Here is a 57671-nt window from a genome sequence, read left to right as displayed (position 1 = left end):
CGCCTTGCTGTTCATCGGCACCCCACTTTTTTCCAGTTCCGTGCCGGTGGCGCCATCAAGGAGTACCAGCTGCTTTTGTTGCAGTTTGTCTTCGATAAATGTCATACCATATGCCTCGATAAGGTGACAGCCGAATTGAACCGTTCCCGGTTGATGTTTATCGCCTCCTGGCCGACTTGTTGTTCAGCTTGCAGACGGAGGAAAATATCAGCATTGGGTATACCTCTGCCAAGCGGGACGACAAGAGCTGACAGGACGAAATTCTTCATTTGACCACCGAAAGTTGCGGACAGCCATCCCTGCCGAGGAGAAACAATGGGTGAAATGGCCGATGAAAGTGTCTATGTTATAATTTTACGATATGACCCGTTACCGTCGTGTCGTGAATAAATCGCTGAATATCACACATTATAAATACTTTAGAATAGCAAGTCTTTCAACAACGGAGCATTACATGAAAAAATTTACCATTGCCGGTATTGGTGAGCTGCTCTGGGATGTTTTGCCGGATGCCGAGGTCATTGGCGGGGCGCCGGTAAACTTTGCCTATCACGTTACGGCGCTCGGGGCAAGAGGCATCCCTATCTCGATCGTCGGCAATGATCCTCGCGGTGAAAAGGCCCTTGCCGAATTACAGGAGCGGGGCGTCGATATCTCGGCAATCTCGATTACGGAAGATTTTCCCACCGGCTATGTTCTTGCCACCCTGGATGAAGAGGGCAAAGCCGCCTATAGTTTTCCCGAGGAGGTCGCCTGGGACCATCTGCAGATAAATGAGTTTGCCGAAAATCTGCGAAGCAGCCTCGATGCGATATGTTTCGGCTCCCTGGCCCAGCGGTCCGAGCACTCGCGCCGAACCATCCATGGCTATCTTGACTCTCTTGGCCCCAAGACGATAAAGGTCTTTGATATCAACCTTCGGCAGGATTTTTTTACCAGACAGGTCATTGAAGCCTCATTACAGCGCACGGATATTCTGAAGTTAAACGAGGAGGAATTGCCGGTTCTCGCCAGGCTGCTGGAGCTGAAGGGGCCGGACGACGCATGGCTTTTCGCGATCATGCAACGATATCGTCTGCAGATGGCCATACTTTCCAGAGGCGGCAGCGGCAGCCTGCTCTTGACCCCGACGGAATCCTCGGATCATCCGGGGATTATCACCCATATTGAGGATACCATCGGTGCCGGAGATTCCTTCACCGCGGCGGCAACCATAGGCTATCTGCAGGGGCTGCCCCTGGATGAAATCAATGAACAGGCAAACAGAATTGCCGCCTATGTCTGTACGCAGCAGGGTGGTATGCCGCATGTACCGGATTTGTGGCAGGGCTGAGGTGCTGTCCTGCTGAGAGGATAACCTCAAAAGAAAAAACAGAAAAATAAGGAGTGACAAAAGAAATCATTATGAGCGAAAAATCTTTTCAGGACTACTATCCGGAATCTTTCAGCCATTGTTACGGCTGCGGCACGAAGAATGTTCATGGCCTGCATATCAGCAGTTTCTGGGACGGCGATGAAGCAGTCGCCACCTTTCATCCGAGACAGTTCCATCTGGCTTTTCCCGGCTATGTCTATGGCGGGCTGATCGCGTCCCTGATCGACTGCCACTGTGTCGGCACCGCGGCAGCTGCGGCATATAAAGAAGAGGGGCGGGAACTTGGTTCTCTTCCGCCATTCAGGTATGTTACCGGCTCGCTGCAGGTGGATTATCTCAAGCCAACCCCGCTTGGACCGCCCATTGAACTGCGGGCCAGGGTCGCCGAGATCAAAGGGAGAAAAACAATCCTTCTCGCCACGGTGTCGGTCGACAATATCGTTACCGCCAAGGGGCGGGTGGTCGCAGTACGCATGCCGGAGTCCATGCATCAGGAGCTTGTCCGAAAATAGGCATTTTGTTCAAAATCGAGGCGTTTAGGGAAAATAAGCACAGGCATATAGCTAATATTCCGAGCATTATTTTCCCTAAACAACGAAGAGTTTGGGCAAAATGGCATTTTCGGACAGGCTCAATATGCCTCTAAATCCACTTCCATGAAATTAAACCACATCCCGTTGTGTTGCGCATGATCCAGTTCGATCTGCACAACATCGACGTGGCGTTCTTCAATTTCAAGGAATTTTTCAAAGATGGCGTGAATCTCTCCCTCTGTTTTTTTGCAGGCATCGCGGTAGAAGGCCGACGTTTCTTTTTCAAGCTTCAACGCGCCGGCCAGCACCGATTTGATATCTCCCAGCATTCGCTGCGGGATTTTCGCCTTCAGTTTCTCGATCTTCGATTCAAGCTGCTTGACGGTCGGGATGGAGGTCACCAGCCGGTTAATATCGATAGCCCCCTTTGTTTTCAGCTGCTCGAGGCTGTAGAGTAAAAAATCGACATGGGACTGTTCATCGTCGGCCAGAGCCCGGAAGATTGCCCTGCCGCGTTCATCATCGATTATTTTGTCGGCCTCGCGATAAAGATCCCTGATTTTTTCTTCGTATTGTAATGCCGCGGCGAATATTTCTTGTGAATTCATATAATTTTCCTTTGCTGTTGTCTGTAGATAAATGAAATCAAGTGGTGCGCAACTCTCCGTGCGTCAAGACCTCTTGCCCAGCACAAAAAGTAGCCATGAAAGAACGGTTTGTCGATCAGCGTTTTGGTCGCGCAATCAGCCGTAGACCTGCTGGATACTTGCCGCCAGATCATCATAAAACTCGGTAACGGTGTCATACATGACGGTGGTACCGGTGCTGAAATGGAGGAGAATATCGTTGAAGCATCGAGGTACGTGGGGAAAGAGTTTTCTCAGGTTAAAGACCCTGTCCTGGGAGAGCAGTGAGAGATCGTTCCTGTCCAGGGTGGCAAAGATCTTTTCGCCCATTTCCGGATGCTGCAGGACATCGATCGGCCGCCAGTTTTTTCGACCGAGAATATACAGCAGGATGTTGCCGAGACCGATCAGGTCAAGGGCGAAGGGACGTTCGGGCAGATAGAAGTCATAATCGAAATCAATCCAGCGATAGTGGCCGTCCTCCCGGTCGATGAGGATATGGTCTCTTCTGATGTCCCCGTGCTTGAAACCGTGCCGGTGGAGGAGGATAATCGCTTCCACCGCTTTGAGAAAACGGCGCAGGATACCTTCGACATGTTTTGTCAGATAGTCCACCTGGCTGCAGTCAATGCGGCCGATGGCGTTATCCAGCCGTGTGCCGGAGATGATATCGAGAATTCGCACGAGATTGCCGGCTTCATCAAGAGCCGAGTAGCCCTGCATAAACATTGAATTGCCGTGGACCAGATCGAGTACTCGTCCTTCCTTTTCCGGTCGGCGATAACATGTTACCGTCAGCGGTCCCAGGGCCAGGGTAAACGTTTCATGGAAGACCAGTTTGAGAATTTTCCTCTCCCCTGATTCCAGATCATAGACCTTCGGCACCCACTGTTTCGGCTGTTCTTCAATGCCGAATCGGCCTTCTTTGGTGTACCCGACCACCAGGAAATACCTGTTGTCGACATGGATGATATCGCCATAATCTATGCGCGTGAAATCACTGGTATCGGTAAAGATCGTCGGCTGCCTGCGGGTATTTTTCACGGCGTTGTGGCTTTGCAGCAGGGGGAGGATGTGCGGCGGGAAGAGGCTCCAGTCGACCATGGTTCACCCCACTATCCAGGTGGTGAAATCGTTGCAGTGTCTGGCCAGGGCGTTGGAGATAGAACCAAAGAGGAATTCTTCGGCCTTGGAGACGCCCCGTTTGCCGGTAACCACCGTACCAAAATTGCCGTTTCGCCGCACCTCAAGGACGGTTTCGCTGATGGTTTTCCCCTCTGCCATATGGGTGGTGCAGTAGATGGCATCGCGGATAATGTCGGCACGTACGAGAATTTCCAGGCATCTGCCGAAGATATGCTCGGCCTTGACGATGCGCTGGGCCTGGTATTCTTCCAGCACGCCGCCTTTCTGGGCAAAATCAGGCGGCGGCTCAGGATAAACATGTAAGAGACAAATTGACACTGCTGCTGCCTTGCCGGCGACCTGTCCAACATACTTGACCGCCCGGAGTGAGGATTCCATCTCGTCGACAGCAATAAGAATATTGTTCCAATCGGCCATAGCATCCCCCCTGTCTGAAGTTACATGGTGGCCCTTTCTTTTACATCATTGTTGTTCAACTCCTGGTTTCCAGCATTCCAGCAGCTTAATCAGTTCCAGCATGGTCTGGTGGGTGGGTACCTTCACCCCGTGTTCCTCGGCGTAACGGCAGATTGCCCCGTTTTGTGCGTCGATTTCGGTCGGCTGTTCATTGAGGATATCCTGCAGCATGGAAGAGAGGTTGTTGGCGCTTTTTTCACAGGCGTCAAAGAGCAGTTCATAGAGATCGGGATAGACCAGTACGATGGAGCAGCTGTCCGCCACCGCCCGGCCTTCATCGAGGAGCCGTTTCATCAGGGTGATGGACTCCATCTTCGAGGTGAGCGAGCCGTTCGGCACCTGGAGAATCGCCGACACCGGGTTGATGGCCGAATAGGTGATCACCTTGCACCAGAGCCTGCCGATGATGCTTTTCACCATCTGGGTCTCGATGCCGCATCGGTTGAACACATGATTGATGTTCTCCAGGCGTTTGGAAAATGTGCCGTTCAATTCGCCGATATAGGTTTTCGCCAGGCCGCCCTGTCTGACCCGGGCATCGCTGAGCGCGGTTCCCGACATAAAGGTGATGCCGAGGAGGATATTTTCCCGCGGGACGATCTTGGAGGCAACTTCCATATTGCCGAGCCCGGTCTGCAGACAAAGAAGCGGGCAGGCATCGCTGATCAGATGAGCGACGTCTTTTACCGCTGCCAGGGTGGCCTGGGACTTCACCAGGAGAAGGACCAGGTCCGCTTCCGTGAGAGAGTCGGCCGAGAACATGGCACGGACCGGAAAAGACTGTGCTTCCTCGGGGTGCTGGTTGCCATCCTCAATGAGACCGATCCCTTTTTCCTGCAGGGCCCCCAGGGTTTTTCGGTCAATATCGATCAGGGTGATTTCATTGCCGCCCTTGACCAGGAAATAACCAAAAAGCCTCCCGATTGCACCACCTCCGACAATGACAATCTTCATACTCCGCCTCCGTAGGTCAAGATGTTGGAAAAGCTGTCTGCGCGCCGCTCTTCCATGATACTCTGTGAACTTTCAGGGAAAAAATACACCTTCTTCATTTGTAATATACCATAACAACAATGCCCAGCCGCGGACTATTTTTTGTCGGCCATCCATCACCCGGATTTTTTCCGGGAGGGCAGGAGATGCGTCGGGCTGCCCAGAAAAATTTCCGCCGCCTCCGCCATGGTTTCCGACAGGGTCGGGTGCGGATGGATGGTCAGGGCCAGATCTTCGGCCAGGGCACCCATTTCGATAGCCAGGGCCGCTTCACTGATTACCTCTTCGGCATGGCGGCCGGTGATACCGACGCCATGGATTCTGCCGGTTTTCGGCTCGGTCAGCAGTTTGGTCAGACCGTCGGTCATGGCCATGGTCTGCGCCCGGCCGGAATATTTCCACGGGAATTTCTGTACCCCATAGGGGATATTGTCGGCAATGGCCTGCTGCTCGGTAAGGCCGCACCAGCTGATCTGCGGATCGGTATAGACCACCGCTGGAATTGTCCGGGCATCGAAAGCACTATTTTTGCCGCTGATCACCTCCGCCGCCACCCGTCCTTCACGGCTGGCCTTGTGCGCCAGCATGACGCCGCCGGCGACGTCACCAACCGCAAAAAGATGCGCATCGGCGGTCTCCTGTCGCTCATTGATCGAGATGAACCCCCGGCTATCGAGGGTGACGGCCGTGTGTTCCAGGCCGAGCCCGCCGCTGTTGGGCACCCGACCGATGGCTACCAGGGCCCGGTCGAAACGGCGCTGCTCCTTTTTACCGTTGTGTTCGAAGCTGACCTGCACCGCGCCATTTTCTTCGATGAGACCATCAATCTTTATATTGAGGAGAATGTCGGCAAACAAGGTGGCGAGTCGTCGGTGGAGCGGTTGAACCAGATCAGGATCAACCTGGGCCAGCAACCGGTTTTCCCGTTCCATCACGGTTACCTGGCTGCCCAGTGCCGCATAGATCGAACCAAGTTCCAGGCCGACATAGCCGCCGCCGATCACCAGCAAGGTCTGTGGAATATCGGCCAGGCGTAACGCGGCGGCGGCGTCCATGATCCGCCCGCCCGGAACAAATGCAACCCCCGGCAGCTCAAGCGGCCGGGAACCGGTGGCGATTATGGCCTTTTTAAAACGTATCCGGCTGATTTCGGCGCCTTCGAGCCGCACGGTCGTGGCACTGGCAAAGCGCGCCAAGCCCTGCACGAGCAGGATGCCCCGATGTCCGGCCAGGCCCACCAGACCCTCGGCCATGGTGTCGATCACCTGTTCCTGCCAGGCGCGCATGACCGCAAGGTCAAGTTGCGGCTTGCCAAAACTGATCCCTCTGCTCTTTGCCTGTCCGGCATCTAGGAGCAGTTCGGCGAGCTGCAGCAAGGTTTTCGAGGGAATGCAGCCGGTATGCAGGCAGACTCCGCCGGGGCGCGGGTTGGTATCGACCATTATCACATCCAGGCCCAGATCGGCCGCCCGAAAGGCGCTGGCGTAGCCTCCGGGGCCGCCGCCGATGACCAGCAGGTCGGTGTTCATTTCCATATCGCCCATTACCATAGTGTGCTCCTAAATCATGGTAATCAGCAGCTCGTCCGGGTCCTCCAGGGCATCGATGATCAGCCGCAGAAAGCGAATGGCGTTGGCGCCATCGATCACCCGGTGGTCGAAACAGAGGACAATCGGCATGAGCAGCCGGGGGACGATCTCATGTCTGCCGCGTTCGTCGGTGACGACGGCGGGCTGCATCCGTCCCTGGCCCAGGCCGAGGATGGCTACCTCCGGGTAATTGATGATGGCGGAAAAGTGGCTGCCGCCAAGGGGGCCGGTGTTGGTGATGGTAAAGGTGCCGCCCTGCATATCTTCCGGACTGTGCGTTCCGCTGCGGACTCTGCTCGCGGCGCTGGTTAATTCCACGGCCAGCTCCTTGATGCTCTTGCGGTCAACGTCGCGGATCACCGGGACCATCAGGCCCTTTTCGGTATCGACGGCGATGCCGAGGTTGAAATAACGCTTGATGATGATCTGCTGCGCCTGTACATCGAGGCTGGCATTGAAGCCAGGATAATTTTTCAGGGCGGTGGCCACCGCCTTCATGGCAAAAATTGTCATGGTCAGCCTGCCGCCTGCCGCCTCGATGTCGCTCTTATGCCGTTGCCGGAAGGCTTCAAGCCTGGTGATATCGACATTGTCCTGGCACTGCACATGCGGGATCTCGGCCCATGATCTGCTCATCTGCCGGGCCGTCGCCCGCCTGATGGAACGAAACGGCAGCCGTTCTATCTCACCCCATTTACTGAAATCCGGCAGTTCCCCGGTCGCGGCTGCCGGCTGCCGGGGCCTTGGTGCGGTGGCAGAGGTTTGCCGGGTTTGAGTGGCTTGCGAGGTCTGAGGCTGCACCGTTGCCGGCTCGGCTGCGTGGAGCTTTTCGGCATACTGTGCAACATCCTCCTTGGTGACGATGCCGCCCGAGCCGGTCGGTTTCACGTCATGCAGGTCGACGCCCAGCTCCCGGGCCAGCCGCCTGGTCGACGGCGAGGCGGGCACCGGTCTGCGTTTTTGTTCCGGCGGGTGCGGCTGTTGCGGTCCTTGCGGCGCAACCGTTGTCTCGGCCTTCGGCGGCTCAGGTGGCCGGTCATCGACCGCCGTCGCCGCGGAGGTAAAGGTCATCAACACGTCGCCGACTCGGGCCATATCGCCGACCTGCACAAGAATCTCCTGTACTGTTCCGGTAAAGGGGGAGGGGATCTCCACGGCGGCCTTGTCGGTCTCAATTTCCATGATAATATCGCCTTCCCGGACAGCCTGGCCAATGACGACCGGCAGGGCGAGTATTTCTGCTTCATGAACACCTTCGCCGAGATCCGGCAACCGAAAGGATGTGGTCATAATTGCTCCGTGTTGAGCTTCATATTGTGGTTCTTGTTGATTTGGTCTTGCCTTTTCTGTTTATTTCTGCAGCGTCTTGCGCGCGGCGGCGGCTATCCGCGGGCCACTGGGCAGATAGCTTTTTTCCCGACTGAAGTAGGGGATGATGACATCAAAACCGGTGACCCTTTCGATCGGGGCCTCGAGAAAGTAGAAAGCGCCCTCCATCAGCCTTGTGGCGATCTCCGCCCCGGGGCCGAAACTGCCGGGTGCCTCGTGGACGATCACCGCCCGGCCGGTCTTCTGCACCGAGGCGATCATCAGGCGCTCATCTAAAGGGGAAAGCGTCAGCAGATCGATAACCTCCGCCTCAATCCGGTCTTTTTGCTGCAATTCTTCCGCGGCTTCCAGGGCCGGGCGCAGCATGGCGCCGTAGGCGATGATGGTCAGGTCGTCGCCGGTGCGGACAATATTCGCCTGGCCGATGGGCATGGTTTCCTCTGCCTCCGGCACTTCCTCGCGAAAGGCGCGGTATAAGGCCTTGCCTTCATAGAAAATCACCGGATCGGGGTCGCGGATGGCACTGACCAGCAGGGCTCGCGCGTTGCGCGGCCCGGACGGGATGACCATTTTCAGTCCCGGGGTGTGTGCCCAATACGTTTCCCGACTTTCGGCATGATGTTCCAGGGCCCGGACCCCGCCGCCGTAGGGGGCGCGCATGACCATCGGCACGGTGAGTCGTCCCCGGGTGCGCCAGCGCATGCGGGCCGCGTGGTTTTCCAGCTGATGAAAATTATGGTAGGAAAAGCCGGAAAACTGAATTTCGCAGACCGGTTTCAGGCCGTAGATGGCCATGCCCACCGACATGCCGACAATGGCCGATTCGGCCAGCGGCGTATCGATGACCCGCTCATCACCGAACTGGTCTATCAGCCGATCGGTCACCCGGAATACCCCGCCGTCACGACCGATATCCTGGCCGAGCAGAACTACCGAATCGTCTTGTGCCATCTCCTGGCGCAGCGCCAGATTGAGCGCCTCGACCATCGTCATCTTAGCCATGGTGGTCCTCCCGGTCACGGTCGTCAAGCTCATGGGCCAGGGCTGCTTTCTGCGCCTGCAGGCGGGGCGGCAGTTCGGCGTAAAGATGGTCAAACATATCAAGCGGATTGTTAAGTTCTTGCATCCGTTGTTCGGCCGTATCGATAGCGGTCTGGATCTCCTCTTTCACCTTTTCCTCAAGAGCGGTACGGTCACTTTCGGTAAGAATGTTTTTTTTCAGCAGATACTTTTCGTAGCGAAGCAGAGGATCTTTTTGTCGCCAGAGTTCGACTTCTTCCTCCGAGCGGTATTTTTTTGGGTCGTCGGCGGTGGTGTGCATCATGATCCGGTAGGTGATGCATTCGATCAAGGTCGGACCGTCGCCGTTTCGCGCACGATCGACTGCTTCGGCGGTCGCTGTATAGACCGCCAGGATATCGTTGCCGTCGACCTGGATGCCCGGCATGCCGTAGGCCAGGGCTTTTTGTGCCAGGGTTGCCGTGTGGGTCTGTTTGGCGAGCGGCACGGAAATTGCCCACTGGTTGTTCTGGCAGACGAAGACCACGGGGCATTGATAGACCGCAGCGCAGTTCATTGCCTCGTGGAAGTCGCCCTCCGAGGTGGCGCCGTCGCCGAAGAAGGTCATGATCACCTCATCAGTCTTGCGGTATTTTGCCGCCAGGCCAAGACCGACGGCGTGCAGGGTCTGCGAGGCCACCGGCACTGCCATCGGTAAATCCCGCTGGCCGGCTGGAATTATGGTCCCTTCGTTGTACCCGTTATAGTAGAGCAGGACACTTTCCATCGATCGGCCGCGCATGATCTCCGCTGCGGTTTCTCGAAAGGCGGGGACCAGCCAGTCGCTGTCGCGGAGCAGGACAACCGAGCCGATCTGCGATGCTTCCTGTCCTTTGATCGGAGGAAAGGTGCCGATGCGACCCTGGCGCTGCAGGTCGAGCAACCGTTCATCGAACCGTCGCCCGAGCAGTGCCGCCCGAAACATTTTGCGGTGGACTTGCTCGGAGATATCCGGTTCCAGTGCGGTATCGAGGTTGTGGTTTTCGTCGAGTATGGAGAGGTACTCTATATTGTTTGGCAGAGTGAGATGTTTTCGACCCATAGATAATTCCTTTAATGATTCCTTTGCCCACTACATTGCCGACTACATTGCCGACTATAGTAAGCAATCGATACAATTCGTCAAAGGGTAAGAACGTATTTTAAATAATATGCATGGGATCGCTATTTTCAATTATTTCCTGTAGATCTATCTCTATTAATTCCTGGTTATCCTCGCTGGATGGAGTGATTATTCAAACTGTGATCGGAAAATGGCCATCTCCTCGCGCAGACTTTGCATTTCCCGGCGCAGTTCGTCTATCTGTTGCTGCAGTTCGCCTGTGCGATCGACCTCGGGGCCAGCTTTTTTAACGCGAAGAATCGTTTCCGCACCCTTCTCCTCCGGCTCGCCGCTCAAAAGATGCGCGTAGCGAGACTCTTTGCGCCCCGGTTGCCGGGGCAGCCTGGTGACCAGTTGCATGTCTTCAAGGTTGGCTATACTTGTCTGGACCTCGTCAAGGCTGGAAAAAGCATACAGACGTTCGGTGCGGGTACGGATTTCGCCAACGGTTTGCGGCCCGCGCAGCAAGAGAATACAGATAATTGCCCGTTCCCTCGTCACCAGCTTTAAATTTTCGGCGAAAATCTGTTCATATTTTGCCGCCCGGCTGATGTTGCTCTGTCTGATCAGGTTGCGTTCTCGCAGGCCATTTAACGCATAAACAACTGTTTCTTCGTCAAAAGAGACCACCGGGTCGCGGTTGGATTTCTGGTTGCAGGCATTGATTAGGGCATTCAGCGTGAGAGGGTAGTAGTCAGGTGTGGCCATTTCCTTTTCCAGCAAACAGCCAAGCACCCGGACTTCGTCGTCAGTGAGTAAAATATCCATGAAATCTAACTGGAGAGAGTTTTGCGTAGATTGAGAAATTACCCAAGGTTACTTGTTTATCGTCGTCAAGAATAAAAATATCGACCAAGGCGATCTATAATTTTAGAGGGCATCTCAAAGACATTGATCGCTTTTTCGCGCAGGCCGCTTTTTCCAGCCGTACCCAGCTTGAAGTCGGAATAAAACTTCTTGCCGCATGAGGGACAGGCCATAAGCATGCCGCCGATATTCGTTGGAAATCGTAACCGCTGGCCGCATTCCGGACACTTTTTTTCAATATAATCAGTCATGGTTTCGATAGGATAGAACTTTAGGAGCCGTTAAGAAATAACCCGGCCATTTATATCCATTTCGTTACGGATCCTTATACCCCTCAAGGGGGTACTGAAAAGAGTGGCGTTCCGAGCATTCTTTCGGCCATGTTATTTTTTGACAACGCCTTACCGGTGATGAACACCTGTACGAGTACCGCAAGACACCTGGCAAGATAGGTTTATTACATCATTTCTTTTAGTATACTACAGGTTGGGGCTGCTTGAGAATTTTTTTAGAAAATTATCGTATTTTCCAGCGGCCTCAGTGCAATATCTCTCTTACCTTAACGGAGAGCTGGGAGACGTTAAACGGTTTTTGAATAAAACCTTTACAGCCCCGGTTGAGAATTTCTCGTGCCTGCCCATCAATACTGTAGCCGCTGCACAGCAGCACCCGGACGGCTGGATCTCGTTGTTTCAATCGGTCATAGAGTTCCCCGCCCCCCATCTCGGGCATGATCATATCAATGATAACCAGATCAATCCGGTTCCGGTTCGCGCTGTACACCTCAAGAGCTTCCCGGCCCGATGCTGCTGTCAGCACTTTGTAGCCAAGCAGGCTAAGAATCTCTTGACCGATCTCGATAATCATCGGCTCGTCATCAACCAGAAGAACAGTCTCCGAGCCTTTTTGCACAGTGGCGGTCGTGCGGATTTCAGGCATGACTTTTTTATCGGTTGCCGGGAGGAAAATGGTGAAGATGGTCCCTTTGTTCAAGGCGCTTTTGACGGAAATGCCACCCGCATGATTGCGGATAATTCCGTAGACCATGGCCAGGCCGAGACCGGTGCCATGGCCGATGGCTTTGGTGGTGAAGAAGGGATCGAAGATCTTCTGCATCGTCTCGTCATCCATGCCTTCGCCGGTGTCGGACAGCGTCAACTGCACATACTTGCCCGGAACGATACCATAAAATCCAACGTCACGTTCGGCCAGCACTATCCGGCTGGTGGCAATGCTGATAAATCCTCCTCCGGGCATGGCTTGACCGGCATTGACCAGCAGGTTGAGGAGAACCTGTTCGATCTGGTTGGCATCCGCCTCGATCGACCAGAGGTCGCTTTGGAGAGCGGTGGCAATGGAAATTTCTTTTTTGGTCCGGCCAAACATCTCGAGGCTTTTTTCGACCAGCAGATTCAGGTCGACCGGCCGAACTTCGTATTTTCCACCCCGGGCAAAGCCGAGCAGTCTGGTGGTTAAATTCGCCGCGCTGGCCACGTATGCTTCAATAGTTTTCAGTTGAGCGTAGTGCGGATGGCTGACGGCCAGTTCATTGAGCATAAGCGCGGTTCTGCCCCCTATGCCCATGAGCAGGTTATTGAAATCGTGGGCTATACCACCGGCAAGGGTGCCAAGGGATTCGAGGCGCTGCGATTGCTGCAGGTGTTCCTCAAGGGCCTGGCGGGATTTTTCGGCGGCCTTGCGGTCGGTTATGTCCCGGGCAATGCCTCGGTAACCGGTGAGCTCACCATCCTCGCTGCGAATGACCGAGATAATCGTCTCGGCGTATCGCACCCTGCCATCATGGCGCTGAAATTTCAGCTCCAGCGTCTTGCCGAGTTTTTCCGTGGTAAGGATATCCGGCAATCCTGCATGGATGGTACGGGCGGTCTGGGGATCCAGGCTGTCGGCAATATTTTTGCCGAGCAGATCCGACTCGCTATAGCCAAGCATATGGCACATCGCCTGATTGACCAGCGTCAGACTACCGCGCACATCTATTTCATAATAGCCGTCTTCTATGCTCTGGATAATATTGCGGTATCTTCTCTCACTGGCAATTATAGCCTGTTCGTATCTCTTTCGTTCGATGGCCAGGGCGACCTGGGCGGAAACGGAGTGCAGGACATTCAGATCGATCCGATCAAAATGCTGTGCATCATGGTAGCTCTGGGTGGCCATAACGCCAATGACTTCTTCCTTTATTTTTAATGGAACACCGAGCCAGATAATTGGTACTGTGCCGATAATGCGGCGCTGTGCAGCTCTTTGCTGCAGGTCGGCCTGGTTCAAAAAAAGCGGCGTTTCGGCGAGAAGAACCTCTCCGGTCAGGGAGTTTTCTTCACTGAACCGGTCGGAATAGGTATTCTCACAATCAAATTGGTCAACAAAGTAGGGAAATGAAATCCGCCGTGTCTGTTTGTGGTAGATGGCAATGTAAAAATTACTCAGATCGATGATTTCCCCGAGTATACGATGAATAGAGGCATAAAGCTCCCCGAGATCTTTCGCGGTGTTGACGGCATTAGCGATGCGAAAGAGGGTATGGGTTATCTGCTCTGCGCGTTTTCGCCCGGCAATTTCCTGATCGAGCTGCTGCCTGGCTTGTTCGAGCTGGCTGTTGCGCCGGCAAAGCTGTCTTTGAAGATGTTCAAGAGTTTCCAGAGAGATTGCTCCTTTGGTGCTGGTTTGGTCGATATCGTACAGAGTAGTAGACACAAAAAAATCCTGTCAGGTGTCAGCATACTTATATGCATTACCGTTTGCAAGTCGGATGCGCTCCTGATTATAAGTGATTAAACCGTCATCTGAAAGTATGATGCATCGATAATAAAGCAGCTTGCCGGACGGTGAGGGCAGCGGCAGTTGTAAATTCGGCCAAGCAAAGGGTATGCAGGGGGAAAGATGATACAGATAGGCAAGATGAACAGGCTATCGGTAAAAGGCACGCAGGCATACGGTATTCATCTTGATGGTGGTGCGGCGGGGGATATTCTTCTGCGGGATAAGTTTGCTGCTGAAAAATACCAGGCCGGGGATGAAATCGATGCCTTTGTTTATGTCGACAGAGAACAGCGCCTGGTGGCAACGACACAGAAACCCATGGCCATGGTCGGCGAATTTGCCCTGTTGCGGGTGGTGACCAACAGCGCGGCAGGCGCCTTTATGGACTGGGGGCTTGAAAATGATCTGTTTGTGCCGAAAAGTGAGCAACAGGACAACATGAGGAAGGGTAAGTCATATGTTGTCTTTATCTTCCTCAGTGAAAAACACAACCGTATTACCGCCTCTTCCAAGCTGGATAAGTTCCTTGATCTGCAGCCGCCACCCTATGCAGAGGGAGAAGAGGTTGATCTTCTGGTCTTTGCCCGGACTGACCTGGGGTACAGTGCAGTGGTCAACAGTTGCCATAGCGGCATGATTTATGAGAACGAAGTTTTTCAAAAGCTGGTCATAGGGCAGCGGCTGCAGGGCTACGTAAAAAAAATACGTGAGGACCGTAAAATAGATCTGAGACTGCAGCAGACAGGCTACCGGCAAATCGATACTATTTCTCAGACCATTCTGGATACGCTCAAGGATCGCGGCGGTCTGGTTGCCGTCACCGACAAAAGCCCGCCGGAAGAGATCTACGCCTTGTTCGGGGTGAGTAAAAAGGTTTTCAAAAAAGCCATTGGCGGCCTGTATAAAAAAAGACGTATCATCATCGCCCCCGACGGCATCAAGCTTGTCGATTGATGAGTTGAGATCATTGGCGCTTTCTCGTCCGCTCAGCTTGCCTTCGTTGCCGCGACGACGACAAAGACACATTGGCCGTATCCCGGCCTCAGGCATTCGATCTGCCGTGTCTCGCGCAGCGGATGCGCCAGTGTCTGGCCCCAGGCGTGAATCGAAAAACCTGCTTGCCGAATAAGCCGGCTGACCTCGGTTGCGGAATAAAAAGTGGCGGCGCGGTAAAAGACACTTTCCGCCTGATGCGCCAGGTAGTCTTGACCCAAGTCGCTTGCTCGATCAATGAAGCCGATGACGAGACGGCCGTCCGGCTTGAGCACTCTGCAGGTTTCGGCAAGCATGTGTGCAGGGGAATCAACAAAACAGATGGTCGTCACCACCAGCGCGTGGTCGAAACTCCCGTCCTTGAAAGGCAGATTTTCGGCCGCCGCCTCTATGGTCTTGACGCCCCGTGCAGCCGCGTAGGCAAGCATTGCCGGAGACGGATCAATGCCCACCTCTATGCCGAGCGGTGCGGCGAAACGACCGCTCCCCACGCCGATTTCGATGCCCCGCCCTTCCCAGGGCACAAAGGGGCGCAGGGCCAGCAGCTCAGAAATATAGGCCGCCGCATTCTTGTCGAACCACGCCTCATAGCGGGGATGGTGCTTCTCGAAAGGGCTCACTCCGGACATGACAATACCTCCCGCAACATGGCGACAAAGCGGCGGTTGTCCTCGGGCAATGCCGTGGTGATGCGCATGAAACCTGAGCCGAGCTCCGGGTCATTGAGTGGTTTGATGTGGATGTCGCGATGGCGCAGCTGTTCGGCAATATAGGTCGCATTGTGCGGTGAAAAATCGGCGAGGAAGAAATAGGTCCGGGTTGGATAAGTGCGTACGCCGAGCTTGCGTAGCTCTGCCGCCAGCGCCTCGGTCCAGGTGTGCAGTCGCACTGCGCGGGCATAAATCTGCTCTTCATGCTGCAGCGTGGCGATGGCGGCCGCCTGACTGGGACGGGCGAGCGGGTAGGTGTCATTGCGGCTGTTCAGGTCATCAGCGATGGCTTCGGGAAAAATGCCGTAGCCCACACGAAAGCCGGCCAGACTATGGGCCTTGGACAGGGTGCGGGTGACGAGCAGGTTGGGGTGCTCGGGCACGAGATGGGTCACCGATTGCCCGGCCATGCCGATGAACGCCTCGTCGACCAGGAAGTATGTTTGCCGGTAACGCTGCAGGAGACCCGGCAGGGGTGACATGTCGAAGATACCACCGTTGGGGTTATTCGGGTTGACAATGACCATGAGTGTCGAATTTTCAGGAATAACCAGCTCGGACAGGTCGAAGGCGAAGTCTTTATCCGGCGGAAGCCTTGTCTCCGTATACTGTCCGGCTATCTCCGGAAACAGCACATAAGTTGGCGTCAGCAAATGCACCTGCCGGCCGAAGCGGTCGAACAGTTGCCGCAGAATGAGCTCGGAGCCGGCGTTGATATGGATGAGCCGTTCGGCCACGTCGAGCTGCCGGGCGATGAGCTCGCGCAACGGCGCTGAATACGGCTCGGTGTAATAGTTGCTGTGCGGGGCCTCGGCCTGGGCGGCGGCAATCGCCTTGTCTATCGGCGGCAGCGGGTTTTCGCACAGCAGCAGTTTGATACCCTGAAAGGTACCGCCGCCTTTCTCCGTTATTGCACTCATGTTCGCCTCCTCCCCCGACTCATTCCCGTGGGTTCCTGCACTGTATTCACCCGAAGGCGGCAACAGTGTTCCCAACACTGCTACGTCTTGGATAAAACAATTATCACGGCGACGAGGATCCCGCCGCCGAGGGCAACAAAACTGTATTTCTTCGAATAGACAAATCCGGTTCATCTGCCCTGCTGGCCGCGAAATCGACCTCCTCTGCCGAGACCTCTGCCGCGGCCTTGACCCGGGCCGGGGCGGGAATTTCCCCTCGCCGGTGTTCCTGAAGTTTCCTTGAATTCACCTCGCAAGAATTTGTCCAGCGCCTGCTGCACGGTATCTGTATTGGAAGCTCCCTCATACACTCTGATATTGCTATTGCGCAGGGCGTTTAAGGCATTTACTCCGACCACCCCGGTCAAGACGGCATGTGTTCCCTTATCGGCGATTTGCCGGGCTGCGGTAATACCAGCCCCCTCGCCGCCGGTGGCCGCCGAATTGTGGATCACTTCCCTTGCCATACTTTCCGTATCAATGATCTGAAAATAGAGCGCCCTGCCGAAGGCGTTGTCCACCTTGGCATCCAGGGTATTATTGCTGGCGGTTATGCACAGTTTCATAGCGTGTCTCCTCTTTTCTGTTGGCAGCCACAATGCTGTCTCTGTCCTCCTGAAAGCAGAAAACCTCCAACGGAAACGAGTGTTCCATCGGAGGCTGCAAAAAATACATTCGGCAAAACCTGTCTTCCTCTTTCATTGGAATATTCCTTTGCGTAGAGGTCGTTTAATTGGCAGTATTAAGAGTGCATATACAATTTACATATTCCTTTGTTTGTTAGAAATCAAGTGCTACAAAGTTCTCGCTTCTTCGTCATACCGGGTGATTCTCCAGCACTTGACGAATTTTAACGGCCAGATCATTTTTGGCAAAGGGCTTCTGGATAAAATACACATCCTTGTCTAATACCCCGTGGTTGGTGATGATATCGGCGGTGTAGCCAGACATGAACAGGCATCTCATCTGTGGGTACTCTTCCAGCAGCACGTCGGCAAGGTCTCGGCCGTTTAGGCCGGGCATGACCACATCGGTGATGAGCATGTCAATTTCCCCGGCGAAATCAGCAGCACGGCGCATTGCCTCCTCTGGCGAACCGGCAGGCAGGACAACATAGCCAAGACTTTCCAGCATGGTCATGGTCATGCTCAGAATAGTCGTCTCGTCCTCAACAAGCAGGATGGTTGCATTGCCACGCATGACCGGTGGCGCCAATTCTTTTTTTCCCTGCCTGGTATCGCCGTGATGACGGGGCAGGTAAATGGTAAAACTGGTTCCCAACCCTACTTCGCTGGAGACATTAATAAAACCATTGTTCTGTTTCACGGTACCGAACACGGTGGCCAGTCCAAGGCCGGTTCCCTTGCCGATATCTTTCGTGGTGAAGAAAGGCTCAAAAATTTGTGACAAAGCCGGTTTATCGATGCCGCAGCCGCTGTCGGTCACGGTCATGCGCACATACTCTCCGGGAACCCATTCGGCGTGTGCGGCACAGTAGCCCTCATCCAGGATGCTGTTGTCCGTTTGCACGGTCATCTGGCCGATGCCGGCGATGGCATCCCGGCCATTGATACAGAGGTTCACCAGTATGAGATCGATCTGCGACGGGTCAATCTTCACCGGCCATAAACCAGCGCCGGGGAGCCAGGTGAGATTGATGTCCTCGCCGATGAGCCGCCGAAGCATTTTGAGCATTCCTTCCACGGTTTCGTTCAGATCGAGCACCCTGGGTTCGATTGTCTGTTTGCGGGCAAAGGCAAGAAGTTGTCTGGTAATATCAGCAGAGCGAAGCGCGGCTTTTTGGATTTCTTTAAGTTTATTAGAGAGTGGATGAGACTGGTCTACCTCCTCCAGGGCCAGTTCTGCGTAACCAAGGATCACTCCGAGCATATTGTTGAAGTCGTGCGCCACACCACCCGCCAACTGGCCGATAGCTTCCATTTTTTGCGTCTGACGATATTGTTCCTCCAGCTGAATTTTTTCTGCCAGGGTTGCGGCCATATCATGAAACGCCTCGGTCAGTATGGCAATCTCTCCGGTTTGCGGGTTGCATTCAACGCGGGCTTCGAGGTTCCCCTGGGCAAATTTTCGTGTCAATGTCACAAGACGCTGTATCGGAGAAATCACTGTTTTCCGGCCAATCACCCAGGAGATAAGCAGAGACACCACCGTGGTCAGAAGCAGGAGCAAGACATTTCTGGTCAAGGCTGCGTTGGCGGGTTGGAGGATATGGTCTTCGGGAATACCAGCCCAGACATGCAGATAAGGAGTGTTTTCATCCCTGAGTTGAATTTTTTCATAGGCAAGTATTCGACGCAGGCCGTCTGACCCGGTAGCGAAGAAGAGTCCTTCCTTTGCACCGTTAATGGCAATGGTCCATGGCTTGGCCTGAATGGGCCGGCCGATGGGATTGGTATTTTTCCGTGCGGGATAATAAAACATCCGGATGCCATTATGGTCGGTTACGGCTAAAAACGATTTCTCAGGCAGTGTTGTCACGTCATAGAAACGGGCAAAAACATCGAGCTTGATGGCAGCGGTCAAAAGAGCCCTGGGGGTATTTTCCTTGTCGAGTACCGGATAGGCAAATGCGAATGCTGGACTTGCTGTCCCTACCCTGGTGATAATATATTCGCCAACCGCAAAATCTTTTTTCTTCAGGGCCTCTTTGACGTGCTTGCGATCCGCAAGATTGGTTTCGGTAAAAGGTTTGCCCGAAGCGATGACTTGCCCGCTGAGGTCAATGAGCGTGATATTACTAAAGTTAGGATTCTGCTCCAGCATAGCACTGAGGAGAGGATTGCATTCGCTGGGGTCTCCGGTCTGAATTGCCGGGAGCAGTGACAGGGTAGAAAGTATCTGTTTTGTCGACTGGGTGATTCCTTTTTGCGCTTCGGCCATGGTCCGGGTTAAGAGCGAAACATCCGATCTGGCCTTTTCAATACGTTCTCGTCGCTGCTCTATGCCGGAATATAAAAGAATGGCGAGGCAGGGCGTAACGGCAAACAGTATCAGCAGCACCAATTTATTTTTTATTGAACGTACATGCAAAAAATTCATTTCTATTCGATCAGGGTGTCAGGGATTGTTCATAGCGTCATTAAAAAGGTTGGATTTCAATAGCTGTTGTGTTTGTCACGATAAACCTACATTACCGGCAGAAGCAGAGCAAGGAGATCATGAAATGATATCACGGCAATGTCTTGCTTAAACGTTGGTAAAATGAAAAGAATGATGGACTGGTAAAAAAAGATTGCCGCTTGCAAAAATATCTTTGGTGTGGTCAATTTTTGACCTTGGCGCACCTGCACGGCTCGTCTTGACCGTCTTGACCGAAAACACCGGCCTTCTTTAAAGTACTCAATGTAATTATAGAAATAACAAAGGATTGCTCATGGTTACGCTGCAGATCGATACCATCCGGCAACTTGCTGATTCCCCGATAATTTTCAAACGCGGGGAGTTCCTGCAGAAAAACGGCGCCTTTCGCCGTATCGCCGAACAAAGCGGAGAAGGCCGGTATGTGTATGAGGTTGATGGCAATTATGGCAATTACCGCACCGAGGTTATCTTAAACGGCGGGGTTATCGGCCATTGTGACTGCCCCTATCCTGGGCCGGGTTGCAAGCATATCGTGGCGATACTGCTGGAGTTATTCGATCACCAGGGCGACTCGGCAGGGCTGTCGCTTGATTCTTTCGACCAGCAACCGCACTACCTTTCCTACGAGGAGATCAAACAGCAGGCTCTTGAAGATCGTCACCGGCGGGCAAAACAAGAGGCCTTGACCATATCTCAGGGGGATATGCTCAAAGGCGATCACCTGGTAACGACGGCAAAGGGACGGCAGTATCAGGTAACGCTGCATAATCCGGCGACCGGCACTGGTCATTGTTCCTGTCCTGATTTCTATTCTAATAAATTGTCAACGTGTAAGCATCTGATTTTTCTCAGCACCTGTCTGAAAGAACAAAAGGGATTTACTGCTCGGCTTGCTCGGGAAACCTTCCCTTATATCGATATATTTTGGGACAGTGCCGTTGGCAAACCACGGCTTTTTCATGAACAGGACAATAAGGATAACGGCGAAGAACTGACCGGTCTGCTGACGGAAATATTTGATGAGAATAACCTCTTTCGCCAAGATGATATTGTTAATTTTATTCCGTATCTACACAGGCTGGAGCGCTTTAAACAGGTTCGTGTTCAGGAGCCGGTCATGCGCAAGCTGACCAATGCCGCTACAGACAACGAATTGACCCATGCCGCATCTGGACCAGCCGCTGATATTAACAGCTGTTTGCAGGTGACGCCTTATGCCTATCAACAAGAAGGTATTGCCTTCGGACTCTACAAAAAGGCCGTGTTGATCGGTGATGAGATGGGTCTCGGCAAGACCCTGCAGGCCATTGGCCTGTGCATCTGTAAAAAAAATGTTTTTGGTTTTCGGAAGGTTTTGGTTGTCACCATGAGTTCGTTAAAGCAGCAGTGGCAGCGGGAAATTGAGCGGTTCAGCGATGAAAAGGCCTGTATAATTGCCGGTAATGCGCAAAAAAGAAAAGAACAGTATCGCACGGATACCAGCCTGTTCAAGATTACCAATTATGAAGCGGTTCTCCGGGATGTGACGGTAATTTCCCGCCTCAAACCGGATGTGATCGTTTTAGATGAAGCACAGCGTATTAAAAATTTTGCAACGAAAACCGCCGAGGCGGTGAAGAGTCTGCCGCGGCAACATGCGATTATTCTGACCGGAACGCCCCTGGAGAACAAGCTGGAAGACGTCTATTCTCTGGTGCAGTTTCTCGACCCGGAACGGCTCAGCCCTCTCTGGCAGTTTGCCGCCGAACATTTTCTTCTCAGTCGTCGTAAAAAGGGCGACATTCTCGGTTATGTCAAGCTGCATAATCTGCATGAAAAATTAACAACCCTGGTCATTCGCCGCCGCAAGGAAGAAGTGCTCGAGCAACTGCCCGAGTTGATCGTCAACGATTATTATATCGATCTGCATCAAGAACAAGCGGAAATCCATGCCGGCTACTCCAAGTCGCTTCTGCCTTTGTTGAACAAAAAATTTCTCACGCCGATGGATTTGCTGCGTATTCAGGCGCTCCTGCTGAAAATGCGCCAGACCTGCGATTCTACCTACTTGATAGACCGGCAGACAAATATCTCACCCAAGCTCGATGAGCTCGCCAATATCCTTGACGAACTGATCATGCAAAATGGGCGCAAGGTGGTAATTTTCAGTGAATGGACCACCATGACCATGCTCATCGGCAAACACCTTTCCCGGGCGGCCATTCCCTTTGTGGAGCTGTCCGGCAAGGTGCCGGTTGTCAAGCGCCAGGCCCTGATCGATGAATTCAATACGAACCCGGACTGCAAGGTATTTTTGTCCACCGATGCCGGAGGGACCGGTTTGAATCTGCAGGCTGCCGATTGTGTGGTGAATTTTGAGCTGCCCTGGAATCCGGCCAAGCTGAATCAGCGGATCGGCAGGGTTAACCGAATCGGTCAGAAAAGCACATGTATCAATGTGATCAATTTGATAGCAAAGTACAGCATTGAAGAGCGGATCATGGCCGGGATCAAATTAAAGGGAGAGCTCTTTGATGGGGTTTTTGACGGCGGCGAGGATGAGGTGATGCTCGATCGGCAAAAACGTCAGGAACTGGTCAACCAGCTGCGCGAGATGATGGGGGAAGACGCCGAGATGTTACGGCCGGAGTCGATGCCTGTCGAAGAACTTGCCGAAGACACACCACATTTTCTTAATCCCGAGGTGCTCAAGAAAGAGGTTGATTTTATCGGCGAAGAGGATGTTTCCTCCCTGGACGAGCCCTTGCCGGAGGAAACTCCGGAGGAGCCCGACGGCCGGTCCGCCGAGCAGATGGAAGAGGTTCTCAACCAGGGGATGGGCTTTATCAGTGGGCTTCTGGAGATGGCCACCGGCAAGAAGCTGGGTGTTGCCGAAGGCGCTGAAAAAATGGTGACGCTTGATAAAAAAACCGGAGAGGTAACGCTCAAGTTTACCCTGCCGGGTTTTGCCCCGATGCAGAAATCATGAGGCTGCCGAACGTTCACAATGAAACACGAAAGGCGGCCTGCACCGTCCGTATGGGCTGGCCTGTCTTAAAGGCGCGGATGTTTTCCACCGTCTGGTCGATAATTCGCTGCCGTGCTTCGCGACTGGCCCAGGCGATATGCGGCGTGATGATCAGGTTGGGCAGCTTTGCCTCCAGCAGTGGATGGGAATCTTTTGGTGGTTCGACGCTCAGGACATCGATGGCCGCACCGGCGATTTGTTTTGCCTGCAGGGCCTGCAGCAGAGCCGCCTCGTCGACAATGCCGCCGCGGGCACAGTTAATGAGAAAGGACGTCGGTTTCATCAGCGCGAAGGCTGCTGCATTTATCAGGTTTCTTGTCTGGTTGGTGAGGGGGCAGTGCAGGGTCAGGACGTCGATGTCGCCAAGCATCTTCGCCAGCGGCGGGCGGTCATCCGCTGGATTTCCGGGTCTGCGGGCAATGACCACCCTCATGCCGAATGCCCGGGCGACCGTTGCGATGCCATGGCCAAGATTACCGTAGCCGACTATGCCCAGGGTCTTGCCTTTCAGCTCAACGATGGGATAATCGAGAAAGCAGAACTGACTGGCCGTCTGCCAGCGCCCGGCCTGCACCGCGGCATGGTAGGCAAGCAGGTTGGTGTGCAGGGCGAGGATCATCGAGAAGACGTGCTGCACCACCGAATCGGTGCCGTAGGCCTGACAGTTGCATACGGTTACCCCAAGGTCGGACGCACCACTCAGATCGACGACATCGGTGCCGGTGGCAACGATGCAGATCAGTCGGACGGAGGGGGCCGCGGCAAGATGCTGCCGTGATATTTTCACCTTGTTGAGGACGACTAGATCGGCGCCGGCAATTCTTTCGGCGACCTCGCCGGGGGCGGTGGTGGGGAATAACCGCAGTATACTGCATTCTTTTTCGAGGTTGTCGAGGAACAGATCATCAAGTCCTTCGGTATCGAGAAAAACTGCTTTCATGGTATCTCCTCCGAGAGTGAGTGGGGCACCTTGACGCTTTTTGGTATTTTTTTACGGGAATATGTCTGGTTCTCTTGAAATTATAGTATTTATTTTATAATATCAAGAGAAGTAACTGTTAGGGGAGTGCAGGATGAGGGCTAGGCGCTGTCTTTTTTGCTGTCCCCGGTAAACGGGGTAAGAGCTCCTGCACTGAATATTATCCGATGCGCGGAGAACGACCGCTTGAGTGATCTGAATGTGAAAATGGAGCTGCCAAGCACCAGTCGCCTGCCCTTGGTGTTGCTCCTCATTGCTTTTCTCTTTGCTTTCTGCGGTTGTATGAGTAAGAGCACGGTTACCTACTTTCCCCAACAAAAAAATTCTGCGAAAAAATCACCTGCTGATCAAAATCAAGAGGTAACCGAGGCTCTGCGGCAATATTTTGCCAGCTGGCAGGGGACCCGCTACAGCCTTGGTGGACTTTCCCGCAAAGGCGTGGATTGTTCCGGTTTAACCCTGCTTACTTATAAGGAATTGTTTGGAAAAGATCTGCCAAGAACCGTTCGAGAGCAGGCAGAAGAAGGCACAAAAATCTCAAAGGCAGCTTTACAGCCAGGAGATCTTGTCTTCTTTAAGACGGGCGCTTTTCAAAGACATGTAGGTGTCTATCTGGAAGAAGATCTTTTTTTTCACGCATCCTTTTCAAAAGGGGTGATGATTTCCAGTCTTAACAATGCCTACTGGCAAAAAAAATTCTGGCAGGCGCAACGCTTAAGATCTGGAGCGGATTCCGGACAATCATCTCCAGCGGTAAACCAGCAAACCGTGGCGGTAGATTATTAATGTAGAGCTATGGTTCCCCTCAGAAAGATCATTTGCATGTTTTACTAACCCCGGCTAACGGGAAACAACCCGGGAACTCTTGCTATCAGCAGCGAATCGTTTTGCGTCGATTTTTTCCAGGTGGTTTTCTTGGTTTTATTCCTCTGTCGAATCCTCGTTGTGTCGTTCGAAAATAGACTTTTCCTTGGTAAAATGCTAAAGAGGCCTGAGATGGGCAGGTTGTTGTCGGCGCGAGGAGCGCGTATTGCCGAAATTTACTTCTTTTAACGACAGAGAAATATGGAAAGATTACTTGTTATAGCTTTCGCTGCTTTGATTGGAACCGGTTTTTATTACTGGTTTTCCCGGATGGTTCATAAAGAATCGATGCAGGAATTTATAAATTCACATCTGTGGCTGCTGCATCCCAATGCCATCTGCTACTGGCGGACGGCGATGGCGTTGATCGGTTTTGTTCTCTATTTCTTTTCCGGGTATCAAGCCTTTGCCATAATAATATTTACCTTTGCCGCAATTCTGGACGGGGTAGACGGCATCGTGGCGAGAAATTGCGATATGGTCACGGAGTGGGGTGAGTGGCTGGATCCATTGTGTGATAAGTTGACCTACCTGCCCCCTTTGATTGGTTTTGCCTATACCGGAATACTTTCGATAAAGCTGGTGTGGATTCTGGTGGCGGTGGAACTGTTTGGCCAGTTTTTCGCCAGAAGGATTCTGTCTCTGTTGAGTTATTCGGTGGCGGCGAACAATTTCGGCAAAATCAAGGCGATTATCTGCTTTGGCCTGGTCATTTTTTGTGCATTACTCGACGAGAACCCCGGCGTTATCAATATCGGTGACGCAATTCTGCTGGCCAGCATTGTCCTCTCGTCAGCCTCGGTCGTTTTTAAATTTATCCCCAACAGGCTGTATGCGGATATTCTCTCGACGCTCAATTTTATCTGCGGCCTTACCAGCCTCTATTATACCTATCATCACCGTTTTGCCTGGGCAATTTTTGTCATCATACTCGGACAGTTGTTTGATCTTTTTGATGGCCGGATGGCGGAAAAGCATGGCGGTACCGTCTATGGACCGTATTTAGATGATATTGCCGATTTTGTCAGCTTCGGGCTTTCTCCTGCCTATATCATATTTCAATCCGGTGGTTCCTTGGCGTGGATCTTCGGCTTGATTTTTTTCAGCGGGGTGGCCTATCGCCTTATCCGCTTTGTTACTGTCGATAAAAAACAAAATGATCTACCCGAAGGTATCTTCAATGGTCTGCCCAGCCCGGCCGGTGCATTGATTGTTCTTGGGGCCGCATTAGTTTTTCAGCCGAATCTGCTCTGGCTGATTGCAACACTGTCCGTTGTCTTGATGGTGAGCCATATACGCTTTGCCCATTTCGGACGAGTTATCCTCAAGCAGATCCCTAAGCCGCTGTTTATTCTGCTCAGTGCATTGATTATTGTCACCATCGCCTTCATCCTGAAAACCAAAAGCGTGCACATGTTTGGCTATCTTATTCTTTGCTCCGTTGGTATCTATTTGATAGCAGGAAGGATATACTTGAAGCAGGATGTGCCGTCCTGAGTACTATGAAAATGAAGAAGTACCAGCTTTGCCGAAGTGGCGGCTGTGCCTAGTTTTCCGATAGTCAAGGCTGCCAGAGAGAGCGTGCGGAGATGCGTTTTATATCTTCGATGATAAGGTAGAGGCAGGGGACCAGCGCCAGGGTGATGACCGTCGCAAAGACGATACCGAATCCCAGAGACAGGGCCATGGGGATCATAAATCTGGCCTGTCTCGACGTCTCAAAGATCATCGGGGCCAGGCCGCCGAAGGTGGTGAGGGTGGTCAGCAGCACCGGTCGAAATCGACGAACTCCCGCCGCGCGAATTGCCTGTGCCGGAGAATCCCCTTTGCGCTGCTGTTTGTTGGCGAAGTCGACCAGCACCAGTGAGTCGTTGACCACCACCCCGGTCAGGGCAACCATGCCCATCATACTCATGATGCTCAGGTTGTAGCCCATGATCATATGGCCGAATACGGCGCCGATCATACCGAAAGGAATGGCGATCATGACCATAAGCGGCTGCAGGTAACTGCGAAACGGAATGGCCAGCAGGAAGTAGATGCCGCCCAGGGCGAACAGAAATCCGGAATACAGGCTGTCCATACTTTCCTGACGATCCGCCTGGCGTCCGGTATAACTGTAACTCAGGCCCGGAAAGGTCGCGGCGAGTTCCGGCAGTACCGTTTTGTTCAGCGCCTCCATGATGATCGGCGATTCGCCGATGGGGGCGACATCGGCCGATACGGTGACGGTTCGTCGACCGTCACGCCTGGTGATGCTGGTGTAGGCCCGGCCCCGTTCAACGGTGGCTACTTCCTGCAGTGGGACGAAGACTCCGGCGGGGGTGGTGATAAGCAGGGATTCTATGTTGAATTCGCTGATACGCTGCTCCTCCGGCAGACGAACCCTGACGGTTACTTCATTGTTACCGCGCTGCTGTCTGAGGGCGACGGCCCCCTGGTAGGCGTTGCGCAGCTGTCTGCCGACCTCGATTGTGGTCAAGCCCAGGCTCTCCCCCCATTTATTCACCTTATAGTTGATCTGGATTTTTCCCGGCGTATAGCCGTCATCGACATCTTTCACCGGAGAAAAATCTTCGAGTCTTGCGGCCAGAAGAGAGCTGGCCTGGTCAAGGATGGCAATATCACGGTGGCTGAGTTCTATGGCAAGTGACGCCCCGCTGCCGGGACCGCCTCGATCGGATTCATAGCGCAGGGCTTCGATGCCGACAATCGGTCCGGTTGCCTGACGCCAGAGCTGGGTGACTGCATCGGTGCTCAGCGGCCGTATGGCCGGGGGCATGAGATAACCGTATATCTCGACGATGTTGCCGTTGATGAGGGCGTAGACGGCTTCCAGCAGTTGTTCCTTGCCGTTGTCGGCGGCAATTTTTTCAAGACCGTCAAGCAGCTGGTCACGAACCCGCTCCATTTCCGCAGTCGGGCTGCCGTAGGGCAGCGTTGCCGTGGCCACGGTCTGGTCCGATTCAACCCGGGGCGAGAGAATCATGCGAATCCGGCCGCTTTTTACATAGCCGGCGGTGGTGATGAGCACGGCAAGCAGCAGGGCGGCTGTCAGATAGCGAAACTGCAGGGTTTTTTCGAGCAGCGGTCCATAACCATGATGAATACCATAGAGAACCTTGCGGCCGAATGCCTGCTGCAGACCGCCGAGAAATCTGGTGACCGGGTTACTGCCGTTTTTTCGGCTGTGCGCCAGATGCGCCGGCAGAATGAGCAGCGATTCAAGCCACGAGAAGAGAAAGACCAGGATGACCACCACCGGAATGACCCGCCAGACCTTGCCCATGACGCCCGGCACCAGGGCGAGCGGGGAAAATGCGACGATGTTGGTCAGGATGCTGAAGGCAATCGGCGTCGCCACGTCCTTTGCCCCCTGAATGGCGGCATCGATCCGGTTCAGGCCCTGCTGCCGATACTCGTAGATATTTTCCCCGGCAATGATGGCGTCATCGACGACAATGCCGAGAGCGATGATAAAAGCGAACATCGAGATAACATTGATGGAAACATCGAAAAAAGGCAGAAACAGTAAGCAGCCGAGAAAAGAGATGGGGATGCCCATCGTCACCCAGAAGGCCAGTTTCAGCTCAAGAAAGGCACCGAGCAGGACAAGAACCAGAATGAGACCGAGGAAGGCGTTTTTTAACAGGAGATCAAGTCGCTGCTTATATATCTCCGATCGATCACTGGAGATGGCCCAGCCGACTGTCGGCGGCAGATCAACCTCTATATCCGCCATTGCCTGCTGGGTAGCCTCGGACACCCCGAGAGGGGTCTGGTTGCCGACCCGGTATACCAGTAACTGCATGGAGGGTTTTCTGTTAAAGGTGGCGAAACGGGTGGCATCCTCGAAACCCTCCCGCACCTCGGCAATATCCTCCAGATGGACGATCGAACCGTTCGGGGTGGTAATTATCGGGATTGCGGCAAAGTCCTCAGCCCAGTTCCTGCGGTCTTTCACGCGTAACAAGACTTCTCCGCCGGCTGTTTCCAGTTTTCCACCGGGGATCTCCACCGATGCCTCGTCAAGTATCCTGGCTACTTGCGCCAGGGTCAGATTGTATTTACGTAAATTCTCCAGAGGAATGGCGACCTCGATTTCGTAATCACGACCAGCCATCAGGTCGACCTGGCTTATACCATCGGTCAACAGGAGCCGGTCCCGTACCTGTTCCACCACTTCACGCAGGGAACGTTCCGGCACGTCGCCGTAGAGGTTGAGGCGGAGAACCTGACGCTTTATGGCATCGAGTGTGATGATCGGATCTTCGGCATCGACCGGGAAGGTCGTTATCCTGTCTACTTCCTGTTGGATGTCCTGGAAGGCCTTTTGCGCGTCGGCATCGTCACGGAGTTCGGCAACGATGCGGGCGCTGCCTTCGCTGGCGGTGGCATCGACTTGCTTAATGCCGTCAGTACCCCGGATGGCCTCCTCCACCGCCAGCACGATGCCCTGTTCAACCTCTTCCGGGCTGGATCCGGGATAGGCCACGCTGATGGACACCGTGTTCAGCTCAAATTCGGGAAACACCTCACGCTTGATCTTCGAGCTCATGTAGAAACCGCCGAGGAGCAGCACGATCATGAGGAGGTTTGGCGTGACCCGGTTGTATATCATCCACGAGATGATGCCCTGCTCTTTCGCCTGTGCGGAGTCTTTCACTGGCTAACCTCACGTTTTTTCGTCCGCGAATCGTCGACTACGGTATTGCCCAGGCTGTTTTTGCCCTCCGGCAGCAGTTTTACCGGAATACCGGCTACCGGTGCGGTAAGGTTGGAGACAATCAGTTTTTCTCCATCGGCCAGCCCCGAGCCGATAAAAATCTGCTCGCTGGTCTTGGCAACAATGTCCACCTGGCGGATTTCCAGCGTCTGGTCGTCGCCGAGCAGCCAGACGCTGTCTCCTTCGCGCAGGTGGTCGCGCTTGATCGGCACGACGCCGGACAGTTCACTTCCGGTAATCTCCGCCCGGACAAAAGAACCGAGCAGGAGTTGCGGCTTTGTGCTGTTTTCCGGCAGCCGGTTGAGGGGATCCTTGACGGCCACATAGACCGCAGCCATTCGGCCCTGTTCTTCAATATCGGCGGCCAGCCGGATAACCCGGCCGGTGCGAAATGGTCCATCACCGGTTTTTTCCTGAAGAAAAATGCGCACCTCTGAACCCTCCTTGCCGCCGGATGGAAAAGTTATCCAGCGCAGCTGGGCTGTCGGGATGGCCAGTTTCAGCCAGAATTCATCCGTGCCGACCAGTCTGGCCAGGACGGTTGCCTGGGAGATTCTCGCGCCCAGGTTGACCGATCTGGACAGGACGACGCCGTTAAAAGGCGCCTTGACCTGGGTTCGGGTTAAATCGAGTTCCGCCTGGGCCAGTGTCGCCTTGACCCCGTCCAGGGTGGCTTTCTGAATTTCGAGTTGGGGTTCGCGCAGCATAAGTTTTTTTTCGATCGCGCTTACTTGCTGTCCGAGAATGTCAAATTCCTCTTGTGCGACACGCTGGTTGCCCATCTCCAGTTCAAGATTGTATTGCGCCTTGGCAACCTCACTTTTCAGTCGCATGATCGCCAGCTGGTAATCGGCCGGGTCGATGTTCACCAGCAACTCGTCCTTGGTAAAAAAGCCTCCGGGAACCATCTCGTCGCTCATCTTGATGATCTCTCCGCCGACGCCGGGGGTCAGGTTGATCTCTCTGGCGGCCAGCACCGTACCCATGCCACTGATAATAAGGCGATGGTTGCCGGAGCTGATCTGCTGCACCTCAACCAGCGGCGGGCTTGGTTCGCGTTTGCTCGGTTTCGCCTCGGGCCCGGTCTTCACGTAGTAGGTGGCAAGCGCCAGACCGCAGGCGAGAACGACGATTGTCAGCAAAAACTGCAGAAAAACGGTGAGGAACCGTTTCTTCTTTGGGGCTTCTTCCGGAGCAGGATTGTCTGCCGATTTCATTGTTTACTGCCTCATGCTGGGGTGGTCTAAGGATGCGGAGATTGCAGAACTTTTTGCGGCCACCGGTTCACTGTCGGCCAGCGGAAGACGCCCACTCAGTGCCCGATAGAGCGATATACGGAAAGTTATCAACTGGCGTCTGCTGGTGAGAATCGAGCGTTGTAGGTTCTGGTGGGAGAGGAGGGCGAGCAGCACCCTCTGGTAGTTTTCCGCCCCCTGCCGGTAACGGGTTGTGACGTTATCAATGGTGTTCGCGGCATATTGCAGCTGTGTCTCAAGGCTACCGAGGATGACCTGCTGTTCCTTTTCTCTGACGAGACTGTTTTCCACCTCGGCGATGGCCTCCAGAATAATCTGTCCATGTCTGTAGTACAGCTGTCCGGCAATCGATTCATTTCTTGCCACTTCCGCTTCGCGCCGCCCCCCGTCAAAAAGGGGCGAAAAGAGGTTGGCCCCAAGGGTAGAGAACCAGTTGTTGAAAAGATCTCCGGAGTTTTCCCCGGAGGTGGACAGGTCCGCCGAAATGCTCAGCCTGGGCAACCGATCGGCCACCGCTGCGGCCACACGCTTGTCCGCGGCCTGCAGTCTCTGCAGGCTGCTGTCGATATCCGGCCTTCTGGTGAGAAGGTCAAGAGGGATACCGGTTTCGGGCAGAGGCGGCAGGGTGGGTAACTGGACTTGCTGCACCGTTGCCGCGCTAGTCGGGGCGACGCCCAGCAGGATGGCCAGCTGATTTGCCAATATGTCTCTCTCGGCCCGCAGTTCGGCCAGACCGCCGTTAGTGCTTTCCACCAGCTGGCGCTGTTGCAGTACATCGGCGATGCCGACCTTGCCCGCCCTGAATTGAGCAGAAATCAGCTGCAGAATCTTCGCATTGGTTTCCTGCTGCTCCTGCAGCAGTTCCAGCTGCAGGTCAGCTTCGATCAGCTGGTACCAGGTGAGTGCGACCTGTGCGGTCAGGGAGATGACCGCGGTATGGTAATCACCCTCCGTGGCCTTGGCATCAAGGACTGCGGCATTTCGCTGGTTACGGACTCTGCCCCAGAGGTCAATTTCGTAGGAGGCCGCCAGACCAAGGGAAAAAGCCTCTCGACTGGAAGCGGTTGTGTGATCTCTGGTCGAGGCGGCGGCACCCTGGCCATCAAGACCAGGAACAAGAGCGGCTCCGGCTTGTCTGGCGATCGCCCTGGCCTCGTTGATCTTTTCCCGGGTGGCCTGCAGGGAAAAATTATCGCTTATCGCCTGGTCTATGAGCAGAGTGAGGGCGTCGTCCTGGAGGTCGAGCCACCACTGGGCCTGAAACGGCACCATTCCCGGCATGGAGAAATTCACCGGCAGATCGATCGGTGCAGCCGGCCGCTCGGTCATGGGCGTACAGGCACAGAGAAGAGTGAAGAAAAGTACGAGAATTCCTGTCACTGCCGGCACAGAGAAGCCCAGATATGTCGTGGTACGTGCCTTTGTCAAAGTAATCATCATCGGGAAATTGCTGCGGCATTGCATTTAAGGATACAGCGAAGAACAGTATGTCGTAATTGATTTCATAGCAACATGCAAGTGCATTGCCGATCCGAAAAAGGAAAAATCAGGCGAAAAAATTACGGTCGTATACCGGAAAAACGTTTTGGGACGGTCAGAAATAGCCATACAGTTCAGCCGGAGAAAATAAAGAATTTACGCAGGATATAGTTGATCATCACCGCAGTCACCATATTGCTGCCAAAAGCATAGGTGGTGAGGATGCCGAACCGTTTGATGAGGGCGATCATCAGCAGGGTGCCGAGATAGGTGCTGATGCCGGAGACGGTGTAAAAGAGCAGAATCTCGATGATAACATGATATTTTCCGCCCTGGAAAACCCAGAGAACGTTGGCGATGTAGGCCACCATATTGGATACGATAAAGGCGATGTAGTTGCAGATCATCGAGTTGCGTGCCCGGGTGGCGTCATTGATGGGCACGAGGGACATCTTGAAAAAGCGGACGAAATGATCTCTTTCCTGCAGTGCCGGAAAAATTTTCCAGCCGATGAGATGAAAGAGGGTGATATGGGTGAGCGCAGCAAGTCCTCCGGCCAGAGCGTATTTAATAAATTGAAGAATTGCCGGGTTATCATGGTGCATAACTGCAGTACTGTTGCAAAAGGGAGCTGTAAGGTGTCTGGATATACCGGACGACAGCAGGAATCACCAGTCAAACAGTATACAATCGATGGAAAAAGATACCAGGCGAATTTTGAGGTATATCGGGGAAATCCGGCATCGATGCGATAAAATGGATGCCAACTTCCTGCGCTATTGACTCTCAGCTACACCCTTGTTTTGCCAAGTACCGAAACCTGCTATATTGTATGCTGAGTGAGTTTCTTGAAAAGATAATGCATTTCACCAAAGGAGATGGGCAAATGGAAAAAATGAAAGTACGTGATCTGATGGTTCCGGTGGACAACTTTCCCAAGATTTCCGTCAATGCCGGGTTCTATGATGCACTGCAGGCTCTGGAGAATGCGCACAACGAATATGTTGCGGGAGAAACCGGAGAAAGAATTCTTCTGGTGGAGAGCGAAAAAGGAGAGATAATAGGAAAACTCAGTCCCATGGACCTGTTACGGGGGCTGGAAACAAACTATACCAGGGCCGATTCGGAAAAGGTCCTGACCAGTTACGGCTATTCGAATATCTGGAAGTCCTTCCAGGAGGATTATAATTTATGGGAAACTCCTTTCAGGGATCTGTGCCGCAAAGCGACACAAGTTCATTTGAAAAGTTTTCTCAAAGGTCCTTCCGAAGGTCAGACGGTAGGCATGAATGACCCTTTGGCCAAGTGTTTTCATCGCTTCGTAATGAATCGGCATGACGCTCTCTTTGTTCTTGAGGGCGATCAGATTGTCGGACTGCTGAAGTTTTCCGATGTCTATAAAGAGGTTTTGAAAACCATGAAAGAATGCCGCATATAGATGCATATTGTCAATTAGAATCATACCACCGACACTAAAACACCTTGAACAGAGGAATGGGCGAGGGACAGATTGCATCCATTGCCGCCAGATCCTTGTCGCTGCAGTAACCTTTGGAGATATAGCCCAGCTCCAGACCCTTTTTGGTGATGATCTGCAGGTGGGTATGATGGAACCAGTTGCCGTTTTCATGAAAATCGCCGATCTCGGCAAAGGGTTCACCCGCTTTAAGGCTGCGGCCGGGCCCGGGCAGGCTGCTGCGGCGCAGATGCCCATAAAAGCTATAGAAGGTCGCACAATGCGGGCTGTCATGTCGGAGCAGGACAAAGCTGCCGTAATTCCCCTCGCCGCTTTCGTAACCGCTTTCGGCAACGCAGCTGTCAAGCGGAGCATGGAGCGGGGTGCCGAGGGGAACAATGATATCCAGACCGAGGTGGATGAAGCGCTGTTCGGCGACCATCTGCGGGCAATCGGCGAGCAGGGCGGCTCTGTTCTCCAGGTAGGCCGCCACCCCCCAGCTGTGGTCGGTGCCCATCTTCGCCAGCAGGATCCGCTGGAATTGCCGCTGGTCCCTCATGTCGATACCTGCGAGCAGCGGGCTGTTTTCTGTCAGATCGGCAATAAAGGGATCACCGGACAGTCCCTGAAAGAGCGGCTGGTGATTCACCTTGCGGCTATAGAATAAGAAAGGATAGTGCATGGCTCCCCCTCAGGACAGAGCAAAATTTGTCGTTTTCTTCAGACCCGTAAGCGATACGACCGGTTTACCGTCTTCCTCGACAACCCCTTCCGGCCAGGCAAAATCCACAGACATTCCTTTGAAGTAAGAAAGATCATAGGGGAGCAGTTTTAAGGACAGCTCGGCACCACTCCCGCCGATGACCGAAGACAGGCCGAAGTCGACCTCGCCGACAATCGTGCGGATAATGTAACGGGGGATCTCCCTGCCGCTGCCGTCGCGGCGTACCCGGGTGGCAATGTCCACCACATCGTAGAGGGCTACCGGATTATCAACATTCCATAGCTGTTGGATCGGCAGCCCGGCAACATAGAGATGATGGAACTCGATGCCGGCCTCACGGCAGTTATAGGCGATGAGGTGGATGGTCTCCGGGGTATCGTTGATCCTGCCGAGCAGAGGCGTGTTGGAGTAGACGGTGATCCCCTTGTTCCTCAGCAGCCGGGCCAGGCGACCATGTTCCGGCCGAAACTCATCCGGCGTGAGAAACTGGGTCTCTATTTCCAGCCGCTTCGGATTGGCAATGCACAGTTTATTGAGGCTGCCCAGTTTGTCGATAACCTCGGCGGTGTAGCATTCCGGCTGGTAGTTGAACTTGAGACTGCGCAAACGGATGGCGTTGACATGGGCGATGTCATCGAGATACCTGATAATTTTCGTGACCTGAAAAAGAGACTCCACGCCATCGTTTTCCGAGACGAGCAGCACATCGGTAATACGCTCGTCGCTGCGGATATAATAGAGATCCTCCTCGGTGCAGCGGACATCAACCTCAACTCGGGTTTCATGTACCCTCGAAACCACCTGGGACCTGGTGTCGACCACCGAGGGCGAGATTTTCTCGCCCTCGACAATGGCGGCCATGACCGCCTCGGTGGTTTCCGGCTCGGTCATGCCGCCGCCGAGGCGTAACGGCCGTGAACCGAGAAAAAGGGCGTCATCGCCCATTTTCGCCATATATTGGATATCTATGGTCCCTTCTTCATTGACCCGGATATTTTCCAGCTCATTGGCAATGGGGGCAAATTCCTTGAAATAGTCCGGGGTATAGGGGCTGCGGATCCAGATGAAATTGTCGTTGTCCTCGACCGGCTCAACCGCCCAGCCGCTTGCGTTCCAGTCTATCTTGCCGATGGGGGTGGCGGTGCAGATTCTCGGCACAACCCGATCGGAGAGATGCGCCCGCAGGTAGCTGCCGGCTTCCAGACCTTTGGCAATGGGCGACCAGTAGACACTGTTGCCGTGAATCGGACTGCAGGGGATGTAGATATAGTGCAGTTCGGCTCCGGCGCCGCGCAGCAGGCTGAAGAGCCGCACCAGCTCGGGACCCTGGTCATTGCAGTCTTTCAGAAAAGGCGTCTGGACATAGACGACGATACCGTTCTTGACCAACTCGGAGATGATCATCAGACACTGCGGGGAAATTTCATCCGGGTGAATAAAATGCGTGGCTATCTCCATCCGCTTGCCCCGTTCCTGCAGTTCGAGATTTTTGCGCTTGAGATAGTTGAGCAGCGAGGCATCATCGGCGAGAAACATATGCGGGTAATAGGCGATGGAACGGGTCGCCAGGCGCAGGGTCTGGACATGCTCCACCTGCATCAGGCCGTCAATGGCGGCGGCCATGTTCTTCATGTTCATGAAGGGATCGCCGCCGGTAATGACAATCTCTTTCACCAGGGGAGAGTTCTGCACAAGTTCGACCGCCTCCCTGACATCGTCGGCGGTGGGATTGGTCTGGTTTCGTTCCTCCTTATGCTTGCGGAAGCAGAACCGGCAATAGACCGGGCAGGCCATATTCAGCAGAAAGATCACCCGATTCTGGTACATCTGCTCGAGGAGGCCCTTGTGGAACTGGCCGATCCAGGTGTTGGTGTGGCCGATGGTGTCAAGTTCCTCGACAAAAGGCAGATATTGATAGGCCACATTGTGGGAGACCCGCATCTGCCGAAGCGTATGCATGGACAGCCGTACCGGATAGGTATCGAGCACCTGCTGCATAGCGGCCCGGTCACTCTCCTTGAGTCTGATATTGGTCAGTTCTTCCAGATGCTTGGTGGTTTTGACGGAGATGAATCTATTGCCGGGTAACAGCAGTTCGAGAAGGGCCATGAGCAGCAGGGGAGGCATGTCGATGTTGTTGACGATGATTTTTCCGGTGCCGTCGGCCTGACCGAGCTGTTGTACTATGTCTTTAAAAAATCCGGCTGCATCATCGGGATATCCGCAGGCCTCGAGCAATCCGGCCAGCTTTGTCCGGCCGTCACCGCCCTGGATGACTTCAAAGAAGGGCCGATCTATCAGGGGGCGCACGCCCAGGTGGTCAAGAAAGCCGGTGAGTGCGGTCGTCAGGTCGGAAAGGGGCACCTGGTTTTCTTCTCCACTGTTGCAAAAAACAATCTTTACCATCGTATCATCTGCGGCCATGCCCTGTTCTCCTACGAGTTCGTCAAAATTAGTTGTTGACATTGACTGAGAAGTCTGGAACTTTAACTATAATAGTAATTCATGTGCTATTATAGTGCGATAGTAATTCATGCCAAATGGGAATGTCAAAAGGAAAATACTATTTTTCAAAGTCGCTGGAAAAAGGGCTGAAGATACTGGCACTTTTTAACAGAGATACGCCGGTTCTGACCCAGAGTGAGGTCGCCAAGACGCTGGACCTCAACATGACCTCGACCTACCGCTATATCAATACGCTGGTGGAAATGGGCTATCTGGAGAAAGATACCAAGACCAAGGCAATCAGGCCTTCTCTGCACTGTCTGCTGATGTGTGTGAATTTAATGCAGGCCACCGATAACCTTAAAATGATCAAGGAAGTCGTCGATCGGATCAACCGTGAAAATAATATCAGTATCGATGTGGCCTTCGCCGTCGATGACACCCTGGTACGTATCTATCATAAGGAAGCGGAAGAGACGCTGACGTACCGTTTACCGGAATTCTCGAAAAACTGCCTGCATAACACGGCGCTGGGCAAGGCATATCTGTCCAGCCTGCCGGACCATCTGATGACCGAAAAGATTGCCGCGATGGAACTTGTCGCCAAGACCGCCAAAACCATCGTCGATAAAACAAAACTCTTACAAGAAGTACAGATCACCAAGGAACGTGGCTTCGCCCTGGCCGATGAAGAATATCTGCCCGGCGTGCTGGCCATTGCCGCACCCCTCTATGACCCGATCACCGGCATGGGAGTCGGCGCGGTATCCTTTGATTTTTCAGTATTGCAGCATACTGGTACCGCAATACAGGCTACCTATGGAGAAATGATTCAACAGACCGCCTCGATTCTATCCGAGCTGCTGCCTGCGGTGAAAAAGCACCGATAGATACTCTCCAAGCTGTGCATCTCCTCCAGTAAAATTATTACGAAAAGTTTTCTCCAGAGCAAACACTACATCCAGGCACACTCCCATGAAATCTGACAAATGGAAACCATGGGCGCTGCTGGCGCCTTCCATGACCGCGGTATTTTTACTGCTGGTCATCCCCGTCTGCTTTATCATCGTTTACAGCTTCTGGCTTCGTGCCCCAAGCGGCGCGGATATTCCGGCCTTCCAGTTTGGCAATTATGCCAAGTTTTTTGATGACCTTTTTTATTCCAAAATTCTTTTTCGAACCATTCGCATCTCCTTTGAGACGGTTTTCCTCTGTATCATTATGGGCTATATCCCGGCCTATTTCTTTTATCGCAGTACCAGTCGCCATAAAAAGATTTTCCTCCTGCTCATCATGCTGCCTTTCTGGGTCAGCTTCATCATCCGCACCATGAGCTGGATCAATATCATGGGCGATTCGGGGCTGATCAACCATTTTCTCTTGAAAATCGGCTTTATCGACACCCCGATTTCCATGCTCTACAATGAGTTCACCGTGCTGATGGGGCTGCTCATGTATCTGCTGCCGTTTATGATCCTTAACATTTATATTAGCCTCGAAGGTATCGACAAGAGTTTGCTCGAAGCGGCCCGCTCCATGGGCTGCACCGAATGGCAGGCTTTTCGTGAAGTGACGTTGCCGCTCAGCCTGCCCGGTCTCAGCGCCGGCAGTCTGCTGGTCTTCGTGCTGACGGCGGGTACCTACCTGCCGCCGATGATCCTCGGTGGTCCGGGCAACGACATGATCGCCAATCTTATTTTCAAACGGGTCATCGGCACCCTCGACTGGCCTTTCGGCTCGGCCATCAGCGTTATTTTGCTGTTATTACTTTTTGTTATTGTCTGGACCTACAACCGTTACCTGGGGATCAACCAGATCTTCAAAAGCTTTCAGGGAAATTAACCGATGCGACATTCTTCAATTGGATGGAAACTCATCAGACTCCATACGATCCTTGTCTATATCTTTATGTTTACCCCGATCGTCGTGGTCATCGTCCTGGCCTTCAACCCGAAACAGTTCGGCATTTTCCCGATGGAGGGCTTCAGTTTTCGCTGGTTTATCAAACTGGCGCAGAATGATTCGATTATCGACGCCTTTAAGAATTCTCTCATCCTCGGCTCCCTGACGGCGGTTGTCTCGACAGCTATCGGCATCATGGCGGCGCTGGCCTTTATCCGCTTTGATTTTCCGGGCAAAAATACCCTCAACACCCTGCTGCTCTCACCGATCATGATTCCCGAGGTGGTTCTGGGAGTGGCCCTGCTGCTCTTTTTGCGCTTTCTCCAGCAGCCGAAGAGTTTTGCCCTGCTGCTGATCGGTCATGTGGTACTGACCCTGCCCTACGTGCTGCTCATTGTCCAGGCCCGCCTGGTCGGTATAAAAAAAGAATACGAAGAGGCGGCCAGGTCTCTTGGGGCCAATGGCTTGCAGACATTCATGGAAGTGACCTTTCCGCTGCTTCTGCCGGCCATTCTTGCCGGTGCCCTTTTTGCCTTTACCATCTCGTTTGATGACATCACGGCAACGCTGTTCTGGGCCACCGCCGAGAACCAGACCGTTCCGGTGAAGATCTTCAGTATGCTGAGGAATTCGGTCAGCCCGGAGATAAATGCCCTGGGTACTGTGATGATCGTCATGACCGTTGCCACCCCCTTGCTGGCAGGCTACCTGTCGCGCAAGTTTGCCCAAATAAAGGCCTAGAGTTTTACTCTCAAACCAAAACAACAAAAGGAGAACCAATGACCACCATCACGAATGAAAAACTGGACAGGGTGTATGACGCCTATAAAAGCGGCCGGCTCAGTCGTCGTCATTTTCTCAAATATCTGGCCATGACCGGTGCCTCGCTGGGACTTGTCGGCTCCCCTTTTGCCGGCGCAGTGACCAATGCCTTTGCCGCCGAATCCATCCGCTTCGACGGCTGGGGAGGTTCGACTTCCGAGGCCTTCCGCAAATACGCCTTCAAACCGTTTACCGAAGCCACCGGCATCAAGGTCATCGAGGGGGAATTCGGCGACATGAACTCCTATCTCACCCGGGTCAAGGCTTCTTACCCGCCGGGCGGCGAATTCAATATTGCCCATCTCAGTGCCGTCTTTGACTATGCCCGCTATGCCGAGCTGGGATTCGCAACGGTGCTGGATGAAGCAAAAATCCCTAATCTGAGCAAGGTCATGTCGTCGATGATCAAGCCGCTGCGGGATATCACCAAGGGGACGCTGTCTGCCGTCCCCTACGATCTCGGCCAGACCGGTATCGCCTACAACACCAACAAGATCAGCAAGGAGAAAGCCGAAAAACTGGGTGTGGCACTTCTCTGGGACAAAGAATTGCAAGGCAAGCTGGGCAGTTGGGGCGGTGATTTCAGGACCAATATGTGGTATGCCGCCCTGCACACCGGCCAGAGCCCGAATAATATGACCGATCTCAAGGCCATCTGGGCGGCATTGCGCGAACAGCGCGACCTGATGAAAAAATACTGGAGCTCCGGTGCCGAACTCATGAGTCTGCTGGCCAATGAAGAAATTTATGCCACCGTCGCCTGGTCCGGCAGGGTTGCCGCGCTGCAGCAGGAAGGGCATCCCATCGGCTATCTCTCGCCCAAGGGTACCTATTCATGGATGGAATATCTCTTTGTTCTCAAGGGGACGGATCTCGACGTGGCCCAGAAGCTGCTTAATTTCATGCTTGAGCCTGCCGCCGCCATAGCTGTTGCCGAAGGACAGAACTATCCGCCGAGTCTTGATCCGACCAAGGTCACCCTGACCGACAAGATCAAGGCAATGCCGGCCTTTGATCCCACCGGCAAGCTCGATGGCTACCTCTTTGCCGATCCGGCCTACTGGAACGCCAACCAGCTCGAATGGACGGAGCAGTGGGACCGCATTAAAGCGGGCAGCTGATACGCCCTGTCGTACGCATCGGGGTTTGTCGCACCACAAGGGCCGGAGTCCTGGCGAAAGCAGGATAGCGGCCCGGTAACAATAATCAGGAACACGGAGAAACACTACATTGGCAACCGCTAAAAAACAGCCTGAAAAGCAGCTTAAAAAGCAGCCCATTGTACAGTTCAGAGGCATCATGAAGAAGTACGGCAAGGTTATCGCCGTGGAGAAAATGGATTTTGATATCGAGGAAGGCAGCCTGGTGACGCTGCTGGGTCCTTCCGGCTGCGGCAAAACCACGCTGCTGCGCATGGTCGCCGGGCTGGAAGAACCGACCGAGGGCGATATCTTTATCAAGGGAGTGCGCATCAATGACACCCCGATCCACAAACGTAATCTGGGCATGATCTTTCAGAACTACGCCCTCTTTCCCCACAAGACCATCTTTGACAATGTCGCCTTCGGCCTGAAATACCGCAATGTGTCTAAGGACGAGATTCGTGAAAAGGTCGCCCGGGCTCTGGAGATGGTTCGCCTGCCGAACGTTGAGAAGCGCATGCCCAGCCAGCTGTCCGGGGGACAGCAGCAGCGTATAGCCATGGCCCGGGCGATCATCATCGAACCCGATGTCCTGCTGATGGATGAACCGCTCTCCGCCCTCGATGAAAACCTGCGCGAAGAAATGCGCCGGGAAGTGGACAGTCTGCAGCAGATGCTCGGCGTCACGACCATTTTTGTCACCCATGACCAGCGGGAAGCACTGTCCATGTCGGATAAGATTCTGGTGATGAAGGCCGGGCGCAAACAGCAGGAAGGCGATCCGCAGACCGTCTATAACGAGCCGGTCAATCATTTTGTCGCCGATTTTCTCGGCCATTCCAACTTTATCAAGGGCGAGATCGTCGACGTCAACAACGAGCATGTCAAGGTCAAGATTGAAACCGGGGACCTGCTCATTGCCGATAACAAAGGCACCTTCAAAAAGGGCGACCAGGTCGAACTGGTGGTCCGCGCCCAGCGGTTTGATCTTTTCTCCCCGGAGGAATTCAGCGCCGAAGCGGGAATGAACTCCTTTGAGGGCCGGATCAAGGACCGCAGCTATATGGGCGGTGAGGTCAGCTATTTCATCGAACTGGCCGCGGACAGGGAAATTCATATCATCAGCATGATGCGCACAAGGATCTATGAGATCGGCGAAAAAGTCAGTGTCCAGGTGGCGCCGCATCACTGTCATTTGATCGCTGTTGAAAACTGACTGCGCCAGGAAGCAATATCCAGCAGACTCCCGGTGCAACATGTATAAACCTGAAGACATCCTGTTTTCAGGTTTTGTCGTTGTAACAAGAGGATTTATATGCTCATACTTGACCAGGTACACAAAGGATTTGTCGACCGCTATGCCGAGCGGATTACGACCATTGATTCCCATACCCAGGGCGAACCGACGCGATTGCTGGTAGGCGGGATCGGTCCCTTGCCTAGTGCGACCATGGAGGAAAAACGGCACTATTTTGCCTCGCACTATGATCATCTCCGCCTCCTGCTGACCCGGGAGCCACGGGGGCACAGGGATATGTTCGCCGCGGTGGTCACTGAGCCGGTCAGCCCGGAGGCGCAGTTCGGCCTCATTTATATGGATTCCCGGCGCTACCCCTATCTCTGCGGCCATGCGACCATCGGCGCCGTCACCACCCTTATCGACATTGGGGCCATACAGGCACCAGACGGTGATAGCCTTATCACCGTCGATACGCCGTCCGGGCCCCTGCAGGCACATACCCGGATTGCCGACGGCAGGGTTCTCTCGGTCGGCATCGACATGGTCCCGTCCTTCGTCCTGCAGACAGGCTGCCCCCTGGAGGTGCCTGGCTTTGGTCAGATTCCTGTCGATCTGGTCTGTGTCGGCGGTTTTTTCGCCATGGTGTCGGCCGCATCCGTCGGCATTGAGCTTGCCGCAGAGAACAGCAGGGAGCTTATCTCTCTCGGCATGGCTATAATCGATGCGGCCAACCGGCAACTGCCGGTGTATCATCCCCTGCGACCGGAGGTGAACAGTATTGATGTCACCGAATTCTATGCCGAGGATCCTGCCAACCGGGCAGATGTATCGACAAAAAGCGGGACCAGCGTGGTGATTTACGGCGAATCACACATGGATCGCTCCCCCTGTGGTACCGGCACTACCGCCAAAATGACCCTGCTGCATAACAGAGGCAGGTTTCGCCCCGGGCAGACCTACAGGAACGCCGGGCCTCTCGGCACGATTTTCGAAGGACGGATAGTCGAAGAATTGACTATTGGCGAATTGAGCGGTATTGTCGGCCGGATCAGAGGCAGCGCCACTGTCACCGGCTATCATCAGTTTGTTATTGACCCAAAGGATCCCTTCCAGCAGGGTTTTTTACTGTGATTGCTATGAAAGTAGACCGAAAACCTGAAATTGTTCTCTATAACGGCTGCCTGGCCAGCGGCGGTATCGACCATCCCCTTTTCCCGACGGCCGAGGGCCTGGCCATCGCCGAAGGGCGCATTATCGCCCTTGGCACAAACGACGAAATACTCCATCTGGCCGGGTCTGCGACGCAAAAGATCGATCTTGACGGCCGCCTGGTGGTACCGGGATTTGTCGACAGCCATATCCATTTCTACGAATGGGCCATGAAACGAGGGGATCTGCAGCTGGACGATCTGCACAGTTATGCCCAGCTGCACAGCCGCATAGCAACGACCGCCGGCACCCTTCCCCCCGGCCGGTGGATCATCGGACAAGGGTGGAACGAGACCGACTGGACCGAACCGCGTCAGCCCGACCGTCACAGTCTGGACCGGGCGGCGCCCGATCATCCGGTGCTGCTGTGGCGCTGTGATCTGCACCTGGCCGTCGCCAACTCGGCAGCCCTTGCCCTGGCCGGGATAGATAAAACCACTCCGGACGCGCCCGAGGGAAAGATTGAACGGGATGGAGCAGGAGAGCCCACCGGCATCCTCCGCGAGCTGGCCATCAATCTGGTCCGCCGGGCTATTACCGTGCCGACACCCGGCCAGGTCATCGATGCCTTCAGGGATGCTGCTTCCGCCCTGCATCGCCTGGGAATAACCGGTATCCACGATATCCGCCTGATGGCCGACACCGATGGCGCCCGGTCGCTGCAGGGTTTGCAACAACTCGAAGAAGACGGGCTGCTCGACCTTCGCTGCTGGATGAGTCTGCCCGGCCATCGGCTCGACGAGATTATCGGTCTTGGCCTGCGTTCCGGTTTCGGCAGCGACCGGCTGCGTCTCGGTCATGTCAAGTTCTTTTCCGACGGCGGGATGGGCGCGCGCACGGCCTGGATGATCGATCCCTATCTTGACGCGGAATACGGCATGCCGCTGATGGACATGGCCGAGCTGGCCGGAGATATCGACAAGGCCGATCACGCCGGCCTCTCGGTCATGGTCCATGCCGTCGGTGACCGGGCCAATCGCCAGCTGATCGATATTTTTGAGCAGCTGGAGTCGCGGCGCGGCAAGAACAATGCACCGCTGCCGCCATTTCGCCATCGTATCGAACATGTGCAGATGATCCGCCCCGAGGATATCGCGCGGCTCGGCAGGCTCAACCTGGCCCTCTGTGTCACCCCGGGGAATATGGTCCTCGATATGAATCTTATCGACCGGGCCGTAGCGGAAAAAGGGCAGTGGGCCTATGCCTTCCGTCAGTTGATGGACACCGGATGCCCGGTCATGTTCAGTTCCGATTGCCCGGTCTGCAGTCCCGACCCGCTGCCGGCCATACATGCCGCGGTTACCCGGCAGCGCCTCGACGCCACGCCGGCAAATGGCTGGTATCCTAAGGCCCGGGTGCGCGTATCCGAGGCGCTGCATGCCTACACCGCTGCTCCGGCGGCTGTCCACCGGGCCACCGACATGGGCTCAATTGCCGTGGGCAAGAAGGCCGATCTGGCGGTACTCAGCCGGAACATTCTCACGGATCCGCCGGACATGATTGCTCAGACAAAGGTCGATATGACTCTTTTTGATGGTCGGATTGTGCACAGACTTTTTTAAGCTTTGATGGGGCCATCTTGTAAACCGTTTACCGGGAGTACCCCATCTGGTCAGGTGACTTATTTGTTGACATATTGGCTCGTCAAAGCGATAAGTACCGGATAAAATGACGCCGTTGACAATATGCGGCAGGAGAGGGTGGAGTGTTCTTCCAGAGTGAAACGGAGTACCTTTATGAAAATATTAATTTATGGCGCTTCCGAGGTCGGCTATATGGCCGCACTGCGACTGAGCAGGGACCACGATATCACCATTCTCGACGAACATGACGGTATCCCGGAAAGGTTTGGTCCTCTCGATGTGAGTTATGTCAGCGGCAGCGGCGCCGATGTCAACGCCCTGGAACAGGCCGAGACGGCCGCCAAGGATCTTTTCATCGCCTGTTCCGCCCGTGACGAAGCAAATATTGTCGCCTGCTGGACCGTAAAACGCATTGCCGATATTGAAACGATCTGCTTTGTCCGCACCATGGAGCTGTATAACAACCTGATGTTCTACAGTCAGGGCCGGTATCGGGCGCCCTATGACATCGATACGGTGATCTGGCCGGAACAGCTGCTCACCGAGGATATCTTCCGTATCGTCTCGGTGCCCGAGGCAATCGATGTCGAGCATTTCGCCAAAGGCCGGGCAAAACTGTTCGAATACCGCATCAAGGAAGACTCGACCATCCTCAATAAACGCATCATGGACTGCGTCTTCCCGAAGAACGTGTTGATTGTCGGCATAATGCGTGATAATAAGCTGTTCATTCCGGATGGATCGACAATTATTGCCATTAACGACAAGGTGGTTTTCATGGGGACGGGGATCGCCCTCGACATCCTGGCCGCCCGATTCTTTCAAAAAAGCAACAAGATCAGAAAAGTGGCCCTGATCGGCGGCGGCAGTGTCGGTTTCCTGCTCGCCGAGAAGCTCGAACAGGCACGTATTCGTGTAACCATTATCGAACACGATAAGGAACGCTGCCTTTTTCTGGCCAACAACCTGAAAAAGTCCCTGGTCCTCAATGGCGACGGCACGGACTTCGAGTTGCTGGAAAGTGAGGCGATTGGTGATGCCGATGCGATTATCTGCATCACCAATAATGACGAAAAAAACCTGCTCTGCTCCCTGCTCGTCAAGCAGCTCAGTAAAGGACGCATTATCACCCGGGTCGGCAACACCCAGACGGCGCTGCTTTTCGACCGGGTCGGCATCGATGTGGTCGTGTCGCCACGCGAGGCGGCGTTAAAGGAACTTCTCAACCGGGTGCAGGCGCATGATGTCGATATCCTTGCGCTGATCGAGGGCGGGCAGGGGGAGGTGCTGCGCGTCACGGTGCCGGAGGGTTTTCCCGAATCACGGGTCGTTGATCTGACGTTCAGCGCGAAAGCGGTCATCGGGGCCATCCAGCGTGGCAAGCAGGTTATCGTCCCGCACGGGGAAACGACATTAAAGGGCGGCGATCTGCTGCATATCTTTACCATGGCTGCCGATGCTGAAGCCATCAAGAAGATGTTTGCCCTATGAAACGAGAACACATTTACGCATCTCTCGGCATCATCCTCGTGGCCTTTGGCGTGATCCTGCTCAGTCCGATCGTGGTCGCGCTCATAGAGAAGAACTACGCTGCCATCCTGCCCTTTTCGGTTGCTGCCGCCTGTTCGGTTGCCCTCGGCATGCTGCTCCAGAAAGCCGGCGGCTTCCTGCGCAATTTCGACACCCTCAAGCGCAATGAAGGATTTTTGATCGTTTCCCTCGCCTGGATGGTCACCGCGGCGATGGGGGCGATCCCGTATCTTTTTTTCGGCCTGCATCCGCTGGATGCCTATTTTGAATCGGTCTCCGGCATCACCACCACCGGGGCGACAATTTTTATAGACTTTTCCCTGTATCCGAAAAGTCTGTTTTTCTGGCGCAGCCTGTCCCAGTGGCTTGGCGGCATGGGTATTATCGTGTTGTTTGTCGCTATTCTGCCTCAGTTCAAGGTGGCGGGCAGACAGATGTTCTTTGCCGAATCTCCCGGCCCGACGGAGGAAAAAGTAACGCCCCGCATCACCCAGACGGCAAAAGCGCTCTGGCTGGTCTATTTTATCCTGACGCTGCTGGAAATAGCCTGCCTGATATGGGCGGGCATGCCGGCATTTGATGCCGTGTGCAATTCCTTGTCGACCTTGGCCGCCGGGGGGTTTTCGCCGCACCCGCTATCGATTATGGGCTATAACAGTTCGGCTATCACCTGGATAATAATCGGCTTTATGTTTCTGGCCGGTTCCAACTTCGCCTTGCAATATCAGGCGGTCGCCCGGCGACATCTGGCTGCCTTGATAAAAAGAGAGGAATTTCGCGGCTACGCTTTCATTATCTTTGTCGTGTCGATCTTTCTCACCGTGGCTCTGGTGATAAACGAGAAGAGCAGCTGGCCTGATTCGATTCGCGAAAGCCTCTTTCAGATTGTCTCGATTCTCACCACGACCGGCTTCTCCTCTGCCGATTTCGCCCTGTGGTCAGTTGCCGCCCAGACGCTGATTTTCAGTGTTATGCTCGTTGGCGGCTGTGCCGGTTCGGCCGGGGGCGGCATCAAGGTTATCCGCGTCATTCTGGGGGCAAAATATATGCGCCGGGAGATAGTGCAGCTCGTTCATCCCCGTGTGGTCATGCCGATCAAGATTGATGGCAAGACCGTCCCGGATGCCATCCTCTTTCAGGTTCTCGGTTTTCTCTTATTCTATATCGTCCTGATGACCATTTCCGCCTATGCCGTGACCATTATCGAAGGCTCGTCCTCCATAGGTCTTATCGGAACCGCGGCGACCATCGGCAATATCGGTCCCGGTTTTGGGGAAATCGGCCCCATGGGTACCTATGGCAACCTCTCCTGGGCGACCAAAGTTATCTTTATCGTCAATATGATTGTCGGCCGCCTGGAGCTCATCCCCTTTCTGGCCATGCTTCACCCGGATTTCTGGCGCCTGAGAAAATGAAGATAATTTCCAAAGACCGGTCTTCCGTGGCGCGGGTCGGTGCGGAAGGCGCGCTGCTGGTCCTCTCACCGCTGCCGGTTATTATCTCCCGGGCTAATGATGTCGTGCATCAGCGGATATTGCAGCTGGTCGGCGCCCATCAGATCATCAACCCGGAGTATGAGTTCGGCAAACGGTTTGCCAATCGTCTCCTCTATAAGCACGTTATAACCGACACGAATATCGGTGAGAGTCTGCATCTCACGGAGATTCTCGTGCAGCCGTCAATGGTCGGCAAGACGCTTATCGATCGCGCCCTGCCCAAACGCTTCGGCGTGCAGGTGGTCGGCATCCGATGAGGTGCGCAGGGAAAAATTGATCAACCCTCCGCCAATGTCCCCCTGCGGGCCGATGAGCAACTGATAATTGTATCGCGCGAGTCGGCGATTGCACAATTAATACACGGTGTCAAAGAATGAAGCTGTTAACAATGGTGCGACTGGGGGCCTTGCTGTTGATTGGTTTAAATGTGCTGATGGGGCTGGCGACGATATGGGTTTTTATGCGGATGGCTCCGGCAATAGAGATCATCATTGAGTAAAATGAGCGCTCTTTAGAAGCATGTGAAAGGATGCTGGTGTCGTTGGCCATAAGCAGCGGAGAGGGGTCCGAGAGCCGACAATTGCAGATATCTTTTCAAGAGGCATTGCAGACGGCGCAAAATAACATTACCGAAGCCGAGGAGCCCGAAGCGCTTGCAATGATTGATCGAAAGTACCGCGAGGCGTTCGACAACAATGTTCCAGCCAGAAGGCAAACGATTACGGCAATCAGCAGCTTGGCGCAGATCAATCGAGAGGCTATGGTGCGCGCGGATAAGAGAGCCAGGCAATTGGGCAATGGTGGCGCCTGGGGTGTTGTTTTTATGGCCTCCGCCGTGTTTCTCGCCGGTCTTCTCTTTCTGCGAACCTTGAAAAGAAATCTGGTAAAACCGCTGGAGGAGATCTATTCGGTCATCTCGGCGTACAGGCCTGGGCGATACCATGAGGCGCTGCAGTGGAGCAGACCTGTCAAGAGATATCAAAACCATTTTCGATGGGATGAACGAATTGCTCGATAATACCTGCTCAAAATCGTAAAAACTAACGCCTGGCTGATGTTCATTTGCATTACCTTATTTCTCCAGCATATTGTTGAACGGACCAATGCCCCGGGCGTGGATATCGTCAATCAATTTTTGCGGATTATTGATGAAGGTATGCTCCACCGGTTTTTCTATTCCCAGATTCACATTGTAGCTGGAAATGAGGTTTTGGTGGCTCCAGCGTTTCAGGTAATAGCTAATCAGCTCGGGCAGTCGGGTGAAGATGCTTTCCCCGGGCATGGGATCGACAAACGAAGAGTTCTTTAACCGCTCGCAGGAAAGGGTCTGTGGTTTGTAGAAACTGTCCAGGAACATCAGCTCCGGCGGCAGGGACGCTTTCAGGCCGATTCTTCTGAAGATGCGCAGGAGGACATTCAGACCGTTTTTGCCTGAATTGGCCATCCAGTAGGGAACATAGATTTCCTTGGGCTGGTTCAGGTGCAGATAGGATTTGATGGTCAGGATGAGGGTTGCCAGGTCCACCGGATTTTTATCGACGAAATGGTAGGTTCTGTTGCTGAATTCGCCACGATTTTTGAGCATATGATGGATGAAGTGCGGCAGTTTTCGGGCGTTGGTGTAGGAGTGCAGGGTGTTTTTCTTGGTGAACAGCACCGGCATCGATTCGTCGGCAATAGAAAATAACAGGCGGTGAAAGCCTTGAATCTTGTGATCATGCGCACCGTACACAATAGCCAGCCGAACACAGGAGTAGTCGAGACCCTCTTTTTCGGCCATGAGCTTTAAGGTTGCTTCGGCCATGAGTTTAGATTTGGCATAATTGCTTAAATCAGGGGAGAGCGGCAGGGTATCTTCTTCCCGCAGGTTTTCACCGGGGGGTAAGGTTGCCGCGGAGCTGATATGGATGTACGGTATCTTCAAGCTGTTTGCCGCTCTGGCGAGGATAATCGGTCCCTGATAGTTGACCTCGAAGGCCAGCTGCGCGTCCGAGCCGAGATTGGCCATGGCGGCGTTAATGACGAAGTCGGGTCGGACATCGGCCAGGTAACGGCGAATGTCGTTTTCTTCGCGGATAGAGAATTTTTTGCTGCTTGGCGCGCGGATGTCGACGGTTTCGGGATGATGCGTTTTATAATAGTTGACAATTGTACCGCCGATCAGACCGGAGCCGCCGATCAGGACGCCTATTTTTTTTGAACCCATCAGAATTCCCTTTTGCTGGTCTGCTTGTTCATTTTGTTGTCCTTTGTTGCGTCCATACTGCCTCCTCGCCTCGTTTATCGCGTTTCGGGAAATATCCTGCCCATCACTCTCGCTCCGCACAAGGTACTTATACGGAGAGTACGAATTTGCAAATCAGTTATCAACCCTTATTTTCATCTGCAGACAATTCTTTAGAATCGAGGTTTTCCCGCTGCATGGTCATTTTGTGCGCAGCAGGTCGTTATATATCTCGGTCAGTTCGATGAAAAGTTCATGGTCTCCGCCCCGGTCGGGGTGGAGTTGCATGGCTTTTTGCCGGTAAAGGCGGCTGAGCTGTTGCCGACTCATTTTTTTCAATGCTTCACTCGAGGTGGCAAAGATCTCGCTGATCTTTGTGGCGGACCTGGTCGATTTTTTCTCCGGCCAGCGAAAGGTCCGATGCCCGGCCATAAATGTCCTGGCGAAATCGTCGAGAAAGGACCGGCGAGCGGGCGTGTAGTCGAAGAACATGAGAAGGTAACGGATCAGGTGGTGGTGCAGCGAGTCGGTGGTTTTCTTCTCCTGCCAAAATCGACAGTCGTTGTTTAACCGGCACAGCTCTTTTTCGAAATGGTCGCCCATTTCATCAAGAGCCAGTGATTCCGGCAGCCACGGGGCAAAGGATTGATAAAAGTATTTCTGCAGATTAAAGATGGCATAGACATATTGCAGGTAATGGCCTGGCTCCAGGGCCGACTCCTCGGCGGTAAACCAGTATTCCCGCTCATCGCGGCTCTGGCCGAGCAGGGGACGACAACACGCTTCATGCAGGCGGGACAGGCGGCTCTGGTCAACCGCCCCGTAACGGAGATAATAGAGGCGTCGACGATCAAACAGATGGATCTGCTGGTTAATTTTCTGTCGATCCTCCGCCGTTAAACGGCCCCTGCGGTAGCCGCCGCCGCGGCCCTGGAACCGGGCGAGCCGCTGCTGGGTCGCCCGGGGCAGGAAATCCCACAGCAGCCGTTCGAGCACCGGCTCGGCATCGTCTTTGCTATGGGCTGCGACGGCGGCCAGGAGATCGCTGTGAAAGAGAACAATGTCGTCGGTAAAAGGCTCAATAAAGCGGCCCGGATTGTTGCCGAGCGTATACACTAGCCGATACGTGAAAGAGTTCTCCGCTGTTTGATATGACTGACGGATCTGGTAAATTGTGTTGCAACCGTCAAGGATTTTTGCCAAATACATAGCAAGTATCAAAAGAAGAGATTTCAGCCAGGCTGTCGGTGTTGCAAGAGTTGACCTTCGTTACTGTCTTAAGGTGCTCACCCCGGCTTACATTTGAGCACACGCTATTAAATTAAACACTTTCTCTTATATTTTCGATCGATCATGAAATTTTTGCCATCCCAGCTGCTGTTTTTCTTCCAGAATAAGACAGCAAAAAAAAATATGGTTCTCTTGACGAAATTTCTCAGTTTTATTTTCGCCATAATTGCTTTGTACAGTACCCTCTTCCATGTGCTCATGCTCTATGAGGGGCGGGAATACAGCTGGATAACCGGCCTGTACTGGACCCTTACCGTCATGTCCACCCTTGGCTTTGGGGACATTACCTTCTCAACCGATCTGGGACTGGTCTTTACTATTGCCGTGCTGGGTTCCGGGATCATCCTGCTCCTGATAATGCTGCCGTTCACTTTTATTCAATTTTTCTATTCGCCGTGGCTCGAGGCGCAATCAAAGAGCCGCACCCCTCGGGGATTACCCGAAGGCACCTCCGATCATATTATTATCACCAACCTGGACCCGATAACGGAAAAGCTTGTCGCCAAATTAAGAAGGCGAAATTTCGAGTATGTCCTCGTCGTCGATGAGTTGCTGCGGGCCACGGAGCTCTACGATGCCGGGTATAAGGTGGTTGTTGGAGAGCCTGATGATCCGGCGACCTACCATCGCCTCCGGGTAAAGGATGCCGCCCTGGTTGTCGCCACAAATGATGACCAGGTAAATACCTCCGTTGCCTTTACCGTCCGAGAGGTAAGCAGAAAAGTCCCCATTGTCGCCAGTGCCAATAATGAAAATTCCCTCGATATCCTCCAGTTTCCCGGCAATATCCATGTGTTTCAGTTCGCTAAGATGCTCGGCCATGCACTGGGGAATCGAACCTTCGGTCTGGGCAGGCCGGTTAATATCGTCAGCAGCTTTGACAGATTGCATATTGCAGAGATATCGGCCGTACAGACTTCGCTCGGCGGAAAGAGTCTTGCTGAAATAGGTATGCGCGGGAAGACCGGGGTGACGGTGGTCGGACTCTGGGAAAAGGGCCGGTTTGAAGTGCCGCAACCGCACACCGTGATCAATTCCACGACACTGCTTCTTTTAGCCGGCACCAATAGTCAGCTGAAGAGATTCGAAGACCATTATGCCACTCCCGGAAGGGCCTATTCCCCGGATGCCCCCGTGCTCATTCTCGGTGGCGGGCGTGTTGGCCTTGCCGCCGCGGAAACGCTCGACGAACATGGCATCAGCTACCGCATTGTCGAAAAACGGGCGATGCTGACGACCGGCAAAGGAACAAGTTTTATTGAGGGCGATGCGGCGGATATCAAGGTGTTGGCAAAAGCCGGGATCATGGAAGCCAGGACGGTGATCATCACCACCCATAACGATGCAATGAATATTTATCTGACTTTCTACTGTCGTCAATTACGCGGGGAAATGCAGATTATCAGCCGGGCAACCAGTGAACGGAGCGTATCAAAACTGCATATGGCCGGCGCTGATCTGGTTATGTCCTATGCCTCGATGGGGGCAAACACCATTATCAACATTTTGAAAAGCGACGAAATTTCCATGTTTACCGAGGGGTTGAACATCTTTACTCGACCAACGCCCATCTCTCTGGTCGGTAAAAACCTGGTGGAGAGCAATATCAGGAAGAAATCCGGCTGTTCGGTTATTGCCATAAAGTCGGCGGGACACCTGATTGTCGGCCCTGATCCTTTTCTCCCCTTGAACGGCAAAGATGATCTGATTCTTATCGGGACGACCGAAGCAGAGCAGAAATTTCTCGAGCTGTTCTAAGACTCCTTAAGGCCGGCTGAGGGTGGCATCTATTACCTCGCCGGTCTTGCCGAAGTCTCCGAAACGGTGGTTTTTCTTTGCATCCTCCCGGATCTGCTCAGAAGAGTTTTTCCTTCAAGACCTTGTCTTTTTTACATTTCGTCGCCACTGTGCAGGTAATAGTGTGTTGAGTGATGTGTAGCTATAAGATAATTGATGTGTAAATACGGATATCGTAAAGATATACCCTTGAATATATTGTATTCGTAATTTAATGTTCTTTCGTTGGGTGTTACGGGGGAAGAGCTATTTTGCAGTAAAACAGGTATAACTAAAAGGTGGTGTCCGGCGTGGAGATCGATGAAATAAATCTGGCGATAATCAATCATCTGAAGGATGGGCGGATGCCGTTCAAGAAGATTGCCGATTTACTGGCACTCTCCGAGGGCACTGTCCGGGCCAGGGTAAAAAAACTGAAAGAAGAGGGCATCCTGGATATTACCGCCCTGGTTGACCCGGAGTCCCTGCCGGATCAGAATATCGTCCTGGTCGGGGTACGCTTAAAAGATATGGACCTGGTCAAAAAAGGCGAGGAGTTCAGCAGATTGCGCGGGGTGATCTCCGTCTGCGTCGTCACCGGTCGCTTTGATCTTATTCTCATTGTTCTGCTCACCAAGGATTTTACCATGCTGCAATTCTATACGGAAGAAGTGGCACGACTGGAAAATGTCAGGGCGGTGGAAACCTTCGTTGTCTATAAGAGTTTTAACCTGAAGGTGCCTCTGACCCTGCCGTAACAACGAACAGGTTCCTGGGCTCAACAGATTGAGGGGTGATGAAATGAACACAGCAAAAAAGACCGTACTCCATGGCTGGCATACCGAGAATGGGGCGAACATGGCACTTTTCGGCAATTACGATATGCCTCTGTGGTATAAAACCGGGGCGAAAGCGGAACATCTGGCGGTTATTCAGGCCGCCGGCATTTTCGATACCAGCCATATGGCGGCGGTATCGGTGCAAGGCGCCGGAGCCAGAGCACTCCTGCAGCGTTGTCTGAGTAAGGATATTGATTCCTGCATCGGCAAGGATAAAACACCCCTGGTTGACGGCCGGTGTGTCTATGGTGTTTTTCTCCATGCCGACGGTACGGTCATCGATGATGCCATCGTCTACCAGCTGCAGCCGGAATCGTTCATGGTGGTGGTCAATGCCGGCATGGGCGGAGAAATTGCCGCGCACCTGCAGAAAAATATCGGCGAAAACAGGGCCAGCGTCGACGATCTGACCGATCGCCTCGGCAAAATGGATATCCAGGGCCCGGAATCGGCCCGGGTCCTGACGAAAATACTGCGAGACCCGGCGGCTGTTTTTGATAGGATGGTCTATTTTTCCTGCAAAGGCGGTTTTGATGGGCTACGGACCTCACCGCCGGTGGAACTTGTCGATGGCACCCCGGTGCTCATTTCCCGGACCGGCTATACCGGAGAATTCGGCTTTGAACTGTTTGTCGCCATCGATAGGTTAGCCGCGCTCTGGTCGATGGTCCTTGAGGCCGGACGTGATAAGGGTGTTCTCGCCTGCGGCCTGGCCGCCAGGGATTCCCTGCGGGCCGGGGCTGTTCTGCCGCTTTCCCATCAGGATATCGGGCCGTGGCCCTTTTTGCATAACCCCTGGCCATTTGCCTTGGCCTACAATGACGATAACACCACCTTCAGTAAAGATTTTATCGGCGCCACCGCCCTGCTGCAGTCGACATGGTCGAAGCATACCCTGCCCTTTGCCGGATACGACCCACGCAAGATCGGCGCCGGCGGTGAGAGTTTTGTCACCACGGAAGCCGGTGAGAGGCTCGGGACAATTCTTACCTGTACCACGGATATGGCCATCGGCCGGGTCGATGGAGAGATCGTCAGTATGGCGGCAGACAGCGAATTTCAGGCGAAGGGACTGTGCTGCGGTTTTGTCCTGCTCGATAAAAAATGCAGCCCGGGTGACCAGGTGATCCTGACCGATGGAAAACGGAAAATAAAGGTTGAAATACGATCGGATGTCCGTCCGAACCGGACGGCGAGAATGCCGATCGGCCAGATGCTGGCGTGACTGTCAAAAATTAAACAGGGAGGTATCGGCCGTGAAAGAATTTAATGAGCTGAATTTTAAGGATGGGCTGCGCTACTCGAACGATCATGAATGGGTGAGCGAAAAAGGCAACACTCTGAAGGTCGGCGTCAGTGATTATGCCCAGGACCAGATGGGCGATATCGTCTATGTCGAGTTGCCTGAGGTGGGCGCAACCTTTGCGAAAGGTGACGAGTTCGGTACGCTCGAGTCGGTAAAGGCGGTCTCCGAACTGTATCTGCCGATAGGCGGCGAAGTGGTCGCGGTCAATGAAAACCTCGGTGATGCGCCGGAGTTGATCAATCAGGATTGCTATGCCAACTGGATTGTCGAGATTAAACCTGCCGATATGAGCGAACTCGAAGACCTGCTCTCCGTCGATGCCTATCGGGAGTTACTAAAAGGATAAAGCCATGCGCTATTTGCCACATACTGACCAGGAAATTGGTACAATGCTCGACGTCATCGGCAGAAAAAGTCTCGACGAGCTGTTCTGCTCGGTACCCGATGGCTGCCGCTACCAAGGAGTAATGGATTTACCCGAACCGCTGAACGAGTGGTCGCTGACCGACCATGTTGCCCAGCTGGCCGAAAAAATGACGGTCAACCACAGCTACAGGGTGCTGATCGGCGCCGGCAGCTATCATCACAATATTCCGGTAACCATCGCCTCGCTGATGGGCCGATCGGAGTTTCTCACCGCCTATACCCCCTACCAGCCGGAAATAGCCCAGGGAACCCTGCAGGGCATCTACGAATATCAGACCCTGACCGCCAGGCTGCTCGGTATGGATGTGGCCAACGCCTCGATGTATGATGGCGCCTCCGCCCTGGCTGAGGCGCTGCTGATGGGGCTGAGGATCGGCAAAAAAAAGCCCAAAGTGGCGGTCTCCAGGGCCATCCATCCGCATTACCGGGCGGTGGCCAAAACCTATCTGGATCCGTCGCAGTACCAACTGGTCGAACTGCCGGTGGATAAAGACGGCCGCACCGACCTGAGCACTCTTGGTGATATCGACGGGCTGGCGGCGGTAGCCATCCAGTCACCGAATTTTTTCGGCGTGATAGAGGACCTGTCGGCCCTGGGACAGACTATCCATGACCACGGCGCGCTGTTTATCAGCTGTTTCACCGAACCTCTCGCCTATGGCCTGGTGAAAAATCCCGGCGAATGCGGCGCGGATATCGTCTGTGGCGAGGGACAGAGCCTTGGCCTGCCGCGATCTTTTGGCGGCCCGGGACTTGGCATGTTTGCCTGCCGCGACCAGTTTGTCAGAAATATGCCCGGCCGTTTGGTCGGACAAACCGTTGATCTGGACGGCAAGCGTGGCTTCGTGCTGACCCTGTCCACCCGCGAGCAACATATCAGACGGGAAAAAGCCACATCGAATATCTGTTCCAATCAGGGCATCTGTACCCTCACTGCGGCGATGTATCTGTCTTCACTCGGCGGCACGGGCCTGCGTCAGCTGGCCCGCCTCAATTACGACAAGAGTGAATATTTCAAGGCCCAGCTGATAAAAAATGGTACGCGGATGGTCTTTGATTCCCCGACGTTCAATGAGTTTGTCGTTGAATTCAAGGAAGATTTTCGGCCGATCTATGCAAAGTTATTAGAAAAGAAAATTGTCCCCGGTCTGGAACTTGGCCGATATTATCCGGAACTTGCCGGAAAATATCTGTTTTGCGTGACGGAAACGGTGGCCAGGGACGTAATCGATGCAGTGGCAGGTGAGGTGAAACCATGAAAAAGACACCGGGCAGAAGTGGCTTGATTTTTGACGAACCCTTGCTCTGGGAAAAAGGCAACAAGGGCAGGCACGGCATGAGTATTCCGACAAGCGATGTTCCGGCAGCTGCCTTGCCGGAGGAACTGCAGGGGGCGGGGCCGGATTTTCCCGATCTGAGTGAAGTCGATGTGGTGCGCCACTATACCCGCCTGTCCCAATGGAATTACGGCGTGGACAGCGGCATGTATCCCCTGGGCTCGTGCACCATGAAATATAACCCGAAGATCAACGAAAAGGTGGCCGCCACCCCGGAACTGGCGACGGCTCACCCGATGCTGGGCGATGCATATGTCCAGGGCAACCTGCAGGTCATGTTCGAGCTGCAGGAATATCTGGCCGCCATCACCGGGCTCCCCGGCGTATCTTTGCAGCCGGCGGCCGGCGCCCATGGCGAGCTCACTGGCATGCTGGTCTTTGCCGCCTACCATCGGGCGCACCAGTCAAAGAGAACGAAGATCCTTATCCCTGACACGGCGCACGGCACCAATCCGGCCAGTGCCGCCCTGTGCGGCTACAAACCTGTGCCGATCAAGTCCGGGCCAAACGGCATCCTGCGCGTGGAATCGGTGGCCGAGGCAATGGATGAACAGACCGCCGGGATCATGATCACCAACCCCAATACCCTTGGTCTGTTTGAAACCAATATCCGTGAGATTGCCGAGATTGTCCATGCCAAGGGTGGTCTGGTCTACGGTGACGGGGCGAATCTGAATGCGGTCATGGGGGTCATCAGCGCCGCCAGGTGCGGTGTCGATGTCATGCATCTCAACCTGCACAAGACCTTTTCGACACCGCATGGCGGCGGCGGTCCGGGCGCGGGTCCCATCTGTGTGACCAGGGAACTGGAGAAATATCTGCCGGTACCACGCGCCATCAAGGACGGTGACAGCTATCGCCTCGATTTTGATCGCCCCGACTCCGTCGGCCGGGTGCACGCCTTTCACGGCAATTTTGGCGTGCTGCTCCGGGCCTACAGCTATATCCGGACCATGGGTGCGGAAAATCTGAAAAAGGCCAGCCAGCTGGCGGTGCTCAATGCCGCCTATATTAAAGAAAAATTAAAGGGTACCCTGCAGCTCGCCTACAACC

General features: G+C 53.9%; 51 protein-coding genes (2 of these 51 cut by a window edge). 25 read left to right on the top strand and 26 right to left on the bottom strand.

Translation table 11 applies throughout. The annotated features are described in order from the left end of the window. Positions 1-105 carry the 5' end (the start) of a homocysteine S-methyltransferase family protein gene (locus ACYQ8U_RS00760; RefSeq protein WP_459943591.1) on the bottom strand. The gene continues 810 nt to the left of window position 1, outside the view, so 105 of the gene's 915 nt are visible here — the first part of the coding sequence; it begins with the start codon at positions 103-105; the stop codon falls past the left edge of the window. Next, complete coding sequence (locus ACYQ8U_RS00755) at positions 102-269, bottom strand: hypothetical protein (protein ID WP_459943590.1); 168 nt, start codon at positions 267-269, stop codon at positions 102-104. The genes ACYQ8U_RS00760 and ACYQ8U_RS00755 overlap by 4 nt, the downstream gene beginning before the upstream one ends. Before the next feature lie 185 nt (positions 270-454). Between ACYQ8U_RS00755 and ACYQ8U_RS00750 the strand changes: the two genes are divergently transcribed. Together ACYQ8U_RS00750 and ACYQ8U_RS00745 are read left to right on the top strand one after the other, a co-directional pair. Continuing rightward, on the top strand, positions 455-1333 hold the full coding sequence (locus tag ACYQ8U_RS00750) for a carbohydrate kinase family protein (protein ID WP_459943589.1): 879 nt from the start codon (positions 455-457) through the stop codon (positions 1331-1333). Between the two features lie 71 nt (positions 1334-1404). Continuing rightward, positions 1405-1887: a PaaI family thioesterase gene (locus ACYQ8U_RS00745; protein ID WP_459943588.1), complete on the top strand. Its 483-nt coding sequence runs from the start codon at positions 1405-1407 to the stop codon at positions 1885-1887. Positions 1888-2006: 119 nt separating this feature from the next. Here the strand turns inward: ACYQ8U_RS00745 and ACYQ8U_RS00740 are convergent, their stop codons facing one another. From ACYQ8U_RS00740 to ACYQ8U_RS00690, 11 genes are all read right to left on the bottom strand, one after another. Then, positions 2007-2516 (bottom strand): ferritin-like domain-containing protein, encoded by a 510-nt coding sequence (locus ACYQ8U_RS00740; protein WP_459943587.1) that lies wholly within the window; start codon positions 2514-2516, stop codon positions 2007-2009. Positions 2517-2651: 135 nt separating this feature from the next. Then, positions 2652-3638, bottom strand: a complete 987-nt coding sequence (locus ACYQ8U_RS00735) for a serine/threonine protein kinase (RefSeq protein ID WP_459943586.1) — start codon at positions 3636-3638, stop codon at positions 2652-2654. A 3-nt stretch (positions 3639-3641) separates the two neighbouring features. Beyond that, positions 3642-4097: a universal stress protein gene (locus ACYQ8U_RS00730; RefSeq protein WP_459943585.1), complete on the bottom strand. Its 456-nt coding sequence runs from the start codon at positions 4095-4097 to the stop codon at positions 3642-3644. A 45-nt stretch (positions 4098-4142) separates the two neighbouring features. After that, positions 4143-5090, bottom strand: a complete 948-nt coding sequence (locus ACYQ8U_RS00725) for a ketopantoate reductase family protein (RefSeq protein WP_459943584.1) — start codon at positions 5088-5090, stop codon at positions 4143-4145. 155 nt (positions 5091-5245) lie between these two features. Continuing rightward, positions 5246-6679, bottom strand: a complete 1434-nt coding sequence (gene lpdA, locus ACYQ8U_RS00720; RefSeq protein ID WP_459943583.1) for a dihydrolipoyl dehydrogenase — start codon at positions 6677-6679, stop codon at positions 5246-5248. Between the two features lie 9 nt (positions 6680-6688). Then, positions 6689-8008: a dihydrolipoamide acetyltransferase family protein gene (locus ACYQ8U_RS00715; protein ID WP_459943582.1), complete on the bottom strand. Its 1320-nt coding sequence runs from the start codon at positions 8006-8008 to the stop codon at positions 6689-6691. 60 nt (positions 8009-8068) lie between these two features. After that, on the bottom strand, positions 8069-9049 hold the full coding sequence (locus ACYQ8U_RS00710) for an alpha-ketoacid dehydrogenase subunit beta (protein ID WP_459943581.1): 981 nt from the start codon (positions 9047-9049) through the stop codon (positions 8069-8071). Then, complete coding sequence (gene pdhA, locus ACYQ8U_RS00705; RefSeq protein ID WP_459943580.1) at positions 9042-10148, bottom strand: pyruvate dehydrogenase (acetyl-transferring) E1 component subunit alpha; 1107 nt, start codon at positions 10146-10148, stop codon at positions 9042-9044. The genes ACYQ8U_RS00710 and pdhA overlap by 8 nt, the downstream gene beginning before the upstream one ends. Positions 10149-10337: 189 nt before the next feature. Beyond that, positions 10338-10976, bottom strand: a complete 639-nt coding sequence (locus ACYQ8U_RS00700; RefSeq protein ID WP_459943579.1) for a YceH family protein — start codon at positions 10974-10976, stop codon at positions 10338-10340. A 65-nt stretch (positions 10977-11041) separates the two neighbouring features. Continuing rightward, entirely contained in the window at positions 11042-11266 is a 225-nt protein-coding gene (locus tag ACYQ8U_RS00695) for a hypothetical protein (RefSeq protein ID WP_459943578.1), read from the bottom strand. A gap of 286 nt (positions 11267-11552) precedes the next feature. Further along, the gene (locus ACYQ8U_RS00690) at positions 11553-13730 is read right to left on the bottom strand and encodes a PAS domain S-box protein (protein WP_459943577.1); all 2178 of its coding nucleotides are present in this window, start codon (positions 13728-13730) and stop codon (positions 11553-11555) included. Positions 13731-13916: 186 nt separating this feature from the next. Between ACYQ8U_RS00690 and ACYQ8U_RS00685 the strand changes: the two genes are divergently transcribed. Further along, the gene (locus tag ACYQ8U_RS00685; protein ID WP_459943576.1) at positions 13917-14750 is read left to right on the top strand and encodes a CvfB family protein; all 834 of its coding nucleotides are present in this window, start codon (positions 13917-13919) and stop codon (positions 14748-14750) included. 32 nt (positions 14751-14782) lie between these two features. Here the strand turns inward: ACYQ8U_RS00685 and ACYQ8U_RS00680 are convergent, their stop codons facing one another. The 4 genes from ACYQ8U_RS00680 to ACYQ8U_RS00665 all read right to left on the bottom strand — a co-directional run bounded on the left by ACYQ8U_RS00680 (position 14783) and on the right by ACYQ8U_RS00665 (position 19479). Continuing rightward, entirely contained in the window at positions 14783-15418 is a 636-nt protein-coding gene (locus ACYQ8U_RS00680; RefSeq protein WP_459943575.1) for a class I SAM-dependent methyltransferase, read from the bottom strand. Next, positions 15406-16419: a pyridoxal phosphate-dependent aminotransferase gene (locus tag ACYQ8U_RS00675; protein ID WP_459943574.1), complete on the bottom strand. Its 1014-nt coding sequence runs from the start codon at positions 16417-16419 to the stop codon at positions 15406-15408. Before ACYQ8U_RS00675 ends, ACYQ8U_RS00680 begins: the two co-directional genes overlap by 13 nt. 170 nt (positions 16420-16589) lie before the next feature. Next, positions 16590-17024, bottom strand: a complete 435-nt coding sequence (locus tag ACYQ8U_RS00670; protein WP_459943573.1) for a NifB/NifX family molybdenum-iron cluster-binding protein — start codon at positions 17022-17024, stop codon at positions 16590-16592. A gap of 250 nt (positions 17025-17274) precedes the next feature. Beyond that, positions 17275-19479: an ATP-binding protein gene (locus tag ACYQ8U_RS00665; protein ID WP_459943572.1), complete on the bottom strand. Its 2205-nt coding sequence runs from the start codon at positions 19477-19479 to the stop codon at positions 17275-17277. 373 nt (positions 19480-19852) lie between these two features. Between ACYQ8U_RS00665 and ACYQ8U_RS00660 the strand changes: the two genes are divergently transcribed. Further along, entirely contained in the window at positions 19853-22528 is a 2676-nt protein-coding gene (locus ACYQ8U_RS00660) for an SNF2-related protein (protein WP_459943571.1), read from the top strand. A 13-nt stretch (positions 22529-22541) separates the two neighbouring features. Here the strand turns inward: ACYQ8U_RS00660 and ACYQ8U_RS00655 are convergent, their stop codons facing one another. After that, positions 22542-23507: a D-2-hydroxyacid dehydrogenase gene (locus ACYQ8U_RS00655; RefSeq protein ID WP_459943570.1), complete on the bottom strand. Its 966-nt coding sequence runs from the start codon at positions 23505-23507 to the stop codon at positions 22542-22544. Positions 23508-23732: 225 nt separating this feature from the next. Here ACYQ8U_RS00655 and ACYQ8U_RS00650 point away from each other — a divergent pair, with 225 nt between their 5' ends. Together ACYQ8U_RS00650 and ACYQ8U_RS00645 are read left to right on the top strand one after the other, a co-directional pair. Further along, positions 23733-24332 (top strand): NlpC/P60 family protein, encoded by a 600-nt coding sequence (locus tag ACYQ8U_RS00650; RefSeq protein WP_459943569.1) that lies wholly within the window; start codon positions 23733-23735, stop codon positions 24330-24332. A 279-nt stretch (positions 24333-24611) separates the two neighbouring features. Then, on the top strand, positions 24612-25907 hold the full coding sequence (locus ACYQ8U_RS00645) for a CDP-alcohol phosphatidyltransferase family protein (protein ID WP_459943568.1): 1296 nt from the start codon (positions 24612-24614) through the stop codon (positions 25905-25907). A 64-nt stretch (positions 25908-25971) separates the two neighbouring features. On the opposite strand, the gene ACYQ8U_RS00640 is transcribed toward ACYQ8U_RS00645, so the two are convergent. From ACYQ8U_RS00640 to ACYQ8U_RS00625, 4 genes are all read right to left on the bottom strand, one after another. Next, entirely contained in the window at positions 25972-29076 is a 3105-nt protein-coding gene (locus tag ACYQ8U_RS00640; RefSeq protein ID WP_459943567.1) for an efflux RND transporter permease subunit, read from the bottom strand. Then, a complete protein-coding gene (locus tag ACYQ8U_RS00635; protein WP_459943566.1) occupies positions 29073-30353 on the bottom strand; it encodes an efflux RND transporter periplasmic adaptor subunit in 1281 nt (426 codons plus the stop codon). The genes ACYQ8U_RS00640 and ACYQ8U_RS00635 overlap by 4 nt, the downstream gene beginning before the upstream one ends. A 3-nt stretch (positions 30354-30356) precedes the next feature. Next, positions 30357-31832, bottom strand: a complete 1476-nt coding sequence (locus ACYQ8U_RS00630) for an efflux transporter outer membrane subunit (RefSeq protein ID WP_459943565.1) — start codon at positions 31830-31832, stop codon at positions 30357-30359. 173 nt (positions 31833-32005) lie between these two features. Next, positions 32006-32476, bottom strand: a complete 471-nt coding sequence (locus tag ACYQ8U_RS00625; RefSeq protein ID WP_459943564.1) for a GtrA family protein — start codon at positions 32474-32476, stop codon at positions 32006-32008. Between the two features lie 281 nt (positions 32477-32757). Here ACYQ8U_RS00625 and ACYQ8U_RS00620 point away from each other — a divergent pair, with 281 nt between their 5' ends. Beyond that, positions 32758-33309, top strand: coding sequence for a CBS domain-containing protein (locus tag ACYQ8U_RS00620; RefSeq protein WP_459943563.1), 552 nt, complete (start codon positions 32758-32760; stop codon positions 33307-33309). A 34-nt stretch (positions 33310-33343) separates the two neighbouring features. Here ACYQ8U_RS00620 and ACYQ8U_RS00615 read toward each other — a convergent pair whose 3' ends face one another. Both ACYQ8U_RS00615 and ACYQ8U_RS00610 read right to left on the bottom strand, forming a co-directional pair. Continuing rightward, positions 33344-34009 carry a peptidoglycan DD-metalloendopeptidase family protein gene (locus ACYQ8U_RS00615; RefSeq protein WP_459943562.1) on the bottom strand — a complete coding sequence of 222 codons (666 nt, stop codon included), beginning with the start codon at positions 34007-34009 and terminating at the stop codon, positions 33344-33346. 9 nt (positions 34010-34018) lie between these two features. After that, a complete protein-coding gene (locus ACYQ8U_RS00610; protein ID WP_459943561.1) occupies positions 34019-36475 on the bottom strand; it encodes a radical SAM protein in 2457 nt (818 codons plus the stop codon). A 122-nt stretch (positions 36476-36597) separates the two neighbouring features. Here ACYQ8U_RS00610 and ACYQ8U_RS00605 point away from each other — a divergent pair, with 122 nt between their 5' ends. The 12 genes from ACYQ8U_RS00605 to ACYQ8U_RS00550 all read left to right on the top strand — a co-directional run bounded on the left by ACYQ8U_RS00605 (position 36598) and on the right by ACYQ8U_RS00550 (position 48438). Beyond that, on the top strand, positions 36598-37386 hold the full coding sequence (locus ACYQ8U_RS00605; RefSeq protein ID WP_459943560.1) for an IclR family transcriptional regulator: 789 nt from the start codon (positions 36598-36600) through the stop codon (positions 37384-37386). Between the two features lie 85 nt (positions 37387-37471). Further along, a complete protein-coding gene (locus ACYQ8U_RS00600; protein ID WP_459943559.1) occupies positions 37472-38338 on the top strand; it encodes an ABC transporter permease in 867 nt (288 codons plus the stop codon). Positions 38339-38341: 3 nt separating this feature from the next. After that, a complete protein-coding gene (locus tag ACYQ8U_RS00595; RefSeq protein WP_459943558.1) occupies positions 38342-39139 on the top strand; it encodes an ABC transporter permease in 798 nt (265 codons plus the stop codon). A gap of 38 nt (positions 39140-39177) precedes the next feature. After that, a complete protein-coding gene (locus ACYQ8U_RS00590; protein WP_459943557.1) occupies positions 39178-40341 on the top strand; it encodes an extracellular solute-binding protein in 1164 nt (387 codons plus the stop codon). Positions 40342-40519: 178 nt separating this feature from the next. Next, a complete protein-coding gene (locus ACYQ8U_RS00585) occupies positions 40520-41578 on the top strand; it encodes an ABC transporter ATP-binding protein (protein WP_459943770.1) in 1059 nt (352 codons plus the stop codon). Positions 41579-41677: 99 nt separating this feature from the next. Next, positions 41678-42733, top strand: a complete 1056-nt coding sequence (locus tag ACYQ8U_RS00580; RefSeq protein WP_459943556.1) for a proline racemase family protein — start codon at positions 41678-41680, stop codon at positions 42731-42733. A 5-nt stretch (positions 42734-42738) separates the two neighbouring features. Beyond that, positions 42739-44373, top strand: a complete 1635-nt coding sequence (locus ACYQ8U_RS00575) for an amidohydrolase (protein ID WP_459943555.1) — start codon at positions 42739-42741, stop codon at positions 44371-44373. 174 nt (positions 44374-44547) lie between these two features. Beyond that, on the top strand, positions 44548-45885 hold the full coding sequence (gene trkA / locus ACYQ8U_RS00570) for a Trk system potassium transporter TrkA (protein WP_459943554.1): 1338 nt from the start codon (positions 44548-44550) through the stop codon (positions 45883-45885). Next, entirely contained in the window at positions 45882-47339 is a 1458-nt protein-coding gene (locus ACYQ8U_RS00565) for a TrkH family potassium uptake protein (RefSeq protein WP_459943553.1), read from the top strand. The genes trkA and ACYQ8U_RS00565 overlap by 4 nt, the downstream gene beginning before the upstream one ends. After that, complete coding sequence (locus ACYQ8U_RS00560; RefSeq protein ID WP_459943552.1) at positions 47336-47677, top strand: potassium channel family protein; 342 nt, start codon at positions 47336-47338, stop codon at positions 47675-47677. The genes ACYQ8U_RS00565 and ACYQ8U_RS00560 overlap by 4 nt, the downstream gene beginning before the upstream one ends. Before the next feature lie 116 nt (positions 47678-47793). Next, a complete protein-coding gene (locus tag ACYQ8U_RS00555; protein WP_459943551.1) occupies positions 47794-47919 on the top strand; it encodes a hypothetical protein in 126 nt (41 codons plus the stop codon). A 30-nt stretch (positions 47920-47949) separates the two neighbouring features. Further along, positions 47950-48438 carry a hypothetical protein gene (locus ACYQ8U_RS00550; protein ID WP_459943550.1) on the top strand — a complete coding sequence of 163 codons (489 nt, stop codon included), beginning with the start codon at positions 47950-47952 and terminating at the stop codon, positions 48436-48438. A gap of 54 nt (positions 48439-48492) precedes the next feature. Here the strand turns inward: ACYQ8U_RS00550 and ACYQ8U_RS00545 are convergent, their stop codons facing one another. Then, the gene (locus tag ACYQ8U_RS00545; protein WP_459943549.1) at positions 48493-49626 is read right to left on the bottom strand and encodes an NAD-dependent epimerase/dehydratase family protein; all 1134 of its coding nucleotides are present in this window, start codon (positions 49624-49626) and stop codon (positions 48493-48495) included. Positions 49627-49845: 219 nt separating this feature from the next. Next, complete coding sequence (locus ACYQ8U_RS00540; RefSeq protein ID WP_459943548.1) at positions 49846-50853, bottom strand: J domain-containing protein; 1008 nt, start codon at positions 50851-50853, stop codon at positions 49846-49848. Positions 50854-51057: 204 nt separating this feature from the next. Between ACYQ8U_RS00540 and ACYQ8U_RS00535 the strand changes: the two genes are divergently transcribed. The 6 genes from ACYQ8U_RS00535 to gcvPB form a co-directional block, all read left to right on the top strand. After that, complete coding sequence (locus tag ACYQ8U_RS00535; RefSeq protein ID WP_459943547.1) at positions 51058-52692, top strand: potassium channel family protein; 1635 nt, start codon at positions 51058-51060, stop codon at positions 52690-52692. Positions 52693-53021: 329 nt separating this feature from the next. After that, complete coding sequence (locus ACYQ8U_RS00530) at positions 53022-53468, top strand: Lrp/AsnC family transcriptional regulator (RefSeq protein WP_459943546.1); 447 nt, start codon at positions 53022-53024, stop codon at positions 53466-53468. A gap of 43 nt (positions 53469-53511) precedes the next feature. Continuing rightward, positions 53512-54774, top strand: coding sequence for an aminomethyl transferase family protein (locus ACYQ8U_RS00525; RefSeq protein WP_459943545.1), 1263 nt, complete (start codon positions 53512-53514; stop codon positions 54772-54774). Between the two features lie 31 nt (positions 54775-54805). Then, positions 54806-55201: a glycine cleavage system protein GcvH gene (gene gcvH / locus ACYQ8U_RS00520; RefSeq protein ID WP_459943544.1), complete on the top strand. Its 396-nt coding sequence runs from the start codon at positions 54806-54808 to the stop codon at positions 55199-55201. Between the two features lie 4 nt (positions 55202-55205). Then, positions 55206-56540, top strand: coding sequence for an aminomethyl-transferring glycine dehydrogenase subunit GcvPA (gene gcvPA / locus ACYQ8U_RS00515; protein WP_459943543.1), 1335 nt, complete (start codon positions 55206-55208; stop codon positions 56538-56540). Beyond that, positions 56537-57671, top strand: the 5' portion of a protein-coding gene (gene gcvPB, locus ACYQ8U_RS00510) for an aminomethyl-transferring glycine dehydrogenase subunit GcvPB (protein WP_459943542.1). 323 nt of this gene lie beyond the right edge of the window; the window shows 1135 of its 1458 coding nt (coding positions 1-1135); its start codon is at positions 56537-56539; its stop codon lies off the right edge, out of view. Before gcvPA ends, gcvPB begins: the two co-directional genes overlap by 4 nt.

The organism is Desulfocastanea catecholica, from assembly GCF_054657295.1.
This window is presented reverse-complemented; position numbering and strand designations above follow the sequence as displayed.

What these genes read in the sequence shown, in the direction of transcription:
- ACYQ8U_RS00745 (WP_459943588.1), top strand. Translation starts at nt 1,405, where the DNA reads ATGAGCGAAAAATCTTTTCAGGACTACTATCCGGAATCTTTCAGCCAT.
- ACYQ8U_RS00685 (WP_459943576.1), top strand. Translation starts at nt 13,917, where the DNA reads ATGATACAGATAGGCAAGATGAACAGGCTATCGGTAAAAGGCACGCAG.
- ACYQ8U_RS00610 (WP_459943561.1), bottom strand. Translation starts at nt 36,475, where the DNA reads ATGGCCGCAGATGATACGATGGTAAAGATTGTTTTTTGCAACAGTGGA.
- ACYQ8U_RS00725 (WP_459943584.1), bottom strand. Translation starts at nt 5,090, where the DNA reads ATGAAGATTGTCATTGTCGGAGGTGGTGCAATCGGGAGGCTTTTTGGT.
- ACYQ8U_RS00750 (WP_459943589.1), top strand. Translation starts at nt 455, where the DNA reads ATGAAAAAATTTACCATTGCCGGTATTGGTGAGCTGCTCTGGGATGTT.
- ACYQ8U_RS00680 (WP_459943575.1), bottom strand. Translation starts at nt 15,418, where the DNA reads ATGTCCGGAGTGAGCCCTTTCGAGAAGCACCATCCCCGCTATGAGGCG.
- gcvPA (WP_459943543.1), top strand. Translation starts at nt 55,206, where the DNA reads ATGCGCTATTTGCCACATACTGACCAGGAAATTGGTACAATGCTCGAC.
- ACYQ8U_RS00555 (WP_459943551.1), top strand. Translation starts at nt 47,794, where the DNA reads ATGAAGCTGTTAACAATGGTGCGACTGGGGGCCTTGCTGTTGATTGGT.
- ACYQ8U_RS00540 (WP_459943548.1), bottom strand. Translation starts at nt 50,853, where the DNA reads ATGTATTTGGCAAAAATCCTTGACGGTTGCAACACAATTTACCAGATC.
- ACYQ8U_RS00715 (WP_459943582.1), bottom strand. Translation starts at nt 8,008, where the DNA reads ATGACCACATCCTTTCGGTTGCCGGATCTCGGCGAAGGTGTTCATGAA.
- lpdA (WP_459943583.1), bottom strand. Translation starts at nt 6,679, where the DNA reads ATGGTAATGGGCGATATGGAAATGAACACCGACCTGCTGGTCATCGGC.
- ACYQ8U_RS00565 (WP_459943553.1), top strand. Translation starts at nt 45,882, where the DNA reads ATGAAACGAGAACACATTTACGCATCTCTCGGCATCATCCTCGTGGCC.
- ACYQ8U_RS00600 (WP_459943559.1), top strand. Translation starts at nt 37,472, where the DNA reads ATGAAATCTGACAAATGGAAACCATGGGCGCTGCTGGCGCCTTCCATG.
- ACYQ8U_RS00645 (WP_459943568.1), top strand. Translation starts at nt 24,612, where the DNA reads ATGGAAAGATTACTTGTTATAGCTTTCGCTGCTTTGATTGGAACCGGT.
- pdhA (WP_459943580.1), bottom strand. Translation starts at nt 10,148, where the DNA reads ATGGGTCGAAAACATCTCACTCTGCCAAACAATATAGAGTACCTCTCC.
- ACYQ8U_RS00675 (WP_459943574.1), bottom strand. Translation starts at nt 16,419, where the DNA reads ATGAGTGCAATAACGGAGAAAGGCGGCGGTACCTTTCAGGGTATCAAA.
- ACYQ8U_RS00620 (WP_459943563.1), top strand. Translation starts at nt 32,758, where the DNA reads ATGGAAAAAATGAAAGTACGTGATCTGATGGTTCCGGTGGACAACTTT.
- ACYQ8U_RS00740 (WP_459943587.1), bottom strand. Translation starts at nt 2,516, where the DNA reads ATGAATTCACAAGAAATATTCGCCGCGGCATTACAATACGAAGAAAAA.
- ACYQ8U_RS00595 (WP_459943558.1), top strand. Translation starts at nt 38,342, where the DNA reads ATGCGACATTCTTCAATTGGATGGAAACTCATCAGACTCCATACGATC.
- ACYQ8U_RS00550 (WP_459943550.1), top strand. Translation starts at nt 47,950, where the DNA reads ATGCTGGTGTCGTTGGCCATAAGCAGCGGAGAGGGGTCCGAGAGCCGA.
- ACYQ8U_RS00655 (WP_459943570.1), bottom strand. Translation starts at nt 23,507, where the DNA reads ATGAAAGCAGTTTTTCTCGATACCGAAGGACTTGATGATCTGTTCCTC.
- ACYQ8U_RS00730 (WP_459943585.1), bottom strand. Translation starts at nt 4,097, where the DNA reads ATGGCCGATTGGAACAATATTCTTATTGCTGTCGACGAGATGGAATCC.
- ACYQ8U_RS00735 (WP_459943586.1), bottom strand. Translation starts at nt 3,638, where the DNA reads ATGGTCGACTGGAGCCTCTTCCCGCCGCACATCCTCCCCCTGCTGCAA.
- ACYQ8U_RS00605 (WP_459943560.1), top strand. Translation starts at nt 36,598, where the DNA reads ATGTCAAAAGGAAAATACTATTTTTCAAAGTCGCTGGAAAAAGGGCTG.
- ACYQ8U_RS00615 (WP_459943562.1), bottom strand. Translation starts at nt 34,009, where the DNA reads ATGCACTATCCTTTCTTATTCTATAGCCGCAAGGTGAATCACCAGCCG.
- ACYQ8U_RS00755 (WP_459943590.1), bottom strand. Translation starts at nt 269, where the DNA reads ATGAAGAATTTCGTCCTGTCAGCTCTTGTCGTCCCGCTTGGCAGAGGT.
- ACYQ8U_RS00590 (WP_459943557.1), top strand. Translation starts at nt 39,178, where the DNA reads ATGACCACCATCACGAATGAAAAACTGGACAGGGTGTATGACGCCTAT.
- ACYQ8U_RS00535 (WP_459943547.1), top strand. Translation starts at nt 51,058, where the DNA reads ATGGTTCTCTTGACGAAATTTCTCAGTTTTATTTTCGCCATAATTGCT.
- ACYQ8U_RS00700 (WP_459943579.1), bottom strand. Translation starts at nt 10,976, where the DNA reads ATGGATATTTTACTCACTGACGACGAAGTCCGGGTGCTTGGCTGTTTG.
- trkA (WP_459943554.1), top strand. Translation starts at nt 44,548, where the DNA reads ATGAAAATATTAATTTATGGCGCTTCCGAGGTCGGCTATATGGCCGCA.
- ACYQ8U_RS00575 (WP_459943555.1), top strand. Translation starts at nt 42,739, where the DNA reads ATGAAAGTAGACCGAAAACCTGAAATTGTTCTCTATAACGGCTGCCTG.
- ACYQ8U_RS00560 (WP_459943552.1), top strand. Translation starts at nt 47,336, where the DNA reads ATGAAGATAATTTCCAAAGACCGGTCTTCCGTGGCGCGGGTCGGTGCG.
- ACYQ8U_RS00670 (WP_459943573.1), bottom strand. Translation starts at nt 17,024, where the DNA reads ATGAAACTGTGCATAACCGCCAGCAATAATACCCTGGATGCCAAGGTG.
- ACYQ8U_RS00710 (WP_459943581.1), bottom strand. Translation starts at nt 9,049, where the DNA reads ATGGCTAAGATGACGATGGTCGAGGCGCTCAATCTGGCGCTGCGCCAG.
- ACYQ8U_RS00635 (WP_459943566.1), bottom strand. Translation starts at nt 30,353, where the DNA reads ATGAAATCGGCAGACAATCCTGCTCCGGAAGAAGCCCCAAAGAAGAAA.
- ACYQ8U_RS00585 (WP_459943770.1), top strand. Translation starts at nt 40,520, where the DNA reads ATGAAGAAGTACGGCAAGGTTATCGCCGTGGAGAAAATGGATTTTGAT.
- ACYQ8U_RS00695 (WP_459943578.1), bottom strand. Translation starts at nt 11,266, where the DNA reads ATGACTGATTATATTGAAAAAAAGTGTCCGGAATGCGGCCAGCGGTTA.
- ACYQ8U_RS00630 (WP_459943565.1), bottom strand. Translation starts at nt 31,832, where the DNA reads ATGATGATTACTTTGACAAAGGCACGTACCACGACATATCTGGGCTTC.
- ACYQ8U_RS00625 (WP_459943564.1), bottom strand. Translation starts at nt 32,476, where the DNA reads ATGCACCATGATAACCCGGCAATTCTTCAATTTATTAAATACGCTCTG.
- ACYQ8U_RS00545 (WP_459943549.1), bottom strand. Translation starts at nt 49,626, where the DNA reads ATGGGTTCAAAAAAAATAGGCGTCCTGATCGGCGGCTCCGGTCTGATC.
- ACYQ8U_RS00580 (WP_459943556.1), top strand. Translation starts at nt 41,678, where the DNA reads ATGCTCATACTTGACCAGGTACACAAAGGATTTGTCGACCGCTATGCC.
- ACYQ8U_RS00525 (WP_459943545.1), top strand. Translation starts at nt 53,512, where the DNA reads ATGAACACAGCAAAAAAGACCGTACTCCATGGCTGGCATACCGAGAAT.
- ACYQ8U_RS00660 (WP_459943571.1), top strand. Translation starts at nt 19,853, where the DNA reads ATGGTTACGCTGCAGATCGATACCATCCGGCAACTTGCTGATTCCCCG.